The sequence below is a fragment of the Paraglaciecola sp. G1-13 genome (assembly GCF_055809255.1).
This window is the reverse complement of record NZ_CM147903.1, coordinates 3,747,218-3,804,888: the sequence shown is the minus strand read 5'-3', so window position 1 is coordinate 3,804,888 and position 57,671 is coordinate 3,747,218. Positions and strand designations below refer to the sequence as shown.

Annotated in this window: 41 protein-coding genes and 2 pseudogenes (2 of these 43 running past the window's edge); 16 read left to right on the top strand and 27 right to left on the bottom strand. The window is 43.1% G+C overall.

Annotation, left to right across the window (positions count from 1 at the left end):
• The 3 genes from AC0L6N_RS16135 to AC0L6N_RS16125 form a co-directional block, all read left to right on the top strand.
• On the top strand, positions 1–1,079 hold the 3' portion of the coding sequence (locus AC0L6N_RS16135) for an ORC-CDC6 family AAA ATPase (RefSeq protein WP_473475967.1). The gene continues 886 nt to the left of window position 1, outside the view; only the last 1,079 of its 1,965 coding nucleotides appear in the window; its start codon lies off the left edge, out of view; its stop codon occupies positions 1,077–1,079.
• Positions 1,076–1,999 (top strand): hypothetical protein, encoded by a 924-nt coding sequence (locus tag AC0L6N_RS16130; protein ID WP_473475965.1) that lies wholly within the window; start codon positions 1,076–1,078, stop codon positions 1,997–1,999. Before AC0L6N_RS16135 ends, AC0L6N_RS16130 begins: the two co-directional genes overlap by 4 nt.
• Positions 2,000–2,111: 112 nt before the next feature.
• On the top strand, positions 2,112–2,627 hold the full coding sequence (locus tag AC0L6N_RS16125) for a hypothetical protein (RefSeq protein WP_473475963.1): 516 nt from the start codon (positions 2,112–2,114) through the stop codon (positions 2,625–2,627).
• Between the two features lie 8 nt (positions 2,628–2,635).
• Here AC0L6N_RS16125 and AC0L6N_RS16120 read toward each other — a convergent pair whose 3' ends face one another.
• Positions 2,636–3,043, bottom strand: coding sequence for a DUF2787 family protein (locus AC0L6N_RS16120; protein WP_473475961.1), 408 nt, complete (start codon positions 3,041–3,043; stop codon positions 2,636–2,638).
• A 120-nt stretch (positions 3,044–3,163) separates the two neighbouring features.
• On the opposite strand from AC0L6N_RS16120, the gene AC0L6N_RS16115 reads away from it, so the two are divergent.
• Positions 3,164–3,685, top strand: a complete 522-nt coding sequence (locus AC0L6N_RS16115) for a hypothetical protein (RefSeq protein WP_473475958.1) — start codon at positions 3,164–3,166, stop codon at positions 3,683–3,685.
• A 6-nt stretch (positions 3,686–3,691) separates the two neighbouring features.
• Here the strand turns inward: AC0L6N_RS16115 and AC0L6N_RS16110 are convergent, their stop codons facing one another.
• From AC0L6N_RS16110 to AC0L6N_RS16095, 4 genes are all read right to left on the bottom strand, one after another.
• On the bottom strand, positions 3,692–4,168 hold the full coding sequence (locus tag AC0L6N_RS16110; RefSeq protein ID WP_473475955.1) for a DUF6641 family protein: 477 nt from the start codon (positions 4,166–4,168) through the stop codon (positions 3,692–3,694).
• Between the two features lie 17 nt (positions 4,169–4,185).
• Positions 4,186–6,189: an AAA family ATPase gene (locus tag AC0L6N_RS16105; RefSeq protein WP_473475953.1), complete on the bottom strand. Its 2,004-nt coding sequence runs from the start codon at positions 6,187–6,189 to the stop codon at positions 4,186–4,188.
• Positions 6,186–7,103 carry a tyrosine-type recombinase/integrase gene (locus tag AC0L6N_RS16100; protein WP_473475951.1) on the bottom strand — a complete coding sequence of 306 codons (918 nt, stop codon included), beginning with the start codon at positions 7,101–7,103 and terminating at the stop codon, positions 6,186–6,188. The genes AC0L6N_RS16105 and AC0L6N_RS16100 overlap by 4 nt, the downstream gene beginning before the upstream one ends.
• Positions 7,104–7,236: 133 nt before the next feature.
• Entirely contained in the window at positions 7,237–7,857 is a 621-nt protein-coding gene (locus AC0L6N_RS16095) for a hypothetical protein (protein WP_473475948.1), read from the bottom strand.
• Positions 7,858–8,164: 307 nt separating this feature from the next.
• On the opposite strand from AC0L6N_RS16095, the gene AC0L6N_RS16090 reads away from it, so the two are divergent.
• Positions 8,165–10,210 (top strand): DUF3987 domain-containing protein, encoded by a 2,046-nt coding sequence (locus tag AC0L6N_RS16090; protein WP_473475945.1) that lies wholly within the window; start codon positions 8,165–8,167, stop codon positions 10,208–10,210.
• Between the two features lie 181 nt (positions 10,211–10,391).
• A complete protein-coding gene (locus AC0L6N_RS16085; protein WP_473475943.1) occupies positions 10,392–13,064 on the top strand; it encodes a UvrD-helicase domain-containing protein in 2,673 nt (890 codons plus the stop codon).
• A 151-nt stretch (positions 13,065–13,215) separates the two neighbouring features.
• Here the strand turns inward: AC0L6N_RS16085 and AC0L6N_RS16080 are convergent, their stop codons facing one another.
• The 9 genes from AC0L6N_RS16080 to AC0L6N_RS16040 all read right to left on the bottom strand — a co-directional run bounded on the left by AC0L6N_RS16080 (position 13,216) and on the right by AC0L6N_RS16040 (position 23,768).
• A complete protein-coding gene (locus tag AC0L6N_RS16080; RefSeq protein WP_473475941.1) occupies positions 13,216–14,097 on the bottom strand; it encodes a hypothetical protein in 882 nt (293 codons plus the stop codon).
• A 637-nt stretch (positions 14,098–14,734) separates the two neighbouring features.
• Positions 14,735–15,283: a hypothetical protein gene (locus tag AC0L6N_RS16075; protein ID WP_473475940.1), complete on the bottom strand. Its 549-nt coding sequence runs from the start codon at positions 15,281–15,283 to the stop codon at positions 14,735–14,737.
• A 637-nt stretch (positions 15,284–15,920) separates the two neighbouring features.
• Complete coding sequence (locus tag AC0L6N_RS16070) at positions 15,921–19,034, bottom strand: efflux RND transporter permease subunit (protein WP_473475938.1); 3,114 nt, start codon at positions 19,032–19,034, stop codon at positions 15,921–15,923.
• A 53-nt stretch (positions 19,035–19,087) separates the two neighbouring features.
• Positions 19,088–20,026: an efflux RND transporter periplasmic adaptor subunit gene (locus AC0L6N_RS16065; RefSeq protein WP_160178861.1), complete on the bottom strand. Its 939-nt coding sequence runs from the start codon at positions 20,024–20,026 to the stop codon at positions 19,088–19,090.
• Positions 20,023–21,291 carry a TolC family protein gene (locus AC0L6N_RS16060; RefSeq protein WP_473481359.1) on the bottom strand — a complete coding sequence of 423 codons (1,269 nt, stop codon included), beginning with the start codon at positions 21,289–21,291 and terminating at the stop codon, positions 20,023–20,025. The genes AC0L6N_RS16065 and AC0L6N_RS16060 overlap by 4 nt, the downstream gene beginning before the upstream one ends.
• 125 nt (positions 21,292–21,416) lie before the next feature.
• Positions 21,417–21,812 carry a hypothetical protein gene (locus AC0L6N_RS16055; protein ID WP_083879594.1) on the bottom strand — a complete coding sequence of 132 codons (396 nt, stop codon included), beginning with the start codon at positions 21,810–21,812 and terminating at the stop codon, positions 21,417–21,419.
• Positions 21,813–21,899: 87 nt separating this feature from the next.
• Positions 21,900–22,784 (bottom strand): cation diffusion facilitator family transporter, encoded by an 885-nt coding sequence (locus tag AC0L6N_RS16050; RefSeq protein WP_160178863.1) that lies wholly within the window; start codon positions 22,782–22,784, stop codon positions 21,900–21,902.
• The gene (locus AC0L6N_RS16045; RefSeq protein WP_160178864.1) at positions 22,777–23,136 is read right to left on the bottom strand and encodes a DUF3703 domain-containing protein; all 360 of its coding nucleotides are present in this window, start codon (positions 23,134–23,136) and stop codon (positions 22,777–22,779) included. The genes AC0L6N_RS16050 and AC0L6N_RS16045 overlap by 8 nt, the downstream gene beginning before the upstream one ends.
• Complete coding sequence (locus AC0L6N_RS16040; RefSeq protein WP_473475935.1) at positions 23,133–23,768, bottom strand: cation efflux transmembrane domain-containing protein; 636 nt, start codon at positions 23,766–23,768, stop codon at positions 23,133–23,135. Before AC0L6N_RS16040 ends, AC0L6N_RS16045 begins: the two co-directional genes overlap by 4 nt.
• Before the next feature lie 81 nt (positions 23,769–23,849).
• On the opposite strand from AC0L6N_RS16040, the gene AC0L6N_RS16035 reads away from it, so the two are divergent.
• Positions 23,850–24,239 carry a Cd(II)/Pb(II)-responsive transcriptional regulator gene (locus tag AC0L6N_RS16035; protein WP_011574834.1) on the top strand — a complete coding sequence of 130 codons (390 nt, stop codon included), beginning with the start codon at positions 23,850–23,852 and terminating at the stop codon, positions 24,237–24,239.
• 411 nt (positions 24,240–24,650) lie between these two features.
• On the opposite strand, the pseudogene AC0L6N_RS16030 reads toward AC0L6N_RS16035, so the two are convergent.
• Positions 24,651–24,860, bottom strand: a pseudogene (locus AC0L6N_RS16030) (transposase); the annotation flags it as partial.
• 348 nt (positions 24,861–25,208) lie between these two features.
• Between AC0L6N_RS16030 and AC0L6N_RS16025 the strand changes: the two are divergent.
• The 6 genes from AC0L6N_RS16025 (at position 25,209) to AC0L6N_RS16000 (ending at position 35,836) form a co-directional block, all read left to right on the top strand.
• The gene (locus AC0L6N_RS16025; RefSeq protein ID WP_473475931.1) at positions 25,209–26,990 is read left to right on the top strand and encodes a sensor histidine kinase; all 1,782 of its coding nucleotides are present in this window, start codon (positions 25,209–25,211) and stop codon (positions 26,988–26,990) included.
• The gene (locus AC0L6N_RS16020; RefSeq protein WP_473475930.1) at positions 26,987–28,333 is read left to right on the top strand and encodes a sigma-54-dependent transcriptional regulator; all 1,347 of its coding nucleotides are present in this window, start codon (positions 26,987–26,989) and stop codon (positions 28,331–28,333) included. The genes AC0L6N_RS16025 and AC0L6N_RS16020 overlap by 4 nt, the downstream gene beginning before the upstream one ends.
• Positions 28,334–28,604: 271 nt before the next feature.
• A complete protein-coding gene (locus tag AC0L6N_RS16015) occupies positions 28,605–31,613 on the top strand; it encodes a TonB-dependent receptor domain-containing protein (protein WP_473475928.1) in 3,009 nt (1,002 codons plus the stop codon).
• A 48-nt stretch (positions 31,614–31,661) separates the two neighbouring features.
• Complete coding sequence (locus AC0L6N_RS16010) at positions 31,662–32,570, top strand: hypothetical protein (protein ID WP_008301765.1); 909 nt, start codon at positions 31,662–31,664, stop codon at positions 32,568–32,570.
• A gap of 41 nt (positions 32,571–32,611) precedes the next feature.
• Entirely contained in the window at positions 32,612–34,066 is a 1,455-nt protein-coding gene (locus AC0L6N_RS16005; RefSeq protein ID WP_473481357.1) for an SLC13 family permease, read from the top strand.
• Positions 34,067–34,147: 81 nt separating this feature from the next.
• Complete coding sequence (locus tag AC0L6N_RS16000) at positions 34,148–35,836, top strand: NAD-dependent malic enzyme (RefSeq protein ID WP_473475926.1); 1,689 nt, start codon at positions 34,148–34,150, stop codon at positions 35,834–35,836.
• Positions 35,837–36,024: 188 nt separating this feature from the next.
• On the opposite strand, the pseudogene AC0L6N_RS15995 reads toward AC0L6N_RS16000, so the two are convergent.
• The 11 genes and pseudogenes from AC0L6N_RS15995 to AC0L6N_RS15945 form a co-directional block, all read right to left on the bottom strand.
• A pseudogene (locus tag AC0L6N_RS15995) lies at positions 36,025–36,387 on the bottom strand (Tn3 family transposase); the annotation flags it as partial.
• A 121-nt stretch (positions 36,388–36,508) separates the two neighbouring features.
• Complete coding sequence (locus AC0L6N_RS15990) at positions 36,509–37,795, bottom strand: tyrosine-type recombinase/integrase (RefSeq protein ID WP_473475923.1); 1,287 nt, start codon at positions 37,793–37,795, stop codon at positions 36,509–36,511.
• Positions 37,796–38,346: 551 nt separating this feature from the next.
• A complete protein-coding gene (locus AC0L6N_RS15985; protein WP_473475921.1) occupies positions 38,347–39,705 on the bottom strand; it encodes a M24 family metallopeptidase in 1,359 nt (452 codons plus the stop codon).
• A 140-nt stretch (positions 39,706–39,845) separates the two neighbouring features.
• Entirely contained in the window at positions 39,846–41,168 is a 1,323-nt protein-coding gene (locus AC0L6N_RS15980) for a M24 family metallopeptidase (protein WP_473475918.1), read from the bottom strand.
• A 60-nt stretch (positions 41,169–41,228) separates the two neighbouring features.
• On the bottom strand, positions 41,229–42,626 hold the full coding sequence (locus AC0L6N_RS15975; protein WP_473475916.1) for a M24 family metallopeptidase: 1,398 nt from the start codon (positions 42,624–42,626) through the stop codon (positions 41,229–41,231).
• A gap of 19 nt (positions 42,627–42,645) precedes the next feature.
• Complete coding sequence (locus tag AC0L6N_RS15970) at positions 42,646–43,929, bottom strand: M24 family metallopeptidase (protein WP_473475914.1); 1,284 nt, start codon at positions 43,927–43,929, stop codon at positions 42,646–42,648.
• Positions 43,926–45,362 (bottom strand): M20/M25/M40 family metallo-hydrolase, encoded by a 1,437-nt coding sequence (locus AC0L6N_RS15965; RefSeq protein WP_473475912.1) that lies wholly within the window; start codon positions 45,360–45,362, stop codon positions 43,926–43,928. Before AC0L6N_RS15965 ends, AC0L6N_RS15970 begins: the two co-directional genes overlap by 4 nt.
• Before the next feature lie 84 nt (positions 45,363–45,446).
• A complete protein-coding gene (locus AC0L6N_RS15960) occupies positions 45,447–48,464 on the bottom strand; it encodes a TonB-dependent receptor domain-containing protein (protein ID WP_473475909.1) in 3,018 nt (1,005 codons plus the stop codon).
• Positions 48,465–48,538: 74 nt separating this feature from the next.
• A complete protein-coding gene (locus tag AC0L6N_RS15955; protein WP_473475906.1) occupies positions 48,539–50,266 on the bottom strand; it encodes an alpha/beta hydrolase-fold protein in 1,728 nt (575 codons plus the stop codon).
• Positions 50,267–50,895: 629 nt separating this feature from the next.
• The gene (locus tag AC0L6N_RS15950; protein ID WP_473475904.1) at positions 50,896–51,096 is read right to left on the bottom strand and encodes a hypothetical protein; all 201 of its coding nucleotides are present in this window, start codon (positions 51,094–51,096) and stop codon (positions 50,896–50,898) included.
• A gap of 281 nt (positions 51,097–51,377) precedes the next feature.
• On the bottom strand, positions 51,378–52,109 hold the full coding sequence (locus AC0L6N_RS15945; RefSeq protein WP_473475902.1) for a helix-turn-helix transcriptional regulator: 732 nt from the start codon (positions 52,107–52,109) through the stop codon (positions 51,378–51,380).
• A 122-nt stretch (positions 52,110–52,231) separates the two neighbouring features.
• Here AC0L6N_RS15945 and AC0L6N_RS15940 point away from each other — a divergent pair, with 122 nt between their 5' ends.
• The 3 genes from AC0L6N_RS15940 to AC0L6N_RS15930 all read left to right on the top strand — a co-directional run bounded on the left by AC0L6N_RS15940 (position 52,232) and on the right by AC0L6N_RS15930 (position 56,967).
• Positions 52,232–52,618 carry a VOC family protein gene (locus AC0L6N_RS15940; protein WP_011576281.1) on the top strand — a complete coding sequence of 129 codons (387 nt, stop codon included), beginning with the start codon at positions 52,232–52,234 and terminating at the stop codon, positions 52,616–52,618.
• 454 nt (positions 52,619–53,072) lie between these two features.
• Positions 53,073–53,660 carry a DUF2780 domain-containing protein gene (locus tag AC0L6N_RS15935; protein ID WP_041714593.1) on the top strand — a complete coding sequence of 196 codons (588 nt, stop codon included), beginning with the start codon at positions 53,073–53,075 and terminating at the stop codon, positions 53,658–53,660.
• Positions 53,661–53,742: 82 nt separating this feature from the next.
• Positions 53,743–56,967 carry a DUF748 domain-containing protein gene (locus tag AC0L6N_RS15930; protein ID WP_473475900.1) on the top strand — a complete coding sequence of 1,075 codons (3,225 nt, stop codon included), beginning with the start codon at positions 53,743–53,745 and terminating at the stop codon, positions 56,965–56,967.
• 134 nt (positions 56,968–57,101) lie between these two features.
• On the opposite strand, the gene AC0L6N_RS15925 is transcribed toward AC0L6N_RS15930, so the two are convergent.
• Positions 57,102–57,671 carry the 3' portion of a TonB-dependent receptor gene (locus AC0L6N_RS15925; protein WP_473481355.1) on the bottom strand. 2,472 nt of this gene lie beyond the right edge of the window, so only the last 570 of its 3,042 coding nucleotides appear in the window; its start codon lies off the right edge, out of view; it ends in the stop codon at positions 57,102–57,104.

Sequence of the window (57,671 nt, the reverse complement as noted above, 5' to 3'; positions counted from 1 at the left end):
TTACTTTGCAAAATGCTGGCTTAGAAACATCAGCGATGATTAGTCCCGAGTTCTTGGGTGATCGTAATAATATTGACCAGCGAAGAACCTCTAGTTATCAGGAAAAAACGCTCAACTTAGTAAAGAAAATTCTACCATCACCTACGATAGGTGAGCTATCTGAACTTGCAATGATGTCAAAAGCTGTCAAAAACAAGGTCAGTGACGCTATAAAATCGATTGGATTCGAGAAAAGTCAGAGCGAAAGGATCATGAATGACCCCAGCATTGCTATAACATTACTTGGAACATATAAACAAAGAAGCTTTAACAAAGAAATTTATGCTAAGGCGTTAATTGATCAAAAACGCAGTCCCAAATTGGTCGATAAAATTCATACGTATGAATTTAATACGCTATTGAGTTTAAATCTTCAAATCAGTTCTGTACAAATTCCTGTATATGCTGGATTTGAGCGATTTATAACTATGACAACCCCAAATGTTAGACACTTCAAAGAACTATGCTTCAATTCATTGAAACAGCATAACGAAAGCCGTAACTCTGAAGATTTTAATTATATTGAAGAAATGTCAGTGGTTTCAGAGAAAGACTCTCATGCGGCTGCGATTTTAACAAGTACCTTTTTAGTTAAAGAAGTAATCAGTCTCCCACCGCACGGAAATAAACTATCTCAATTAGTCAATCGTATTGGAGAGCTATTCAAAATATCTCAGAAGAGCTCATATCAGACCGAGCCCGAGAGGGATATATTTACAATAGAATATGATTTTGCAGGTCATGATGAAGAGCTTGAAAATATAATAGACTCTGCTAAATCTTGGAGAATTTTGATTGTTGACGATTCAAAGAGAATTAAAGATGATACTCAAATAACTTCACAAGAGTTTCAATTAAATCCTATTTTTTCTCCTCGGTTCGGTATTTCTTATAGAAAAAAGAGAGGAATTAAATTAACAGTCGATCAGTTCAAAACTTTATTAGCTGGCCAATACTCTGATTATGAAATAATCAAGAAAAAATATCAGCAGCAATGGAGAGCAGAAGAGTATGACGATAATCAAGGTTCACTGTTGTGATTGAAGTGAAACGATGGCGAACCACTTCTGCCGACGAAATCAATATTAAAAATTCAAAACAAATCTACTCAGTGGGTTTTTTTTCGTCCTCTACAACAGTGGATGCTCGGACGAGCTGGTCAGAAGACTATATTCGAACGATTAGCTCTTCTGTAATAGACGTCGAATACTTTAGAGAAAACGCAACTCTTTGCTTTGATGATATTCAATACGCATTTACTGAGCTAGCAAGTATTGAGCTACCAGATGGAAAAATTCTTATAGATGCTACATCTTTGCAAGTTCCTGAATTACTTCATCTCTTGCGCATGTTATCTGAAATTAAGAGACCTTTTGATATTTTATATGCACAGCCGACGGAATATACCAAGGAAGAGAGAAAGCCTCAGATAGACGAGGTTTCACAGTTTGACCTTTCAGATGATGGCACAGGGGCTGAGTTTCTCCCACCACATATTGCTTATGGGTTGAACTCTACATTGTTTGTTTGCCTCGGTTTCGAGGGACATCGGTTTGGGGCGCTAATGAACTCAGAGTCCTTTAGTAGAAACAATGTGATTGGCCTGCTTGGTGTACCACCATTTTCTGTTGGTATGGAAAATAAAGCTCTCTCTTCTAATTACACTTATATGGCTGATTCTATGATGGGTAACGAGTCCTCTTTTATAGTCGCCGCAGCTAATGATCCGCTTTATACTTACAATCTTATTGAAAAATCTTTCAAATCCTGCGAGTACACTCAAAGGTCATTTTGTATTGCTCCAATAGGAACAAAACCAGCTGCCTTAGGAGCGATCCTTTTTGCTGTCAACAACCCAAGAGCAGGTTTAGTTTACGATTACGTTAAGAAAAAAAAGGGGAGGACATCAGGCACTGAAATAATCCATTTATGGTGTTGTATCATTGCTGACGATATCTAGTCTTTGTTACTAATGACAAAAAATCTAACCTTATTAATGACTACAAAATTATTAGTAGTTAATACATCGATATTGAATATGATAATTATAATACGAACCAGGTTGGGCTAAATTGAAAAAAATTGAACGCATAAATGAACAAATGACATTGGCGGATGCAGCAGCGTATATCGATAATATTGCTGATGTTTTAGATAAAATTTATCAGGCAAAAAAAGCTCCTAGTGGTAAAGCTGGAGTAATTTGGCGAACAATCTGGGGCTCGCCTAGAAAAATTAGCCCATTGGTTTATTTTTTGGCTGAAAAGCATGTAGAGCAAATTCTCAATGGTGAAGTCGATAGAAAACAAAGTGTTAAGCGAGCCAGTGAAAAAGCAAAAAAAAATCTACTTATAGTAAAGTCCGCTGCGGATAAAGAGCATAATGAGTTATTGGCAATGCGCTCTAGTTACAAATTATTAGATACAGAATTGAAAAAGTCAGATGTTTTTAAAGAAGCCTATTTGAGTGGCCATCCTAGTGATATGAAAAAAGATATAGCGTTTTTATTGGAAATTTGCAAAAAGGCAGGCTCACCTGTTAATTATGACAGATTAAAGTCCTACCGCGCAGGCAATAAGAATAAATGAGACTTGAATTAGTCCATTGAAAGTAAAATGTTAAATACGTCTATATCGTTACAACTGTGCAAAAAGTTGCCTTCCCATATTTGATACATTTCGAATGCCTGCTCTATAGGGTAAATACCTAAAAAGTTTTGAAAAACGCCTGCTTGAAAATCAAAGTCTAATTCTTTAGCCAGTTCAGCCATACCACCCATGCCCACATACGCGAAGTCCGTGATGTAGCAGAAATGCCATATTGTATCTCTTTTTTCTAATCTTATTTCTACTGGGTGAAAACCTCCGCCTTCGGGTGAGTAGGTAGGGTCGCGAAAGTTGATGGTTATCACATCGTTGTCGACGTTTTTAGGGATGATGCTAACTAACGCATCTGCGAGTGCCTTAGAGACAGGCAGAGCCATTCCCTCATATTGAATGTGCATAGTGATTTCTCTTTTGAGGTTTGGGGAAATGAGTCAACGCATGCTCAAGTGTGTATTGCTTAATTTAGGAATGGCGCGCTGAATACTAATTTAACGGTACACAACTAAGCGGAGTATGCCGTGTCCTTTCAATTCGATTTTTCTAACTTATCTTGTGAGCTATTACCGGAATGTACTCACATCCTGAGTTCACTTTTTGACCGTCATAATCATGGTGCTGGTGAGACGGAAATACAGTTGTTCCCTCCTGGTTTTGCGGGAGTGAATGATGAGAGCATTACTATTTGTTTCAGTGAGCCAGATGGAATGTGGGTACACATTACAGGTATCGTTATCTTGACTTACACCCATCATGTTCCTTCTATATGCGCTCTGGCGAGTACGGCCTTTAATGAACAAGCGGTGCTAGAGATTCACGTGAATGAGCGAAACCAATCATTAGCTGAGCTCATTCAATATGTTCAGCAATTCATTATTTTTCATAGCGACAAAGACGAGGCCAACGACACTCTAGACCAACCTAATAACGCTATCGATTTACCGATATTCTTTATTGAGGATGCACTGGATGAATTACTGTTAAAGCGCAACGGGAAACCCAAAAAGGCTCTGTTTTTTTTAGAGCCTAATAATGAGGTTTAGCGCCACTTAGCTTTTACCGGATGTTTTATTAGCAATGGACTTCGCCTGCGGCGCTTTCTTCGCAGGAGTGATTTTGGCTAAGATGAAGGTATCTAGCTCGCCTTTTTCAACAGCCTGAATAACGGTTTCGATAGTTTTTGGCAGGTCGGCTTTGTCACCCACATCGATGGCCGGCTTGCCTGCTTGGATATCAATCGGCTTGTTATTCACTTTCACTTCTAAGAAGTAATGCCCGTCGCTGTCGTAATACCACGGTTTAACTGAAACAGCGCGGCGCTGCTTGTTGCGCTCTCCTGTGACGGGGTCTTTCACCGTTTTCTCTCGATAGGCTTCAAAGGGTTTGCTTTCAAGCATGCAGGTTGCCATCTCTTGCTGTTGTTCTAACTTCTCGATGAGTTTCATGCGTTTGCCAATAATAGGAAGCTTTGGCTCAATTGTCGGGCGAGCAGTTACCTTGAGCGAGCTCAATACTGATGTAGTCATGTTGTTTACCTTTTAGGTTAGTGTGGTTTCGAAACGAAACCGATAGGGTGGTTGGGTTGCTTGTGACGGTTCTCTTCGATTAACAAAGCCAATGCCTGTTGACGAAAATCACCATCGGGTTGAAACCGCATACGACGCGCAACGATTGCGAAGTCCCCTGCGGTTAATTGGGTCAGAATAGATAGTTGCTGTTGTTCGAACTGGGTTAACTGCTCAAGTGACAGCACACGCTTGAATAAAGTGATGCGCTGCTCGTGTGTTAGGCATAGAGTCTCTAGTTTGAAATCAAAGCGCCGTAGTACCGCCTTATCCAATAGCGTTGCGTGATTGGTTGCAGCGAACACGGGCTGCTCGAAGCACTCAATTTGTGTTAATAGCTCATTAATAAGCTGTATGTTGTGTTGCTCAGTCACGCGCTCACGTGATACCAAAATGCTATCTACTTCATCCAGTAATAACGCGTTGCCGTGCTGCTGTGCGTCATGAAATATATTGGCTATGTTAGTTTCACTTTCCCCAATATATTTGCTTAAAATGTCAGAGCAGCGCACTGACACAAGCTCTAAGTCATATAGCTGTGACAAGTAATGTGCGTACGCTGTTTTACCTGTACCAGGCTCACCAGATAGCAGTATGCGAACAGGTGCATGGTTCGTAAGAGCTGCGCCAATTTGTTTGACCGTCTCTTTACCCTGCTTGATGTTTAACAGGCTCACATCAAACGGCATTTCAGATTGATAACGGAGCGGGGCGTCTAATAGCGATGCTGCCTTAAGGGTGTCTTGAATAACACCTGACACGACGAGCTCTGCAGATTGCCCCGTGCGCCCCATCGTTTTAGCTACATGGGCAGCATTGCCAATATGTGAGGGGGTAATGTTAGACGTGGTGAGCAAGTTATCGATATAGGGTTGTTTCAGGCGCAATCCTTTAAACGCCTGCTTCGCTAACGGCTGAATGTATTTCCCTTCGATGGCACCAACTTCTTGCACAATTTTGAATCGCCTGATAAAGCTAGATTCAAGGCACATCACATGGTTGGTTATCCAAATGCACGGCACGGGGTTACTTTCCATTAAGCGGTGCAGGGTATCCTTTGCGAAGTACTGGTCGCTGTCCAAAAAAATGGACTCACACTCATCGACTACAAACATCGAAGTGGGGTGGTTAGCTAACATTCCTTGCATAGAAGACAGGTACTGTAAACGTAGTCTGCTATTACCTTCCTCGTCGTATCGCTCCTCTATCTGTTTATTGTTGGTGTTCGTAGTTCTGGTTTCATACAAGGACATAGATAACGCGTGGGCGAGGGTTCTAGCTAGCTCAGTTTTACCTGTTCCTGCATCGCCGTAGATAAGAATGTTAACGCCGCTTACGCGCTGTTTAATCGCTTCGCGCAGGTAATCATGTAACGTTTCTATGTCTAAATGCGAGAAGTCCTTTAGTGTAAATGTGGCTGATGGGCTTTCCTTCAATAATCTGTCTAAATAGGCCTCTATGGTTTTAAGCTTAGTTCGCGTAAGTAGACGAACCTGCTCTTCTGATAGCGCTATGTCCCCTGTGTCGATTAAAGAGGGGGATTGTATGAAGCCTCTATTGGTCAATAATCTAAGATATGAAAAGCAAACATCTTCTTCGATACCAAATAGCGTTAACAACGAACGATGAATATCGTCTGTTAGCTCGCATAGATGAAGCTCATCAACTAAGTTCCGTAATGCACTGGATGCGCCTAGTGTGATGAGGTACTCAATGACTTTTACTCCATTTAAAGGCACCTGATAGATGCCACATAGTAAACGTGCATTATGCGAAATGGTTTCGTTTACGCTTGTTTGCGCCACCTTAGCCAATTCGATGCGTGTCTGTGCAAGTGACAACGGCTTCTTATTGGGCGCGGTTGCATCCGTTAATTCCGCCAGAACGTCGGTGTCCAAGTGTTTAAACTGTCGTTCGGTTAAGCCATGCGTCAGCAGAGCATTTACATAAGTGGCTGCAAGGGCGCCGTTGATACCTTTCATGACTCTGCCTCATTCGTTGCGTGATAACTCAGGGCAGATGCCGCTTGTTGCATGATCTTGTTGTCTCGCTTGTCATATACAACCGTCGTGCTGATATCTTCGTGTCCCGCCATGAGACGCACCGTATTCAAATCGATGTTTTGCTCAAGTAAGCGAGTAATATAGGTGCGGCGCAAATCATGGGGCGATACATTACCTAATCCCACATGCTTCGCGGTATTACGTACTAACAAGTAAACACTTTCGGTGGTGATATCACGCGTTAGGTTGATGCGGTTAGACTTGTTAACAGGGTTAAACAGATAACCTGCATCATGTCCACGCAGCATAAGCCATGTATGGACATGCTCGATGCACCATTTAGGAAGAAATGCAGTGCGGCGTTTGTTGCCTTTGCCTTTTTGTACGACCAAATGGCTTTCGTTTAAGGCTAGGTCATTGAGCTTGAGCGAGACCAATTCACTGCGACGAAGGCCTGCGCCAAGTAACAAGGCAAAAATCGCCTGATTACGTATATCGATGATACTGGCGCATTCAGCAAGGTGGCTGAAGAGCACACTTACTTGCGTTGCATTTAAAGGGTTACCCTGATGTTGTGAGGTCTTTTCTAGCTTGATGGCACTGAGCTGTATGAGCTGGTTCTCAGGCACTAAGCCCATGATAACGCCGACTTTCACGACATTACGTATGGCTGACATAGCACGATTAACTGACTTTGCAGATGAGCCGTGCTGAATAAGTTCTACTTTGATTTGGCATGCAGTTTGATAATCAACTTGGTGAAACATCTCGTCGCGTTTATCCGGCGGCCATTCCATTATCTCAGCAACTTTGTATAACTGTGATTTGATTGAGCGCCGACTGTTAGGCGCAAGTCTCCCTAAATACAGGGCGAGTGGACTCGCTGTAGTCATATGAACTCCAGTTTTGATGTGTAATTTGATTGGTTTTTCGTGAAAGAGGCGTGCTAGCAGTAACTGCTATGTATATGCTAGCAAGCCTTTTGGGGGAGGAATAGAGCTGTTTTTGACCTAGTTAATAAGCTATTTAATCGAGTCTATGCCATCTATTCATCATGTCTATTCGGTCAAAGTGATGATTAATTCGAATATGAACTAGCTTTGAATTTGCGGATAATAGAAGTTCTTTTTCTTTATAGTTAAACCCTACTCGGTAAACATCTAGGTTTTCAGTGCACACTTCTGTGCATGTGATGTATGCAAAACTATGCAGTCTATTGAGTATCTCTATTAGTTGAACAGGTGCCATATTCATTTTTTTATCATTTGCTTTGTCAAGTAAGCTTTGTTTTTCTGCAACAACATATTGTATATCTACATCGGTCATTGAACGAAAATTGATGTGCCCATCCTCACCAACACTGTTCATATGGAAGCGCTCTGAGACTACAAATACTGGATCATTAAAATCCATTTCTAGCAGTTCAAATAGTAGCCAACCAATTCGAACTTCATTAATAGATATGAAGGGGTTCCATAAAAGGTTTGACCAATAAAGGTCGGTGTTATTTTTCGGTGCTTTTATTTGATTAAGCCCAACAACAACATCCACGTCACAATCAACGTTAGAATGCTTATCAAGAAGTATCCGCTTTGTATTATCTGCTACTAATCTGATCACCGCTGCATCCGATCCTAATTTGGCCATCCTCAATACTCCGTAATTTACAATGTTTTCGAAATCAGCCTCAAAAAAATTAAGACTATGATATATAAGCGCTTTTCGTAACGGGAAAGTTGTTTTTTATCTAAACGTTTTACATTATTCAAAATTAACACTCAAAGCACTCGTTTTTTATCCGTGAATCAAAATAAGTGTATGATATATAAGGTTTTATTGTTTTTTCATGCGAAGCGTTAAAAAACGGTTTTTCTATTGAGTACTGGTTAAAAAATTCTCTTTATATTGGTTATGTTCTTCGGCACAAACCCTAACAATAATTAAAGAGAAAAACATGTATACCAAACAAAATGTTCTAAATGTAGTTATCGATAATGTAGAAAAAATTTGTTCCAGTTTTCAGGGAGCTTCAATAACTTTGATCGCTAGAAAAAATGGAGTCGTGAAGCGCTCAGGGGACTTGAGTGTCTCACCAAAAGAAGCGGCTAAGAAAGCCGTCTTTTATTTTAAAAAGGGATACTCAATAGATGTCGAGGTTGAGTCAAGAAGAGAAGACGATGTTTTCATAGCAGGTCAATTCTCTAAACTTACGACCAGTCCTAGGAGTATTAAATCAGGAACTATTCCAAGCTTAGTAATTAAAATGTCTCAAAGTTACTTCGTCGTTTGGACAGTAGATGTTGAGAACAACGCCACTAATAAAAAATGGCTTTCAGGGCTTGATACGATGCCAGAAAGTAACCTCAGTAGCATTGGAAGTAAAATCACGTTTCCAATGCTGGATGAAAATAGTCCTCTTTCAAAAATTTGTTACAGTAATGAAACCGTAACAAATATATATAGTTTTATTAATTTGCAAGGTCTAAATGTTTGGCTTAACCCGAAAGCCATCCGTGAATCATACGCCAGTGCAAAGTTCCCAATTGAAGCGTTACCTAGCTTCTTTAAGAAGATCACATTAGATTTAACCAGGCATTTTGAGTGTCCAATTGACTATGTCATTGCTCCTCTACTCTGTATTACAGGAGGTCTTATTGGTCACAAGTTACATGTTCATCATATCGGCAATAACGATTTCATCATACCGCCAAATCTTTGGGGAATGGGTATTGGTGAGTCTGGGACTGGTAAAAGTCCAGTTTTTGATTGCATTCGAAATGTTATTACTCCTTTAACTGATAGAGCTGAAGGGAAGTTTAAGACTGATGTTCAGTTGGATAAAGCGAAAAAAATTGTTAAGAAGGAACTTGATTCGATTGAGATAAAAGGGATTAGAGAACAGCTTAGAATGGCTAATGAAATATCTGATGAGGATGGGCGAGAACGAGAAATTGAGCGCATAACTAAAGGTCTATCGGAAAGCTTTGATATAGAATGCAAACCCGTACTAAAGCGACTTTTTACAAACAAAGCCACATATGCTGCGTTACATAAAATGTTATCCGAGAATCCTGACGGAATAATTTTGCTTTTGGATGAACTTAATAGTTTGCTTAAATTGTTAGCTCGACCAGCAAACGCGGAATATCGCGCTTTCAGTTTGGAATGTTTTAACGGCTTTGGGCAGTACGATAATGATAGAATGCACAATAGTACAACAGCTAAAAATATGTTGCTGTCTATATACGGTACAATCCAGCCTTCAGTGCTGCTTCCATATCAAAGAGCAACGCTTGAGGGAACATCACAAGATGATGGCTATCTAAACCGGTTTCAAATAATCGTAAATCCTCGTCCGATCAAGAGGTCTGGTATCGTACAGGAGCCACTAGACCCAAAATTGCAGAGCGACCTCAAGGCATTCTTCGAATTAGCCGGATTCGATAATTTTGGGTTCGATGAAACTGTCGAGCTTAAGCAAAGAGCAGTTCCATTTTCTAATGGTGCTGAGGAAATTTTTCTTTCTTGGTGGAAAGATATTACTAAGTCATGCGAGGATAAATCGCTTCCAGAGCCATTAAGACGTTACCTACGTAAGTATCAAACGTTTTTACCAAAGTTAGCTCTTATTCTTCAGGTTGTTTCATCATTTGATTCAACTAAGGAAGAACTCAAAACTACTACTCAGGTCGGTAAAGCTGCCACATTATCAGCTGTCAAATTGGCTCGGTACTTTGAATCTCATGCCAGATACTTGTTTGCTCCGAATAGAAATATCGTTGCAGAAGATGCCGAAATAATTATGACGAGATTGGACAGGTTAGGCGCGGAGTTTACGGTTCGAGATATAATGCAAAAGAACTGGAAGAACTTACCACGTAAAAACGAAACTACAAAAGTCAAAGTTATCAATGCTTTGGAGTTTCTTGAGAAACTGCATGTTGTTAGGCGCGTAGTAGGAAGCCTTAGAAAGTGGGAGCAAAATCCCAAACTAAATTAGTTAGAGGTAAATCGGTTGTTCTTATTTGGTTCAGCCGAGATTTTTAATGATTTTACATTCATTTTTACTTTTAACACTCAATACACTCAATTTTTATATACGCGAAATAGAATTTCACTATAAGCCTCGAAAATCATAAAAACTGAGTGTGATTGTATTTATGTTTCTGAGGTGTCTAACTATGAAAAAACGATCAAAAAGTGAATATTCACAAATTTGTGATAATACATGGAATAACAAATTTAATGCTGATAATTACTCTTTTATTAACAAGAAATTAAATAGTAAGTTCATAGACTATTTTTATAACGTAAAAGATTTTCATTACAAACAAAAACCTCGGGCTCTGATAAATACATTGTCGAGTAAAAAAGTACAGGTTTATCAGTCAGAGATGCTTCGAAATTATCTGACAGAGCCAGGTAAATACTTAATACCAGACTGCGATCATTTAAGCTTCTTTGTCGATTGCAATAAATCTAAAACGGTCGAGGCTATCCAAGCTAAATCAGGTGGTTTCGAGCATTTCAGGACAAAAGCTCTAGCATCAATTTTAAGTATTAATTATTCAAAACATGTAGGTGAGGTGAACAAGGGTCTGATTAACGGTGAGTACCAATATACTGGTGTATATACGATCCACTTGTTTTCAGATAATAGAAAATTCTTTAAACTTTATATTGCCAATAATGAAAATAAAAGTATACGACTAGATTTTATTCCAAGTAGATTTAGCGACATTGAGTTAAACATCTTTTTTGGGCATTTATGTTCTGTGCTATCTCGCTCTTCCTATAAGCAGTTAGCAGCAAAAGCACGTTACAGACGTGTAGATATAGCTTTCAATATGCCTGGAGTATTTCAACCTGCAGTGTTCTTTCATCACCAATTACACAGCCAGCTTTCTAGTGGTGAATGTTGGCCACCAAAGATGCTTGCAGAGACGACGTATCTGGGTAATAAAGACACTAGTGACCACTATATTGTTTATGACAAAATCTTAAAAGAAGCGAGTTCTCATTGTAAAAATAATGTACTTGCCATGGATGAGAGAAAGTCATTGATCGGTCAACTTGCTGCAGTGACAAGGGTTGAGCGAAGACATTTTGTTAAACGTGCAAAGAAACCGGCAGTGGCACTCGATAGACTTCCAAACATAGTAACGAAGCTTGATAAATTGTTCTTTTTCGATCCGATATTTTTATGCGAGTTGTCCAAAGAAAATCTGAAGGCTCTACTCAATGATAAAAGCGAGAATTACACAAAACCCACTAAGAATTTTTTCGCTTTAAATCAGTTATATAAAAAGTATGGTAATGAATGTGTTATTCAACTTAACGATAAGGAATACGAGCCTTTGCAACGTGAGATGCTCGGAAAATTGCTCAATATAATCGTTAAACCAAAGCAAGTGGAGGCAAATGCACTTAGACGAATTGTTCAAGACCATAATTTTGACCACGGCCAACAGGTGAATGAGCTGCCAATCAAAAGCTATACTCGCGAGTGCATGGCTTATCTCTCTATGTCTACTCATACCTTTGTCGAGGCAGGTGCAGGTACCGGCAAAACAAGTCAAATAGTTAAACGTATCGAAGAAATTACTTTAAACCGTAATGTACAAGGCTCACAAATAACCGTATTGGCTTATACGAATCAAGCAGTTAATGAGATGGAAAGTCGGATTAGTCATTTAAATGATAATGAAATAACTATTTCAACCTTTACGGCATGGTGTGGTTCGGTCTTGAAGCGATTTAAATCGAAAGAATATGCAGACTACCGATATTCCTACCAAGATGGTGGTTCAGTAAACAACAGTAATACGATCAATATATTAGATAATATCATTAGCGGTTGCGGTTACTCAGTAGAATCAGAAGTAGTATTGAAGGCTTTAACTTTATCTATAAACAAAAAAATCAAAGTAAGCACAGCTATCTCGAAAGCAACGTCAGATGTGCACTGCGATGAGATCAAAAATGTCATTAAAAAGTATCATAGGTATAAGACGGAACACAAAATATGGGATTTCGAGGATGTTCTTTTTCAATTTAATAAAGCTCTAAAAGATAGGAAGTTTGCTCGGCGCGTAACAAAGAGAAATAAGCACATTTTGATGGATGAGATGCAAGATGCGAATAAATTACAGTGGTCTATTCTCGAACGTTTGGCAAATGCGGGTTCGCACCTTTTTGTCGTTGGTGATACTACTCAAGCTATTTTTCGTTTCCGGGGTGCTGATCCTGACTTGATTCACTCAGTTAAGACACGTCTCGACGATACGCGAACATATCACGCGAAAACTAATTATCGTTCATCAGCAAGCTTACTGGCTTTAACAAATGTCGCGAGACGTCTCGCAGCACCTAACTCTAAGCTTCTTTACACTAATAATGCCGAAGTTGGCGACAAACCAATATTGCTCAATGCCGGAGATCAGAAAGACTTACTTATTAAATTTAAATCAGCTATACGTTTACTGAACCAAAAAGGCTTTAGCAATAATTCAATCCTGGTTATAAGCAGAACCAATAAACTAAGTGATATCTTCGGAAACTGTAGCGAGCTAAATAGGAATGAGGTGATGCCTAAATTATCTACAATGCATAAAGCAAAAGGTATAGAATCTGATGCATGCATTGTGATAGATCCAAGATTTCATAATAGACCTATTGATACACAACAGGACTATTTGAATTTAATGTATGTTGCTCTAACGAGAGCGAAGCAATGCTTAATCATTATTCGTAAATCAGGAGCTTCAAGTTTATATAAGTATGGCAATGCGGACGATATAAATGTGCTTGATATTCTGGCTAACATTGAACATCTTTTCTTAGATGAAAGTTAACTTTTCTGTTTTAGATAGCCCAAAATACCCTTAATCTTCATTAGTATGAGTGACTTTTGATGTAATATTGGGCTCAGTTTTTGTTAACATGTAATAACGAACATACCATTTTTAGTGCACCCAAATGTTCTTGTTCAACATTCAAGAGAAACTATAAAGCTCCCAATGAGCACTTTGGAACTTCATTTGCGTGTGCAGTTGAAATAAAGGAATGAGTAAAAAAACCTCTTATTGTCCTAGCTAGCCTTGATATTGACGGCTCAACCAAACTACTTACTTTTTCATTTAACTCGTCAATTGACACCTCATCATTTTCTATAGCAGCTCTAAGGGACACAATAATATTAGAAATTTCTCGGGGTGTGTATCCGTCTAAGCCCATTACGACAACATCATTACTTGAATAATTGGAGTCTGAGTCAGGTGTATCTAAAATTCCTCTCGACTTAATTACTGGGAATGTTGTACCGATGATTGCAATCTTTTCAGTGAGCAAATCATCTCCAACAATATTTCTGAGTAAACGACTAATGTATCTAGCAGTATCAATACTATAACTCTTTTGTAGAAACTCGACTTTATTGGTTGGAAGGTTTAGCTTCTCTGACGTTTCATCATTATGTATGTTAGCGACAATACTATTTATTGGAGCATAAAATGGGATTGTAGAAATGTTCTTATAAATGTCACTATTGTCTTCTCGTCGACGATTAAAATTACATAAATAGGCTCTTAATGTGGCCTCTATATCATTTGTGTTTGAAATGGGGTCATTGATAATAAGGTACAAATAGAAATCAGCTTCACTTTCTTCTTGTATTAAATAATCCCGACTTATAACGTACATTTTTGACAATTTAGTGCCAAATGCATAAGCATCCCCAAGATTACTATAAGGCATATACCTGATATTGATAACACCATCTCTAGCAAAAGGTGTTTTCTTCATTGAACGGTCTGTTGATACGCATCCAGACAGTAAAATTAACATTAGACAGTAGTAAGGAATTCTATGGTTAATCATTGGATTCATTCCTTGCCGTTCCTTTGCGAGTTCGTAGCTTAAACATTAACAAGTGTCCGAAATAAACGATTATAAAAAGTGATAAAACCAGCTCGGTTCCAATAGAAGGTCCAGGTGTAGAAACCCAGTACCAAACACTTGATAGTATGACGGTACAACAAGAAGCAGATATGACGTACCGTAGAGGCAGAATTGGCAAATATTGTGGTAGCTCCATATCAATTCCATTTTTATGATTCCAATTTTAAATTAGCTGAAATTGAAAAAAACACAATATATCCTCCTTAATGATCACGATTTTCAGTGAGCGCAACTATCTTGAGTCGTACCGAAGTGCAATTTTCTATAAATTTGAGCCTATTCAGAGGGAATGAACTTGATTAACTAACATATTAATGTGCGTTAATGTCTAAATTGACAGGGTAATTAAGTCAAGACCGAGTGTCCGCAACGGGCGTTAGTCGTCCTTAGCAAGCTAGAAAGCAATGTCCGAAAATGGCACTTTTCAGCCCTTAAGCTTCAATGACTCCATCAGACAAAAACCGGAAGTTCAAAGGTATTTTATTTGACTTAGGTTTTATTATATTTTCTAAACGCGAGGGTTTCTATCCATCAACACTAAACCATCATTCACTCTCAGAACATTTTAACTCACAGCCGTTCTACCGTTCTTGAAGCGCAGAAATAGAGGTTTAATGCACTTGTGTGACAACAACGAGATTGGGGCGAACATCAATACACCGACAAATGGGATAGCAGGACCAAACACAAAGGTTGAGCCGATAACATGCCCAAGAATGCATTCCATTCTGTAAAGCGGTACAAATAAAGCTGAAACTAAAACGCCCAGAGCCAAATACATTGTTACGCTTGGAAAGCCATTTACAAAGACAATTGATTGAACTGTGCTTACCAGCAGCATGCCAAAGAAACCCAGTAATATTGACGGAGAAAGTGTTTTTGCATCTGACTTAGTTGATATTCTTTTTCGGATTACTGCAGCGGATAGCCACACCAGAAGTGGCAAAATCAGCAGTCCCCACCAATTAGACAATCCGGGAAGATCAGCACGCATGAAAAGGTGATGGGTAATTACTCCGCCGTTACAGTATTCCCATGTTAAGTGACACACTTCAAAAAGTATTACTGCCAGTAACAGGCCATTTCTTATTTTATTGAATTGCTTCTCTTCCATTTCATTTTACCCTAGATCGATCACAATATGCGTGTATCTTGCAACCGCCGTATCACAGATGAAAAGCAAGTAAAATCAATGGATTACAACTTAGGCTTATTCTGAGCGTAGTTTGTTTGCTCAGATATTAGTGTTATTAGCTAATTTTGCGTATTCAAGTAACACGTTCGCACAATCTAACCAGACTAAATGGCGAGGTTTGATATGTCCTAGACACTCTTGAGCATCTTTTCTGAATAAAAGGACTTCACTATGCGTCATGTACTTTGTCTCCTTGCAGCATAGTTATTGTTGAGCGGTTACGCTGATAACACTTTCTTGTTGAAGGGGCCGAAAAAGACAAGCAGGAGACGGTCAGGCTTGTGGCAATGGATTTTTTCCATGTGCCAATTGCAGCCGTTGAGAAGAAGTTCTCTGGAAGGCAGATGTGAACCTAAGCGGACAGGCGAGCGTTAAACCTGCGGAAGATGTTTTGTCATTCGCTGATCTTTATTCGACCTTGATTGAATTAGTGGCAATTGTAGCAGCCCGAACAATCAGTTCCTTAATGGTGAATACACTATCCAGTAATCATTTTCAGTTATTTTGAATTTCCTGACGAAGAGCACCGTATCTTCTTAAATACGGTGCTTAACAATCACACTTTGGTTGATTTCGAATGCATTACCCGATACAAAATAGGCAAAACGACCAATGTTAGAATGGTCGATGAGATGATCCCACCAATCACAACCGTCGCCAGCGGACGTTGCACTTCAGCGCCCGTCCCGACATTGAGTGCCATGGGAATAAAACCTAAACTTGCTACCAATGCAGTCATCAAAACCGGACGCAATCTTGTGATAGCTCCGTCAACGATTGAGTTAATTAAGTCACCTGTTTCTAGTACTCGCTGTTTAATAAATGACAACATCACTAAGCCGTTTAGTACCGCAATACCAGAGAGCGCAATAAACCCGACTCCGGCAGATATAGACAGTGGCATGTCACGCATCCAGAGCGCGAAGACACCTCCCGTTAAGGCTAAAGGCACGCCAGTGAAGATGATCAAGGCATCACGAAATGAGCCAAACACCACCACTAGTAACACAAGTATTAGAAAAAGCGTGGCAGGCACCACGATAGACAGTCGCTGACTGGCACTTTCAAGCTGCTCAAACGTGCCGCCATAATCCAGCCAGTAACCTGCGGGCAGTGCAACCTGTTCGGTTATTTTGATTTTTGCTTCGTCAACAAAACTCCCTAAGTCGCGTTCTCTGACATTGGCGGTAACCACGACTCTGCGCTTACCGTTTTCTCGACTGATTTGATTGGGAATAGACGAGTAACCCAGCGTAGCGACTTCTGATAACGGTACAAATTCCCCATCGGATGTAATAATAGGAGTGCTGCCAATGGTATCTAAATTGGTGCGAATACCTTCATCAAATCGCACAAGCAACTCGAATCGTCTATCTCCCTCAAAAATTAACCCTGCCGTGTTTCCACCGATGACTGACGCAAGCCACTCCTGCAAATCAGCCACATCCAATCCATAACGTGCCAATTCAACAGGTTTCGGATTTATGGTAAAGATAGGGATATCATCAACTTGTTCAAGCCTTGCATCCGCGACGCCATCGATTGATTGCAATACTGATAGAATTTCGTTGGCAGAGGCGACCAAAGCGGTTAAATCATCTCCAAAGACTTTAATGCCAAGATCAGCTCTTACCCCACTGATCAATTCGTTAAAACGCATTTGGATCGGTTGAGTGAACTCATAGTTGTTGCCAGTTACCGCTTGCAGATCTTGCTCAAGGGTTTCAACAAAATCCGCTTTTGACAGTGTTGGATCTGGCCACTGCGCACGTGGCTTAAGCATCACAAAAGTATCGGTCACATTGGGAGGCATTGCATCCGTAGCAACTTCCGCAGTGCCGGTTTTAGCAAATACGGTCAACACTTGTTCATATTCCATCAAGGTAGATTCAAGCGTCTTTTGCATGGCGACGGCTTGTTCTATACCAGTGCCAGGAATACGCATGGCGTGCAGCGCAATGTCACCTTCGTCAAGCTGGGGAACAAACTCAGAGCCTAGTCGCGTTGCCAGCCATAAGCTGCCTACTACTAGCACGACTGAGCCGACAAGCACTATCCAGCGCAATTTCAGTGCAATATGAATGATGGGGCGATAGGCGGATTTGGCTGCAACAATAATGAAGCTTTCTTTTTCACTGACTTTTCCGCCCATGAACATCGCGACTGCCGCTGGTACAATGGTAATGGAGAACAGCATCGCTGCTATCAGCGCCATAATGACCGTTGCCGCCATTGGCTGAAACATCTTGCCCTCAACGCCTGTCAATGAGAACAGGGGGATATACACCACAGTAATAATCAATACACCGAACAAGCTAGGACGAATGACTTCGTTGGTCGCTTGAAAAACCAGTTCTAGCCGCTCTTTTAGTGGCAAGACTCCACTTGTGCGCTTCTGAGATTCGGATAACCGCCTGATACAGTTCTCTACGATGATCACCGCACCATCGACAATTAATCCAAAATCCAATGCACCAAGGCTCATCAGATTGGCAGACACACCGGTATTAACCATCCCTGTGATGGTCGCCAACATCGCTAGCGGAATAACTGCCGCTGTGATAAATGCCGCACGAATATTGCCCAATAATATGAACAAAATAACGATGACTAATAGAGCGCCTTCGACTAAGTTCTTTTGAACAGTTTTGATCGCTTTATCTACTAGTTGGGTGCGGTCATAGACTGATTCAATCAGAATTCCGTCGGGTAAGCTCGATTGAATTTCCTTCACCTTTAGCGCAACGGATTGGGCAACAGCACGTGAGTTTTCGCCGACTAGCATCATTGCGGTACCTAAAACGGTCTCTTCACCTTCCTGTGTTGCAGCGCCTGTTCTCAGCTCTTTGCCAATAGCCACAGTACCAATATCCTTTACCGCAATGGGGATAGTATCGATACGCTTGATCACAACATTTTCGATATCACTTAGCGTCTGAAGCTGACCTTGCGAGCGTACTAATATTTGTTGTCCATTTCGTTCAACAAATCCAGCACCTTGATTCGCATTATTGCGCTCTAGTGCACGCTGGATATCACTTAAACTGACGTCGAAATTCAACATTTTGAGTGGTTCAGGATTCACATGATATTGCTTTACGTAACCACCAATGGCGTTTACTTCTGTGATCCCTTTCACAAGTGCAAGCTGGGGCTTAACAATCCAATCATGAATTTCCCTAAGAGCCATTGCGTCATATGGCTCACCATTTTTTTGCACGGCACTTTGATCAGCTCGTAAGGTATACATATAGATTTCGCCCAATCCCGTAGCGATAGGACCCATTTCTGGCTCTAAACCTTGAGGCAGCTGACTTTTAATCGCTCCAAGTCGAGCATTGATGAGGTTACGTGCAAAATACAGATCTGTACCTTCATCAAAAACGGCTGTAACTTGAGATAGTCCGTAGCGTGAAAGCGAGCGGGTGTAAGACAAGCCTGGCAATCCGGCTAGCGCAGTTTCAACCACAAAGGTGATCCGTTGCTCGGTTTCTAATGGAGAATACCCTGACGCCTGCGTGTTGATTTGTACTTGAACGTTAGTGATGTCGGGTACGGCATCAATAGGCAACTTTTGATAGCTTAATACTCCCATGCCAAACACTAAGAATATCAACATCAACATCAAACCACGTCGCTTTATGGATAACCGCAATATGGATTCAATCATGAGTTCGCCTCCCAAAATCAAAGACGACAACCCAAACAGATGGCATGGTGTGATTAATGCTCATGACCGGCCTCCGACTTCTCTAAATCAGCTTTAATTAAATAACTGTTCTGGCTGACAATCTCATCTTCAATACTTAGTCCTAACAGCACTTCGATATTAGTATTGTCTTGTTGACCAAGTTCCACGGGCACAGGATGATATTCCTCCCCTTTTTTGACAAACACCACTGAAGCCCCTTCAAATTCTTGAATAGCAGCTTTGGGTAACATCATGGCCACATCTAAAGTATTTGTAACGACCAGACCTTTGATAGCTGCACCAACAGGCCACCGACCTGACGTGTTGGTAATTTTTGCGTAAGCCAAGACGTAAGGCTTTTCATCGGGTGATGGTAAAATATGCTGAATAGTTGTGTTTAACTTTGCCTCTGACAAACTAAGCTGAACGGGATGCTGCTCTGCAATATCTGATAGCTGTTGAGGGAAGACTTTAAGCTGTGCCCACACATCCTCGTAGTTGGCGATTGAAAATAGCACTTGTCCATTAGACAATTCTCCTTCATTTGCATGTCTTGCTATCACGATGCCTGAAAACGGTGCGGTAACAGGGTAACTTTTCAAGCTCTCATTGGATTCGACGACTGCCAGTGTCTCGCCTTTTTTGACTTTGTAACCCAGATTTGCGTTGACCTTAGTCACCATACCGTCGAACCGGGCGCGGACATGACTTAAAGAAGCCGGGTCGGTCACCACATTTCCGTAAACGGTAGTGGTTATATTGAGTTGTCCTGCACTCACTTTTTGTGTCACCACACCCATTTTTTGCGCCATATTGTCAGATATATGCACAAATTCAGCGTTGCGGGTATCTTCATCCCTATGTTCGCTTTCAGAAGCGTATATTGGACTACTAGCAAGCACTGCAAATATACAGCAGGCTATGAAAATTAACGGGGTATTATGTTTCTTGATTACTGTTTTAATATTCATTTAATTTCGCTCGAAATAGAAGTTCGGTGTGCATTAAAAAGCGGCTGACCTGTGAGAGCTTCAATATCCGCCCCCCGCTGATGTGCTTGTTTGGCAGACTGAATTAAGGCTTGCTTGGCATTAAGTAGTTCTTGACGGGTACTGACCCACTCAAAATAACTAAAACGCCCATTGATATAGGCTTGTTCTACCAATTCCAGCGCTTGAACTAACGGCGGGATAATCGAGTCTTGTAGTGTCTGTACATTGAGCAGCGCATTATTTCTCGCTACTAGCGCCATATTTAGTTGATGGTAAAGGTTTTGGGTTGCAGACTGTTTTTGTTGTTCCAATTGCCCTTGAACAGCCCGTTGTTTTTCATACTCACCAATATTTCGATTTCCCGCAAACAACGGCATGCTGACACCTGCTACGAAAGCGGTATCATCAATCCCATTAATACGTCTTATTCCTGCTGTCCAGCTTAAATCTGATTGATTAGCTGCTTGAGTAAGGCGGACTTGAGATGCCTGCAATCTCGATTCTTTCGTATAGACCTCAAGATTGGGACTGTCCAATAGTGTGTTGAAAAGCGAGGTTAATGAAGGAGATGATTGCAGTGTAAATAAGTCACCCTCAACACCAGTAAAAGTAGGATTTTTTTCCCCCCACATAATAGCCAGACTTTTTATCATAGCTTGCTTAGTCTGCTGTGCCGTCACCACATCCAGTCTAGCTCTTGCCAGTGCAGCTTCAGCACGTTGCTGTTCAAATACTGGAGATGCTCCCGCATCCACACGCTTTGTGACCGCTTGGTAGGTATATCGGGCAAGAGTTTCTGTCTCTTGTTGCGCGTCAATTAGCGCTTGTTGCGCTAAGACATCGATGTAGCGACGTGTCACTTCAGCTAAAACATCCAAGGTTTGCACTTGTTTTTGTGCTTCGACTAAGGTGGATTGCGCCTTAGTAAACTCCTTACGTGAGTTGAGTTTATTGCCCAATTCAATGACCGACGACAATGTGAGAGTCATCTCGGTGTCCTTAGTTCCTGAGACATCTCCTGTACCTAAGAAGTTTTCTAGTTCAATACCGGCTGTAACCTCAGGTTTGAGAGACGCCGTTTTAATTTCCCCCTCAACTGCTTGTTGCCTATATGTGAACTCATGCAATTCTGGCGAATTAGTTAATGTACGCTGTATGGCGCTTTGCAACGTCATTTCTCGATTGGTGGTACTGTTTGTTTGTGCTACTACCACGGTGTGTGTTGTCAAAAGGACAATCATCATGGAAACCACCCAAGCGTGCACACGCACAGGACTACTCAATGAAAATTTCATCATTGTTTTATTCCTAAATTATCAAAAATATATATCGCCAAGTTGTTGGCGAACGGTGTTTGATTAGTTCAGGGTTATGCTTTAGGTGGGCGTAACAATTGTGTGACGGGTCCTTCTATTACTTTCGTTAAGTAATAGAAACCGTGATGGGTGGTAACAGAATCGAGTTCGATGCCATTGCTGTTTCCAAGCCAGTGAGCATGGGTTCCGTGACAATGACCACAGTGGTGGCAATCAGCGGGATTATGAGAAATATCTACGGTGATTTTATCAGCATTGGATTGTTCGTTAGATTGCTGTTGAACAAGCGTTTTCGCAGAAACAGTGTTATCTCCCGCCTGATGTTCGTGTATTTCGCTTAGATGTTGCGAGTCGATAGAATGAAAATCCAAGGAATTGGCGACAGCCGAAAACGACTGAAACAAAATCAGCGAAATCAACAGGTAACTCGCCACCCTTACACTAAACATATCTATCTTCTCTCATCATATCTATGTTAACAGCTTATCGAACTAAGACCAATCGACCAACCAAAACAAAGTATTTCAACCATTACATTACTTATCACGGCAATCTTCATTGGCAAATTCAATTTCAATGGTAGTGTGTACAAAGTCAAACTCACCAAGGTCGTGACGAAATTCGTCTTTGAGTGTTCTCAATTGAGAAATCGAAACATCTTGTTTCAACACCACATGTGCCGTCATGACGCTATGTTCACCGTCCAAAGACCAGATATGAAAATGATGTATATCCGCCACATCAGCGTTTGACATGAGCACTTTACGCACTTTCACCATCTGCGTCGTATCTGGCGTGCCTTGCAAGAATAACAATAAGGTTTCTTTTAGATTTCTGACGACATTGAATAAAATGAATAATGTAAAGCCAATAGATAAAATGGGATCCAAAATTGCCCATGGCTTGAACATCAGCACAATCGATACGATCAGCACTGCCACCCAACCCAATACATCTTCAAGTAAGTGCCAGTTTAAGATACGCTCGTTTAAGGAGTTCCCTTCGCTAAGTTTATACGCGGCAAAACCATTTACCGCGATACCAAATATCGAAAGCAATAGCATACCTTCCACTTGTGGCATTTCAGGTGCTGAAAGCCTAGGTATGGCCTCGAATAAAATCCATATTGAGCCTATAGTTAAAACAACTCCGTTGATCAAAGCGCCTAACAGCGAGAATCGTTTATAACCATATGAAAATGTGGTATTCGCGTCTTTATCGCTTAGCTTGTTCAATCCCCATGCAGTGCCAATAGATAAACTATCGCCCAAATCATGTACTGCGTCAGCCATTATGGCCGTGCTGTTTGTCAGCCATCCGCCTATAAATTCAATGATAGTGAATACGACATTCAAGAAAAATGCCCAGCCAATGCGTTTTGAAGCGCTGTTATCACTGTGACTGTGGTTATGATTATGCATGATTGATTTTGTCCAATATCGCTTGATTTTCAACACTTACCGGTAGTCGTTTGAATGGACTGATATTAGTGCCACCTGTGTTCCCTTTGGGTACAAGGCCGATAACGGTTTTAGTTGCAGCACCAATTATTCTTATTAATTGTCCCAAAACGGCTCTCCAATCTTTGTTTAGAAGACCATGTCGCAGCATTTTATAATGGATTAAACAATGAAAATAAGTAGAGTGCTGACCAATTACATGCGCATCCTCCAGCGCTGCAAATGCCTGCCTCTCATTATTGTTAGACATTGCATCTGAGTAATCTGTCAATTTGGAATCGATATGCGGCTTAACGGCTTTATTGTATGTCATAGTGAATCACCCACTTTACCTTTCTGTACTTCCTTATTAAGTACTTCCTGCTCGGCGTCTTTCAGGATCATCCACGCTCCGCGCAGCACGACTATTGACACTATACAGCCGATAACCAGATCCGGTACTCTGCTATCAAGCCATACCACTAGAACACCGGCGATGATGACACCCATGTTGGCAATGACATCGTTAGCTGAAAAAATCCAGCTGGCTCGCATATGTACTTCGTCGTTTTTATGATTACGAATAATCACCAAGCAAGCGACGTTTGCAATGAGTGCAATGAACCCCATTCCTATCATTAATGATGAGATAGGCTCACTGCCCAAGAATAATCTTCTGGTAATATCAATGAGAATGATCACGCCCAGCAACAGCTGAAAGTAACCACTGATTTGCGCAGCTTTGGCTTTGTAAAGTATAGATTGACCCACAGCATAAATACCTATGCCGTACACAATTGCATCTGCCAGCATGTCCAGCGAGTCTGCTATCAAAGCGGTGGAATCAGCCAAAATACCTATAGTTATCTCAATAAGAAACATCGTCGCATTGATGCCTAGGAGCCAATACAAAATGCGCTTTTGTGACGAATTCTTGATTTCTACTTCGCAACCGCAACCACTCATTGTTTAACTCTTATTCCAAATACCGTAGCCACAGTGTAAAGTCTATACCAAGTATAGAGTCAACAGCACAAAGGCATGTTTATGAAAATAGGTGAACTATCAAAAAAGAGTGGGTGTACTATCCAGACGATCCGCTTTTATGAAAAACAGGATTTGTTGGAAGCTTGCAATCGCAGTGACGGCAACTACAGAATTTACGACGCCTCATCGTTAAGGACATTGCAATTCATTAAACAGTGCCGTTCCTTAGGATTGACTATAATTGAAATTAAGCAGTTATTGGATACAAAAAATAATCCCGATAAAAGTTGTTCTAGTGTGAACAATTTGATCCACCAACATATGATTGACGTCACTCATCGCATTGCAGAGCTTGAGGAGCTAAAACTTACACTATCTGAGATGGCTTCGGCATGCACCGATAATAGAAAAGTTAAAGAATGTGGGGTATTGCAGTTACTTGAAGAGTGACACTTACATCAACAAGTCTTGTAGTTTTACGTTTGTCTATTTTCGTAACACAGCCGATCGTCATAAATGACAAATTGATGACCCTCAATTCGCTCGCAGCTGACAATAGACAATGAAAAGATGCATCCGCTACTTCGGACATAGTGGCCAGACGACCCAGATCGTTTGAATGTCCGTTGATCGCTCATTGACGTCAGTCAATTTTTCTAGTACCAACTTCCGTTTTACGTACACAACAGCCATTCAAACTTTCCAGCTTGAGCGGCTGCAAATGGCACATTTTAGTCAGTAAAATAACATGCAACTATATGTTTGAATTAGCCAATTTCAGTGCTAAAAACTGGCAGTAAACCAAAAAATAGAGCCAACTTTTGTTAATGGTTATTAACAAAAACAATTTCCTGAATTTTATAAGGACAAGTTGAATAAGCCTTTAACCACCAGCGCCGTTTCAATTGCTACATCAGAAAAGATAAAACCACGACCACGGCGATCATGATGTTCAGTACAACGCCAAGACTTGATAGCGTATTCATCAATCCTGAAGGTCAGCGAGCCTCGGTCAACTAAAGCTTTGTAATAATGTGACCAATTAGTGATTTTACGCCTGGATTTGTTCATTATGATGTTCGCCCAAAGTAAGATTGGGAGATCTGATCATTTAAAGCTAAGAAGGCTCATTCGATTTACGAAACAACACCTACCATAGCAGAACTGAGAATAGGTGCCCTTGTGATCACTTTAAAGTATAGCTGGGTGGGAATAGAATCTTTGGCTTCAGCAACGGTTAACGTCATTTCAAGAGTGAAATGTCGTCCAATGCGGCGATTAGGATAAAATTGGCAAAATCAGTTTGGATAAGGGGCTTTTTTACGGCGTATTACTTTTGGGAATGCGAGCTTTATTAATGTTACTTTGAAATCGGTGTGTTAACAGGATATAAATGCCTCAATAAATCTGGGGAAAACTATGTACCGTTCTGTCACTTTAGCGTTGTGTTTTGTGTATTTGCTGGTTGTTGGCGGGGTGTCTTATACTCAGGTCGTGCGTGCCGTAAAACAGGAAGCCGAGCAAAAAATTCAGGATGTGGCCAGTCGATTAGAAATTCAGTTGGACAAATACCGTACCTTGCCCCGAGTGTTGGTTTTACATCCGGCCATTAGTGAACTGCTGGCAAATCCGGTGGAAGATAATGTACGCAGCGTCAACCGCTTGCTCTCTACCTATAATCAATCACTTTCTAGCGATGCGGTGTATCTGATGTCGCGCGAAGGCGTGACGTTGGCAGCGAGCAACTGGCAACAGTCTGACAGTTTTGTTGGTAGTAACTATGGTTTTAGACCGTATTTTCAGCAGGCGGTGAATGGTGACGAGGGTAGCTACTTTGCGCTGGGAACAGTGTCACGCAAACGGGGGTACTATTTTTCGTTTCCCGTACGACGTGATAGTGATATCACTGGTGTACTGGTAGTAAAGGTGGCACTGTCGGTGATTGAGGAATATAACGCCGAAGCTAATGCACCATTCATTGTAACCGACGACCACGGTGCCGTGTTCTACAGCTCTCACCCCGAATGGAACTATACGTCATTGGTCGCTTTGCCCAACGCGGTAAAAGCTGAAATTATCCATCAGCGACAGTATGGTACCGGTTCATTGCTTAAACTCACCGACAAAACTGCCTTGCAAGATGTGCTCATCGCTGAATCTCTTACACTGGAATATAAAAATAAGCTGCGTACTTACTTGATTGCAGAGAAAACCCTGCCGGAAGTTGGCTGGCATCTGATTGTTCTGACCCCCATTATTAAAGTGTATGTGTTGGTGACCAGCATACTTTTCGGCGCGCTGGTGTTATTCATTCTGGTGGCTTTGCTTAGCATGATATGGCGGCGAAACAACATTGCTCAACGTCAGTTGGCCGCTGTGAATGAACAGTTGGAACATCGGGTTGAGCAGCGTACGGCGCAGTTACAGGAAACTAATACGACGCTAATGGACACTATAGACATTCAACGAGAAACTGAACAACGACTGAAGGAAACCCAGAACGAGCTGATTCAGGCTGGCAAGCTGGCGTTACTGGGGGAAATGTCGGCTAGCATCAACCACGAGCTAAACCAGCCATTAACCGCCATGCTGACGTACAGTGAAACCCTAAAGCTGATGATTACGCGGGGCAAAACCGAAGGTATTGGCGAAACCACCGACGAAATTATCGCGCTGATCCGGAAAATGGCCACCATGGTGGCGCAGTACAAGCTGTTTGCCAGGAAGTCGGCGGGTAAAATTGGCCCCGTTCTGGTGGCAGATACACTCAGTGCATCCCTGTCAATTCTGGAAACGAAAATCAGTAAAATGGCGGCGGAAGTTCACATTCAGCCTTACGACACTACTTTGCTGGTGCTGGCGGAAGCCGTACCGCTCGAACAGGTGTTGGTGAACCTGCTGAATAATGCTTTGCAGGCGCAGGAAGCGGTCAGCCAGCCACGCATCGACATCAGCGTTACCGACAAAAAAGCGAATGCTGTGATTGCCGTGAAAGATTGCGGGCAGGGCTTTTCCGAGGAACAATTACAGAAAGTTTTTGAGCCGTTTTACACCACCAAAGGTAAAGGATTAGGGCTGGGGTTAACGATCTCTAAGCGTATTATGGCATCCTTCGGTGGTACCATCGCGGCGACAAATCACCCTCAGGGTGGTGCCGTGTTCACCTTAATTTTACCGATTAAACAAGAGCCAGAAGTATGAGTATTCCGATTTATATCATCGACGACGAACCGGCAATTTTAAAGGCGCTAAAGCAACTTCTTTCCATCGAAGGTTACGAGGCTGAAGTATTCAGTGATGCCCGCGAGGCGTTGAAAAAGCTTGATCGCGATTGGCCTGGCGTGGTGCTTTCAGATATTAATATGCCGGGTATCGACGGGGTGGAATTTCTCCGTGAGGTGCTCAAGGTTGATTCCGAGTTTTCGGTGGTAATGCTCACGGGGCACGGTGACATTTCCACCGCCGTTGAATCTATGCGCCTGGGCGCTTACGACTTCATTGAAAAGCCGTTCTCCAACGAACACATTCTGGATGTGCTGAATCGCGCGGGTGAAAAACGTGCATTAGTCTTGGAGAACCGTGAACTGAAAGATGAGCTGGACGCGCAGACCGGAGCGGGCCCTCGTCTATTGGGGAACACTCACAAAATAAAAGTGCTGCGGCGCTTACTCGTGCAGATTAAAGATATTCCCGCTGATGTGCTGATTCGAGGCGAAACCGGCTCAGGAAAAGATTTGGTCGCCCGCTTTTTGCATTACAACAGCCATCGTAAGAACGAAAATTTCGTGGCAATTAACTGCGGCGCCATTCCGGAAACCATGATTGAAAGTGAATTGTTCGGCTTTGAAGCCGGTGCTTTTACCAGCGCGCAGAAGAAACGAGTAGGTAAGATTGAACATGCCAATGGCGGCACGTTTTTTCTTGATGAAATTGAAAGTATGCCTATGGCTTTACAAATCAAGTTACTGCGTGTGTTGGAAGATCGTCGTATTGAGCCACTTGGCAGCAATCGCCATGTGGATTTGGATATCCGAGTTATTGCCGCGGCCAAAATTGATTTGCTGGAACTGGTGGGAAAAGGTGAATTTCGCGAGGATTTATTCTATCGCCTGAATGTGATTAACGTTGAAATTCCGCCGCTGCGTGAACGGAGAGAGGATATCTCGCTATTGTTCCAGCATTACGCAGCGCTGGCCAGTTCACGTTTTCACACCGACGCACCGCGGCTGACCAATGACCAACTGGCGCGCCTGCAACAACATAACTGGCCGGGCAATATTCGGGAGCTACGCAATGTAGCTGAGCGCTTCGTGTTAATGGGCGGGCAAACGGTGTTCGATGAACCTGCGGGTGGCGACATAGACGATGCCACGACGCTGGCAGAGAAGGTGGGGCAATACGAACGCGATGTTCTGGAAGCGGCGTTACGTGAACACGATGGCAGGCTTATCGATGTGCAGCAGCAACTCGGCCTACCGCGCAAAACCCTGTACGACAAAATGCGCAAATACGGGCTGGTAAAAGCCGATTTCAAGTTGTCCTGAGCTCAATTCAAGAAAATGGGTGGATTCCCACCCACCACCTCGTATTCCACGAGTGACATCCCGCCGATTTTACTAAACTTGTAACATGCACATTATTACTAAAACTCATTAACCATCTGAAAATTATGGATTTTATATTTTAGCTGTCGGTGTGGCAAGGTCCTTGCTTTATGTTGCATTGATGTAACAGTTGTTGCTGAATTTTTAATCTTTTAACAATTGTGCATCTTTTAGACTGAGGACACATTTAAACACTCTGTAAGGTAAAACAATGATTAATAAGATTACCCAAGTGATTCGCGCACGGCGCAGCCTGGTAGCGCCTGCTTGCATGCTGGCAGTGGCATCATCTCTGACAGCCTACGCACAAGCCCAAACTACGCCAACAGAGGATTCTGACATTGAGAAAATTTCTGTTGTTGGTTCCCAGATTAAGGGCGCTGAAATCAGTGAAGCGTTAGCTGTATCGCAACTGGACGCCGAAGATATAGCCACAATGGGCATCGATTCCGGCGATGACTTGCTGCAACTGATCCCAGAAAACGGTCAGAACTTTTTTAATGAAGCCGGCAACATCAGTGGTGGCGTCAACGCTGCTCGAGGAGATGTCGGGGCGTTCAACTTACGCAACATCGGCACCGGTAACACGCTAGTGCTGATCAACGGTCGTCGTATGGTGAATTCGGCGTCGTACCAAACTGAGGAAGTAGGCGGTAGCTTCGTTCCGGTTAACTCAGTGAACTCCCAACTTATTCCTGTTTACGGTGCTAAACGTGTAGAAGTATTACGTGATGGTGCATCAGCGATTTACGGGTCTGATGCTGTGGCTGGGGTAGTGAACACAGTGACATCGACCAATTTCCAAGGTTTTGATATCCGCGTTAAATGGCAGGAATATGAACATTTGCCGCGTGATGACCAAACACTGTCGATGCACTGGGGCAAAACCTTTAACGGCGGTAAAACCAATATCGGTGTGATCGCTAATTATTACCAGCGTGACCGGGTCAATTCTCAGGACGATCCTCGCTGGACCAACGCAGACCTTACCGACCGCCTGCCCACTGATTCGCCGTGGTACGGTCATTCAGAATGGGACTCAACCAGCGCTAACTCACTGTACGGCCAGTTCGATATGGTTGACCGCGTGACGTCAAGCAATCCATTACGTGCAGATGGATTAGTGGATAACAGCGGTGAGTTTGAAACCTATCCGGCAGGTGATGATCGCTGTGCCTGGGATCTAGGCAACGGCTTATGTGCAGCGCCGGATGGTCAGGGTACCGTGCGCTTCAACATGAACCAGGATCGCGACCTGACTTCTAAGCTGGATCGTACCAATCTGTTTATCAACCTGAACCATACTTTTGAAAATGGGTGGGAAGCGTTCTCTGAGTTTCTTGGCTACCGCTCCAATACCAACTTACGCCGTCATCCTACCGCGTCATTTTCATCATCAAAACTGGTGGTTGCGGCAGACAACTACTACAACCCTTTTGGCCCGTGTGGCTCGCCTAACCGCGTGGATAACGCCGCAGTAGAGGCGGGGGTTTCGTGTGACGGCGCCGCACTGACCATCGACAACTACCGCTTTGCCGAATATCCACGTATTGTTGAGAATAGCGGCGAAACCTTCCGTCTTCTGCAAGGCCTGCGCGGATACTGGGGAGAGTGGGATTGGGAAACGGCGGTCTCGTGGTCAAAGGACACCAAGGACGACGTAACACATAACCGTGTATCCAATACACTGATGCAGGAAGCGTTAAACGACACGAGCGCTGCCGCTTACAACCCGTTTTCTGCTGGTGTGAATTCAAACATAGAACGTGCGTTAATTGACGTATACCGCAAGAGCGAATCAGAGCTGAAAACCTTTGATATTAAGTTTTCTAACCCAGGCATTTATGAATTACCTGCGGGTTTCGTTGGCTTTGTAGCAGGCATGGAATATCGGCATGAGTCGTTCAAAGACGACCGTGATCCGAGGCTTGATGGTACCATTCAGTTTACCGATGCAGATGGAGATACCTATCCGTTTGTGTCAGACGTGGTGAATTCCAGCCCGACGCCGGATAATTCAGGTCATCGTGCAGTAAGTTCGGCGTTCGCGGAGCTACAGGTGCCGGTACTGGAAAACCTCGATGTGCAGGTGGCAGTTCGTTACGAAGATTTCTCTGACGTCGGTGACACCACTGTAGGCAAAGTTGCATTCGGTTATCGCCCAATTAAACCTGTATTACTACGTGGTTCATGGTCGCAGGCATTCCGCGCGCCGAACCTAGTAACTATTAATGAGGAAATCGTCGCCCGTACGCAAACTCGTACCGATTACGCGTGTTTGTATGGGGCGGTAAATGGTGGTGACCCAGATCAGGATACACTGGATTGCTCCTACTCACTACAGCGTATCGCGCAGGGCAGTCAGGAGCTGAAACCCGAAGAATCTGACAATACCTCCATTGGTATTGTGGTGGAGCCGCTGGAAGGCCTTGCTATCACCCTAGATTATTGGTCTATCGAGAAGAAAAACACCATTGGTCTGTTCGGTGAAGAAAATCACTCGTTGCTGGACTTGTTGTACCGCCTTGAGCAGGGCACTGAAAACTGCGATAGCGCCACCTTTAATAACAGCCTCAACCGGGGAGATATCGACCCGGATGAAGCTGCATACTACAGCGCAGCAGGCATCTGCCCAGCAGGCCAAATCAACTACATTGATGACCGGTATGCCAATCTCGATAAGCGTACTGTAAGTGGTCATGATTTGGGCATTTACTACAACATCAAAACTGATTATGGTCGCTTTAAAATTGACTATAACGGTTCCTTCCTCGATAAGTTCGAGCAGGAAGCCGGTGGTTTGGCAACGCAGTTAGTGGCTGCCAGCGAGAGTGGTGTATTACCTGCCAGCTTCCCCGTTACCGGATTTGCAGATCTGATTGGTCGCAACGGTAACCAGAAAGAGAAACACAGTCTGCGATTAATGTGGCGTGGTGATGTGTTCGGTGCGTCGCTGTCGGGCTATCGTATCGGCAGTTTCTATCAAAGTGAACTGACACTGGAAGATGGCACCCGTTTTGTGATTCCAGCAATGACCACCGTTGATGCGACGTTTGACTATAAAACTCAGATCCAGGAAGTGGATACCCGGTTCCGTCTGGGTGTAAAAAACTTGACTGACAAACGCGCACCACTGGCAGCCGCGAGCTTCGGTTTCTTTAACGATGCGCACCGAGACTATGGTCGTTATTTCTATATGGATGTAAGCGCAAGCTTCTGATTTTTCTAACCCGGCGGCACCCTGCCGCCATATATTAAGTTGGTTATTATGATAAAAAATATTTTCCTTGCCGTTTGGTTTTGTTTGCTGGCAGTCACCCAAACCGCCTGCGCTGCTTCCACACTGTGGCAAGATAACGCAGTAGGTAGCTACACCTTCACCAAGTGGGCGGGTGGCAAAATTGATGTGGAATACATCGTGCCAAAAGGCTCGGATGCAGACACAAAAATTTTGCTGGTCGTGCCTGGCGCCCGCAGAAATGCAGATGACTACCGTGACCAGTGGTTATCTCTGGCGCAGAAGAATCAGTTTATTGTATTGGCGATTGGTTGCAGCCTTCAGGTATGTGAAGACGAATATCAATACAATTTAGGAGGAATTACTACGCCTCTGGGAGCAACGCGTCCGGAATCGGTACAGTTCTATAACGTACCAGAGAAGGTGTTTCACGACTTTGTGAGCCGTTTTGGTTCCACTCAGGAGACCTTTGCCCTTTACGGTCATTCTGCCGGTGGTGGTTTTGTGCATACCTTCATGCTGGCAAAACCTCACGCCCCGGTGTCCCATGCGGTCTCGGCCAATGCGGCGTTTTTTACCTATCCTGATCCTTCGCAATCATACCCTTTCGGTCTGGAGAACAGCCCGTACAGCGACAGAGATGTGGATACCTGGTTACAAAAGCCAATGACTATAATACTGGCGGATCAGGACATGGGGCCTCGTACGAAAACAATCAGTAACAGCCCGGCAGCGAATAAGCAGGGACGTAACGTATTCGCCCGTGGTCTGGCGTTCTATGCGAAAGCGATGAATGTAGCGGTAGATAAAGATATCAAGCCTGCATGGCAGATTGAAGTAGTGCGTGGCGTGGGTCATAACAGCACCAAAATTGTACCATTTGCCTTCAAATATCTGTTCCCTGAATTCGCTGATGGTCACAGGGGAAATAAACAGTGAGTGATTCTATTTCCACGCAATCCGCGCCCAGAAACGAAGTAATACATCGCCCGACACATCAGAAAATAGGCCTCATTCTGGGGCCACTGGCCTGTTCGCTGCTGATGTTGATGCCTGCCCCTGAGTCACTTAACCCAGTGGCATGGTCAGCGGCAGCCGTTGGGATCTGGATGGCTATCTGGTGGTCAACTGAGGCGGTACATGTAGCGGTGACCGCCTTGTTGCCATTGGTACTGTTTCCGCAGTTGGGCATTCTGGATATCAAGTCTGCGTCTGCACCGTACGCCAATCCGACGATTTATCTATTTCTGGGCGGCTTTATGCTGGCGCTGGCGCTACAGAAGGCCAATCTGCACAAGCGCATTGCGTACTTTATTTTAAGTTATGCCAGCAGTTCGGCGCGCTCCATTGTGTTGGGATTTATGGTTGTGAGTGCCATCCTGAGTATGTGGATGACCAATACCTCGACCACCATGATGTTGCTGCCCGTCGCCTTGTCAATTCTGTCTACGATGGAAGGTGAGCACTCGCACTTTAATCCTACACAACGGAAAAATTTCCAGCTTTCATTGTTGTTAGGCATTGCCTATGCTGCCACCATTGGTGGTATGTCGACGCTGGTCGGTACACCTCCAAATGCCTTTTTGGTAGGCTTCATGAACGACACCTACAATGTGCAACTGGATTTTGCCAAATGGATGCTTATTGGCATTCCTTTAAGCGTTACCTTGCTGCCGGTGGCATGGCTGTCGCTGACCCGCTGGATCTACCCAGTGGATTTCTCAACGCCTGAGGCGGCGAAAATGCAATTGGCCGATCAACGTAAAGCGTTAGGTCCTGTGCGCAAGGAAGAGTGGCGTGTCGGTTTACTTTTTCTTGGGGTTGCCGCCGCATGGATGACTAGACCATTGCTAGCCAAATGGCTGTCGCTTGACGGACTGTCTGATGCTGGAATTGCCATGACTGCGGCAGTGCTGCTGTTCATTATTTCCAATGGTAAAGGTACTGACAGTAAAGAAGGAGCTTTACTCGCCTGGGATGATATGAAAGCAATTCCCTGGGGCATTCTGGTCCTTTTCGGTGGTGGTTTAAGTTTGGCCGCAGCAGTGTCCAATACCGGTCTAGCGCAATGGCTGGGTGAAGGCCTAGTGAATATCGATGCATTCGGCATGTTGTTTCTGGTGCTGGCAGCTACTACGCTAGTGATATTCCTTACTGAGCTAACCAGTAATCTGGCGACTGCTGCCACCTTTCTGCCGGTTGTGGCGGTAATTGCGCTGGAAATGGGCGGTGAGCCGATGACGCTGATCCTGCCGGTTACTTTGGCGGCTAGTTGTGCCTTTATGCTGCCGGTAGCCACACCGCCAAATGCCATAGTGTTTTCATCAGGCTATATCAGCATCGCGCAAATGGCACGAGCGGGATTTGCGCTGAATATCCTCAGTGTATTACTGGTGACTGCTATCTCGGTATGGCTGGCGCCTCTGGTGTTCTAAGTCAGTACGTCCACCGTTTTTTCCAATAACAACAATCATTACAATGCCTGGTGAAAAGCCGGGCATCGGCTAATAATCATTATGAATCAGAAACAAAATAAACCTCTGTACCTTTATCACGCTGGCCCCAAACTGCTCGACATGCCGCTACTCAATAAAAGTAGTGCATTTAGCGAACAGGAGCGAATCGCTTTTAATCTGGAAGGTCTGTTGCCGCCACGTTACGAAACCATTGATCAGCAGCGGGAGAGGGCGTATATGCAATATCAGGCCTGTACCTCGGATATGGCCAAGCACATTTTTCTGCGAGATATTCAAGATACCAATGAAACCTTGTTTTTCCGTTTAATCAATGAACATATCGAAGAGATGATGCCAATAATCTACACGCCCACGGTGGGTGAGGCCTGCGAAAAGTTCTCTGATATTTACCGCAGTGCCCGTGGTCTGTTTATCTCCCATCACCTGCAGGATCGCATTGATACCATTTTGCATAATGCCACCAAGCGTAACATCAAGGTCATCGTAGTGACTGACGGAGAGCGCATACTTGGATTAGGTGATCAGGGCGTGGGGGGCATGGGTATTCCGATTGGAAAGTTGTCGCTGTACACCGTGTGTGGCGGTATCAGTCCGGCCAATACACTACCCATTATGCTGGATGTCGGCACCAATAATCCGGCTTTGTTGGAAGATCCAATGTACATGGGCTGCCGTCACCCGCGTATCAACCAGGCTGAATATGACGTATTTGTCGACAAGTTCATGCAGGCCGTGCGTCGTCGCTGGCCTAAAGCATTAATTCAGTTTGAGGATTTCGCTCAAACCAATGCCACGCCAATCCTAAGCCGTTACCGTGAAAGCTACTGCTGCTTTAATGATGATATTCAGGGAACGGCCGCGGTTGCAGTGGCAACCATGCTGGCAGCCTGTAAAGCCAAAGCGGTAGCAGCGTCTACCCAGCCGTTAGTTATTGTGGGTGGGGGCTCGGCAGGTTGTGGCATTGCCGCACAGTGGATGCGAAGTATACAGGCCGAAGGCCTGTCAGAGGAAGCCGCGAGAGCCAAGGTGTATGTGATTGACCGTGATGGCCTGATCACTACCCGGGCAACGAATCTCCCGGACTTTCAGCACGCGGTGGCACAGGATTTAGCAAACTTTGACGGATGGGAAGGCGATTATGCGCCCGGGCTACTCGAGGTTATTAACACAGTAAAACCGGGAATTCTATTGGGTGTGTCGGGCTGCGCGGGCTTGTTCTCGGAAGAGGTAGTGAAGGCGATGCATCAGCATACAGCGCAACCGGTGATTTTACCGCTCAGTAATCCGTCGCGTTGTGCAGAATCTACGCCAGAGGATATATATACCTGGACTAACGGCGAGGCGATTGTCGCTTGCGGTAGCCCGTTTGCTGATGTTGAACTTAATGGTCGCACATTGCCCGTCAGTCAGTGCAATAACAGTTATATTTTCCCTGGCATCGGTTTGGCAGTGGTAAGTTGTAACGCCAGACGGGTGACCAATAACATGCTGATGGCGTCAAGCCTGGCATTGGCAGAGGCTTCACCACTGGCCATTCACGGTGAAGGGGCATTATTGCCACCATTGAGCGGGATTAAATTATTGTCTGTAGAAATTGCCAAAAGAGTAGCTATGGCGGCGATTGCTGATGGAGTTGCACCTGTGCGTACTGAAGAAGAAATACAGATGTGTATTGAGGCGACACAGTGGCAGCCGGAATATCGTGAATATCGGCGCGTGGCCAGCTGATCGATCCTGTTCGCTCTGTCAAGTAGTTCTAAGTTCGGCCGAGGATACCTTAAGTTTGTAAGCTGTCCTTTCCGTACGAAGGGAAATTAAGTTCTAAGGTGATAACTATCGCGCAATAAATTACTACAATTACCATCTTAGTAGGACAGGGTGCAAGTTTACATGGGGATATTACGTTTAGGCGAATTGTCATTCATGACCTTCAATACCTGTTGTCTGACTACCGAAAAGGGCTGATCATTATCGATGTTCTCATCCGCAAACAGGTGCAGTAACTCTGCGGCTTTGGTGACATTCTCCGCAACTGACTGCCACGACTGGAATACTGCCTGCTGAGCAAATGTATTGGCGGCTTCCTCTTGTCTTCGGATATGGAAAATGAACTCGTCGGTCAGACATTCCAGTGCCAGCTGTATGCGCTCTGTCAGGTGACATAGCAACCAAAGGTGTTGCAGTGAGCGTTTGAATCGTTTGAGTTTACTATCATAATAGACGATGAGTTCAACGAAGGGTTGGCGATTTTTCAGATCCAGGTTAAGTCCATCGATAACCTCTCTTGTTTAGCGAGTTAAGAATACCACCAAAAGGCAGTTGTTTGTCTATGCCCAGTTAACCATGAGTGGTGCACTTATTATCTGAATTCCGGTATACAATTTTGTGTAGTTATAAGTTTTAAATACAACCTCTCTGCCGATAATTCGCAGCCCATTCTTTAGCTTTACTTGCGAAAATCTCCTTTGTTTCATCAGGCACATCAAATCTATCTTTAATTTCTTTAATCTCAACAGGCATATCAACACCTGATAATTGGTTACTATACATCTTAGGAACAACGTGGCTGTAGTGTTGTTCTATCATCTGAATGCTGGTGCCGCATTGTCTTGAAAGTACATCGATAGAGACGCTTTGGGCTATCAACTCCCAAGTTATATATGTATGCCTAAGTGAATACATAGTGCGAGTACCAGCGGGAGAGTCTTTCAACTCTGACTCTTTAAGGAGTCTAGCGAATGCAGGGCCTATTTCTTTAGTAGTTTCGCCGTTAGGTAGGCGGAATATAAGGTCAGATGCTTTTCTACTCTTGTGAATTAATGTCATGAGTTGGATAACATCAAATATAGCTTGCTTACAAACGACTTGGCGAGTACCAGTATGTTTCGTAGTTTTACCTTTCCTTACCGTGATAAAGAAGCGGCTTTTGTGGCCGTGGGATTCGACCTGAATATCTCCCCAAGTCAAATTATCTAGCTCCGTTCCTGGCCTCAATCCAGTATTTATCGCAAACTCCATATAGAAATAAAGTAGTTGCCTGATATCAGCAGTTATTTGCTTTCTGCTGTTCTTAATCATTGCGGCGTTTTTATTTAAAAGGCGATCATATTCTTCAGGGGTAAATGATGCCCGTCTGGTTCCTTGAGTGCCTTTGTTTGATAATACCGGTACTTGTATTGGAAGTATCCACTGATTTTCGATTGCTTGCTTAAAGACCATTTGCAGTGCTGCGTTATGATTTAGGATTGTAGACTTAGCGAGTACACGTCCCGCTTCTTTGATACGCCATAGATCAAAATCTCGAAGTTTCTGCTGATCTATCGATGTGATATAAGTTCGGGCGAAGTAGGGGATATGATACTTGTTTAGTGCATTAATATAGTCTTTATAAATGACCTTACCACCTCCATGTGCAAGCTCATTCTTCATATCAGATATAGCCTTTTCAGCGACATCCCGAAAGCGCTTACTTTTGGTTAAAGTACCTTGCTCAGCCTTAATGCGGCTCTCAATCATGATGTAATGTGCTTTGGCAATAGCTTGGTCTTTGTTATCTGCTTTCTCTTTCGTAGATTTGCAGTACCACTTGCCAAAGAGTTGGAATCTAGCGTACCAATATGGACTATTATCTTGCATGAAAATATAAAGCGTATGATCTATATTGTGTCTTTGCAGTTGAGTTGTCATCATTTTCCTAACAGGTAGCATTTGCAAAGAATTTGCAAAGTGCCTAATGAGTATTTTAACTCATTGTTTTAAAATGACAATTATATGCATGATCTTTTCAAAATCCGTTGCTGAATAAGCGTGGCGGTTCGAGTCCGCCCACTGGTACCATCTCTTTGTTGTCTACACAAAGAGATACACAAGCCGACTTCAAGTCGGTTTTTTTGTATCTGGGATTTGGGTTCTTGAATTGTTGGTTGTATTGAGTACAGCGTTAACACATCCCTGATGAAGTTCCCCCAGCTCAGACGTCCATGTCTGGTCGTTCATCGGGGCGCTGCTGCGCAGTCATAAAATCCCGCTTCACCCCTGATGATTGGGACCCAGCCACCGCATCCATGCGGCGTCGTTCAGCTCGGCGGAGCTTTGTTCCTAAAATTACGAGCTTCATCCCTGATGATAGGCTCCCAGGCAATGCTTCCTTGCTGTATTTCTTCCCAATTCAGGTGATTTAGTTTTCTCTCACCCTGACGGATTTACCTAGCAAAACAGGATAACCAAAAAGGGATTTGTTAATGAGGATTAGTTTTACTTGGAATCAGTATCAAAGATTGCTGCGGTGACGTTAAAAATTCAGCACCATCTTTTGTAATAACAACCATTTCCTCTACTGAAATTGTTTTAGTCTTTTGTTCGTTACTACCTGGGTAATACCAACTATAGAAACCGTCATAGGCAAATGTCATACCTACATCAAGTTTTTGATTGGACGTAGCTCGAATACCAAGGTTAGGGCCTGTGTCATGTGCTACATAACCTACAGGATGACCGGTGCTCCACATTACAGGCAATGAACCGGATGCCTCCATCACAACTTGCTGAGCTTTGTGAACACTCCTACCGGTTATGCCTGGTTTCATCGCTGCAAACGCAGCTTTGCTGCCTGCTAAGGCGCTATCCCAAGCATGCTGCATATCTAGAGGCGCTGCACTTTCACCTTCTTTTAATACGTATGCAAAGCGCTGGATATCTGTAACCCATTGGTCAAATACTCTGATCCCAAAATCTATTTGAATAATATCACCTGGTTGAATCACTCTATTTGTAGGGTGAGAATGTCCACGGTCTGGGCCTGAGTTAACTGCAGGATTCTGATCAGGTGACCATCCATCCTTCACACCAGCGTCCGCTATCTTTTGTTTCAGAAATGATGCAATGTCTTTATCTGTTGTAACTCCTGGTACTACGCTTTGGTAAGCCTCATATTCCCAACTTGAAGTAACTGATGCAGCTTTTTTCATTATCGCTACTTCTTCAGGTAGTTTTCGGGCTAACCAATAATTTATCAAAGGTTCTGCCGAGACTAATTGGATGTCAGTACCTTTTAACGCTTTTATGACTAAAATATACTGTGAATGGCTTAAGCCATCAGATTGTGGGTTTTCACTGAAGCTATTTACCGCAATCTCGCCTTGCATACTTTGGGTTTTTAACCATTGAGCAGCAGCGTGTATGGCACTGTCTGTTTTCCCAACATCAATAACTTCATCAAAGGTGTTTAATTCCTTAAGTGACGTGGATTCACTCACAGGGGAAAATGCTCGAGAAAACACGCCAGATTTAGTTCGACTGAATAACACCACAGCAGTTCCTCCGGCGTTTTCACAACCCACATGTATTGCTAAGGGATCGTTATCATTTTCACGACAAACAATTAACCAATTACTTATTTTAGTCATGTCCATTGCTGTAGGGAGTAGTTCGGCCACTCGTTTTTTGCGTACATCTGACCAAGGAGATACTTCTTTAGCCGTCAATTCCGCCAAATCTTTTTCAATACCCTTACTAGTGAATTCATCTGCGTGACCGTTGAAAGCAGATATTCCAGCACCTAGTAAGACAACTAATAAGGAGGGAGACATAAATCTCATAATGGTTTCTCTTTTTAATAAATTTTGATAGGGAAGGTCAGCTTTTAAGCGTTCGACTTTGGAGGCATCACTGTTCTTTCATAAGAGACAGCAATGCTTCCAAATGGAGGATTTTCATAAATGATGTTTAGCTATTTCATTTAATTAGAAGAAATTAAATAGAATTTCTTTTGCCTATCATCAATGTAGCTTACGCTTTTACCGTTAAAAAATGCATCTTCTTCAAGCATGATACGAATTTCCTTGTCCCACTCCGGAATGTAGCTAGCTGAATTTAATTCAATGGAATATGCCGTGTTTTCATACATGGGATAATCACCTTTAACTGGCAACCCCTCCTGAGCATCCCACATGCCGATGGTCGGGCCGGCAGCGTGACCGTGAAAACCCAATGGGTGAGTGTATATTGACGGTTTAATGCCTTCTTGAATTGCCTGCTCTCTGGACAACCTTAAAATTTCATTTCCACTGCGGCCTTGCTTGAAGTTTCCTGTCAGAATGTCTTGCAATCGGTTACTGGTAGCTAACGCTTTAACGAGCCCCGCGGGTGCCTCAACTTCTCCAGGCTTAAGTACATAAGCATGTTGCTGCTGATCGGTGTTTAAACGCAAATACGTTATCCCAAAATCAACATGTAGTAAGTCACCTGGTTGAATTATGTTCTCACCTGGGCGTTTACTAAAAGCTTTAATTTGGTCGAATTTTTCGTTATCTGCACGTTGAATGGAAACGGTAGGATGAAACCAGTTTTCAACGCCAATTGCTTTACTCTGATCTCTGAACCACCAAACTACATCGTCAGTTGTTGTCTCACCAGGAGTCACAACTTCGTTTGAAAAAGCGGTGGAAATCAGTTTGTGCCCTATTTTAGCTAGCGTTGGATAGTACTCCATTTCTAGTTTGCTACGTGTTTCTAACCATCCTATTGCAAGTTTCTCTGCAGAAACGACTCTTGAACGAAATTTTTCAGACAGTGCAGCTAAAAATTTATCGTTCTCAGTACTACTCATGCCGTCAGATAATGCGAAAGCCTCTGATACATTTATACCGATTCGTTTAGGCGCTCGCGCTTCTATTACTTTAGCCAATGCTGCCCATTGATTTGGTTGCGCGTCTTTATCCCACGCTTTTTTGAAGGTATCACCTACTGCGTATCGTGCTACGGCCAATTTTTCAAGGGGCTTACCTTCACCTGGATCGAAGATCACTAGCATTGTATGTCTTCTGGCAGAAATCCACGTTGATGGCAGCATCGTTTTAATGACGGGATCTTCGTTGTATTCTCGAGACATAATAACCCACATATCGATGTTTGTTCGGCGCATTAAACCGGGTAAAACGTCCTCAAAACGCTGCTTTAAAATACTGTCTATCACTTCAGCTCTTTCTTTCATACCTGCGACTTCTGCCGCTGAAGTTGGTAAGCATGTCAAAATAAGAATAAATATTAAAATACGACGCATATCTTCAGATCCTTTTACTTAAAAATTATATTTGTTATTAGTTTATGTTCAGCTAGCGATTTATCTTGGAATTAAGAGTAATTCCGTTTGTCTACCATCGATGTAATAAAAGCTATCACCAGTGAAATAGCCGTCTACCTCCAACATAAAACGCACTTTTTGATCATTCCACTCAGGAACAGCCTCAATTGCGTTCAACTCAATGGAATAAGCTGTATTAGCGCGCATGCGATAGTCGCCTGTTCCTTTTGAACCATTTTGCTGTTCCCATGAACCTATTGAGGGCCCGGCACCGTGGCCATGATAACCAATAGGATGAGTGTATATCGTTGGTGTTAAGCCGTTATTCACTGCCTCTTTTCTCGCAGCAAATAGAATTTCATTTCCGCTACGACCCGTTTTAAAATTATTGGTTAGCGCATCTTGTACTTTATTTGCCGCATAGAGTCCTTCGCGTAATCCTTTAGGCGCAGACATTTCATTAGGTCGACGAACATAAGCCATCTGTTGAGTGTCCGTTTTTAAACCCATGTAGCTCATACAAAAATCCACATGAACTAAATCCCCCGGGAGAATGATATTTCCATTCTCTAACACCATCTTTTCAATATCGAAGGTGGACATGCCAGCACGTTGCACACTGACGCTAGGTTGGCACCAAGGGGAAACTTTTAGCTGCGCGAGCGTTTCGCGATACCACCATACAACATCGTCTGTTGTCGTCACTCCGGGTGTGATTACCTCCTCAGAAAGTCCGCGTTCAACAATACGGTGTGCGACTCGCATAATGCTTTGATACGTTGCCATTTCTGCTGGAATACGCGTTTCCAACCAGCCTATAGCGAGTGAATCCTTCGAAACTAAACGCTCTTCAAGACTTTTACCTAATGCGTTTTTTAATTGTCGGTATTGGCTAACAGATAATCCATCGGCCAATGGGAACGTATCAGAGATGTTTACCGCTATGCTTAAAGGATTTTTTTCTTTTACTATTTCAGCCACTCGCGCCCATTGATCAGGCTGAACATCAGGATCCCAAGCAGATGGGAATAGATCTCCTACCGGATAACGAGCAACCGCTAGGCGTTCGACTCCTTTGTTTTTACCTTGATCGTGAAATATAAGAACCATTCGTCTTCTAGCTGACATCCAAGTGGAGGGCAACATAGTCTCTAATACAGGATCTTCATTATATTCCCTGGCGATAATAAGCCACATGTCTACACCAGCTTCTCGCATCAATTCTGGTATAAGGAGATCTAAACGTTGCTTAAGCCAATTATTTTGGACCGTCGCTCGCTGTTGCAAGCTAGGTAATCCAGGCATGGTAGGAGCAAAAACGGGCATACTTTTAACTAATTCATTTGGAGCAGAATTAGCTGCACTAACAAATGTACCTAAGTAAAACATAACAGCTATAAGTACGACTGCGTTCTGCTTAAATTTTTTAATATTCATTTTTTTCTCGGGTATTTAATCAGCCAATCGGCTGTTCGATAGAAGAGGGAGGGTGAGAGAACCATTTGGGCCCATCGCTTGTTATATAAAGACAGTCTTCTAAACGGACCCCATAACTCCCAGGCACATATAATCCAGGCTCATTAGACAAACACATTCCGGGCGCTAAGGGAGTCTTCTCATTGCGTACAAAATTAATGGGTTCATGAATGTCCAAGCCTATTCCGTGGCCGGTGCGATGAGACAAACCAGGGAGTCGATAATCGGGCCCGTAACCCACTTTCTGGTAATATTTTCGTACGGCTATATCTACCTCGCCGGCAGGTGTGCCAACCTGAGCAGCTGTGAATGCAATCTGTTGCCCTTTGTGAACATGATTCCACAGTTTCTCCTGATCAGGAGTTGCATCACCGAAGACGAATGTACGAGATATGTCTGAACGATAACCGCCTACAGAACAGCTAAAATCCATCAATATTATTGACCCGCTATCAATATACTCTGGTTCCTTCGAGCCGTGCGGCAAAGCACTACCCTTGCCAATTTGAGCACCTCCTGCTGGGTTTTCACCTCCGAGCTTAGATTGAGCGAGATACATTAGACTTATAACGTCTTCTCTTCCCATACCTTTCTCTATTAGTGGATGAACTGTTCTATAAGCTTGCATTGTTACATCGCTAGCTTTTTGCATCAGTGCTATCTCTGTTGAAGACTTGATCATACGGCAATTATTTACTTCTATACGCGCTGATGTAATTGATAAATTCGGGGACATTGTTGCTAATTGATGCGCTACGAAATGTCTGACCGATTCATCAAGACCTAGAGTCAGCTCTGAGATTTTCTGGCTTTTGAACCAAGACGCGATAAGTTGAAAAGGGTCCTCATCTTCTTCCCAAGTCAGAATATCAGCCGGCATATCAATCAACTCTCTCAAACGACTCTCTTCGAACGCAGGGGTAATAAACATTAAATTACCATCCGCAGGGATTATAACGGCGGTAATACGTTCACTAATCCACCATTTCACACCGGTAAAGTACTCTAAGGTTGAACCAGGTTCGATTAAAACCGCTGCATGGCCTTGTTTTTTCATTCCAAGACGAAGCTTATCTCTACGAGCTTTTCTCTCAACGGATGTAATCAGTTCTGCTTTTGCAGTGATTGAATGCAAATTGCCAAGCCCACTTTTTGTCGTATTTAAGTTCGACAAAGAACTGTTACCAAAAACACCGGCCGAAGTTGAAGCCAGAGTTAGGGCACTGCTAACCTTTAGAAATTCTCTTCTATTAAAGCCTTTCATTCGCTTTTATCGCCTCCCACACGGCGAATAACATAGTCCCAGTAATCCATTTCTTTTAGAAACGATTTAATTGGAATCCGTTCATCAGTTCCATGTGCTCGGCTATCATCAGGCCGCACTAAAGCTAGACTACCTGCGCCATATGTTGGAATTCCCGCACTTCGATACTCGCGACCTTCAGTACCCCCTGAAGACATGGTAGGTTGAATAGTGATGTTGGGATAATTTATGGCCACGCCAGCTTGGAGAATAGCGGTGATGTCTTCTCTTATTGGAGACGCTGGACTTTCTACAGATTGGCCTTGCTGTTCAATTGAAACGTTTTCATTACCAATTGCTTTAGATAATTCGTTTCGAACATGTTCAACACCACCTGTGTCTGGAAGGATGCGACAATTTACCGTTGCTTTTGCATCTTGAGGGAGGGCGTTTTCTGCATGACCTGCTTTAAGCATAGTAGCGACACAAGTCGTCCACATCATATTTGAGAATTGAGGGTATTGCTCCATTACAGCAATTGCCTCTTTATTTTTCGGATCATTTAATAACGTTTCTAATGCATTTGATACGTCGCCCCCTTCTCGCTCAGCGACCGATTGAGCCATAGACTTGGTAATTTCATTAAACTGAACAGGGAATTCCAAAGCTTCTACTTTTAAAAGTGCGCGAGAAAGATCATATATTGCATTTTCAGGTCGAGGGACCGAACTGTGTCCTCCAGAATTTTTAGTAGAAACGATAAACGTTGCAAATGTTTTTTCTGCGGCTTGCATTGAAAAAGCAACGGCTGTTCCATCACGTGTCATTGTGCCGCCGCCAGCGTCAGAGTTGAGTGCGTACTCAGCGTCTCTGACAAAAGGATGTTCAAGTATTTTACGGGTTGTTAGCATACCAGTCTCTTCATCTCCAGCGAATGCTAAGACAAGATCACGCTCTGGTTGGTAACCTGCGGCTTTCAAATTGGCAAAAGTAGAAACTAATAATGCGACACCAAATTTATTGTCTTGCGTTCCGCGGCCATAAAGGTAGCCGTCAATCATTTCGGGGGTATAGGGATCTGTTTCCCAATTTTCCGCCAACGCATCTACTACATCCATGTGCGCTAAAAAAGCGACTGGCGTCAAATTGCTGCTAGATTTTCCCGCGTATCGCACGATTAATCCATTAACAGACTCTCCATCTATGTTTATGGGAACGCGAACAATATCTTTTTCTGTAAAGCCTGCTTCAACTAGCTTATTTACTAAGACATCAGTCATTGCAGAAACCTGCCCATACCCTTTAGCCGTTCGATAAGGAATGAGTTTTTGAAGAAGACTTTCTGCATCCGCTTTTTGTTGCGAGGTTACTGCAGCATGACCGTTACCTGATATTGAAAGGATAGAAGCTGCAACAAGTAATTTTGCAGTTTTGGAAATAGTTCTAAATTGCATAAATGCACCTATTAATATTTTGAATATGGAAAACAGGATGCGAAGTGTTTGGCACACTTCACATCCTTAACCGTTAAGAAAAACTTAGATTTGGTAAGTGAAACCCATAAATATGGTACGCCCAACCGCATCGTAGAATTGAGGGTAAGTGTTACCGTTGCCACCATCTTCAATTGCAGAAGATGTAGTCAAAGGTGGATCGCGGTCTAAAATATTATTAATGCCGAGCCTAATTGAGGCTTCGTCGTTCAATACATAACCAGCAGATAGATCAAAGTAGCTTCTTGCGCCGAGTGTTTTGTTTACCTGTGCAAAACTACCAACTAAGGCCTCCTGTGAACTGGTTTGAGCAATATCAACAGCTGAAACGTAACGCCAAGTCAAGCTCAATGATAAATCGTAGGGAGTTGCCCAACTCATTAGCATTTTATGGCGCCATTCCGGACGTGGACGGCCACATAATCCTGCATACAGCCCTTTACAGTCGTAGACTTCAGAGCTAGTAGAGTCAGGCAGAGGAGTTGATTTAAATTCATCTAAATAAGTACCAACGAAGTTAACTTTAACGTCACCCATATCGCCTACTTCAAAGGCGTAGTCAGTAGTCAGGTCGAAGCCTTTAGTCTCAAGTGAGCCGGTATTAATATTAAATCGCTCAAAATAACCATCCTCGAAAAGATAAAGCGAACTACCTTGTCCACGCTTGATAAGGTCGCAGAAATAGTCATTTCCGGTTGCCAAACAATTGCCCATCGCTAAATTAGGATTAACGCTGCCGACTAAGTCCTCTACTTCTATATCAAAGTAATCAACTGAGACGGTTAAACCTGATAATAACTCTGGGCTAAAGACCAACCCAAAAGAATATGTATTGGCTGTTTCAGGTTTTAATGCTTCGCTACCGCCAACTAAGGTATTGAACTGTCCAGCTGGGTTATCTTGTATATTTCCATATTCAGCAGCAGTAACACCTGTTCTAGCGCATTGCTCTAATGTAGCGAAAGGAGTTTCGCCTGAGCAAGGATCAAATGAACCATCAACATTTTGAGTCAAATCAACCTCAAATCGTTGTTGACTAGAAAATAATTCAACGACATTAGGAGCTCGCACCGCTTTTTGAAAACTTCCGCGAAAGCGCAGATTTTCAATCGGCGACCAGTTTAGACCCAATTTGTAGGTATTAGTCTCGAAGTCGCTACTGTAATCAGAGTAACGGTATGCTGCTTCGATGCCCAAGCTTTGCATCATTGGTTTATCATTAACTAGCGGAATATTAAACTCCGCAAATACCTCCTTAACAGACACGTCTCCGCTTATAGGTAATTCAGGCGTCACAGCCGTTCGGTATATTTCATCAGGAACATATTCTAATGTATTTTCACGATATTCCAGACCGCCAGCTACACCAACTGCATAGTCGGCCCAGGGCGATTTAATACCCCAGTCATCTAAGTCCGCGTTAACCGAAAATACGATATTCTTCAAGCCAGTGTCACCTGTAATTCCTTTACTTTCTAAAACATAAGCGGTTGCTTCAGGTGAAGCACCGTTTGGTCCAAAATAGTCCAGAGGTGAGCAGTCTATAGCGTCATTAGTGGGATCGGCATCTGCATTAATAGCGCAAACGGGTTGACCAAATGTTGAGGAGCCATCCCGTTGATCGGTGACAACATTCAACGCATTTCCCAGGCGATTTCTATTAGCATCACCTTCGAATCTACTGCGATAAGAGACATTGGCATAGGATGCAAATAAATCATATTCGAACGGACCCGCTAAATGTCCCTCTGTGCCGATGACGATACGAAAGCTTTCGTGGCGTATTTCATCTTGTCTAGGTCCACCTTCAACATTACGCCGGCGGATTAATACCCCTTCAGCAACAGCGTCAGGGCCTAAATAGTTGCCTGAAGCATCGTAATTTCCATTGGTGGATAAGCCCCCTGCACCACATAAAAAGTCAGCTTGTTGAGCACTCATTAGTGGGTTATCACAGTTTATTCCACCTATACTGCCAAAAATCCCACCGGATACTGTACCTGGGGCAATTTGAGCTGTGGAGCTATCATCCATGTAACTCATTTCTAAATAGGGAGCGAAATGGTCGTTAACTTCCATATGAGCTAAGGCCCCTACCGAATAGCGTTGGTCAGGACGTTGATAGTAATTAAAAGGCGCATAGTTGAAAACTGAACTACCTTCAGCAAACTCTCCGTTATCTACTCGAAATCCAGTTGGTACACCATTGATGCCACTCGTATTAGATAAATTGGCTGGATACGAATAGCCTGACCCGCCGCAAGCGAAACGTTCGCCTCTGTCACCATCTGCTGCTAAAGCACAGGCAGAAAAATCGCGTTCACTTTGTAGGATAGGCTCTACTTCACGATAATTAGCATAAACAGTTATATTTCCTCGATCATCTTCAAAATTTGTGCCCATTACCATTGAATACTCTTGCCCGAAGCCATCCCAAACAGAACTGCTAGGTTTAGGGAACTCATTTTCGTCCAAGAGATTCTGCAAATTGTCATTATCATTGTTGTGCTGTGCAGTGGTTAATGTTGTTGTAAATTTCATCCCTTCAAAATCATCAATTAGTTTGAAGTTCACAACGCCCGCTATGGCGTCAGAACCATAAACAGCAGATGCACCACCGGTAAGTACTTCGACCGACTTTATTAAAGAGGAGGGAATTTGATTTAAATCTGAAGGCACAGAAATAGGAGAGCCATATGGTAAGCGCCGCCCATTAACCAATACTAAAGTGCGATCTGCAGATAATCCCCTCAGATCTACCTGAGCAGTACCCGTCGCTTCGTTGGATGCGCTAGAGCCTTGAGCTGCAAATACTTGAGGTAAAGCATTTACTAAGTCTTCCGTGCGGATTACACCGCGAGACAGAAACTCCTCAGCGTCTACTGTTGTAATTGGACTGACACTTTCAGCATTTGCTGATCGTATTCGAGAACCAGTTACAATAACTTGTTCAATAGCACCGTCGGCATCATTATTTGCTTCTTGCGCAATGACTGGCATTGAAGAGAGCGAACTAAAAAGCGTCGTCGCTGCTAAAGCAGTTACGATTTTTGTGTGTTTCATAGGATCCCCTAGGCTATTTTAATATGCAGCACGTCATGTGCTGCGGTTGGTTTTTTGTTTTTATTTAATGGAGCTTATTGATATTTCCAGCTTTCTAGATCTGCACTTTTTGGCGCTGCATCTTGAATTCGCTTTAATATTTGAGGTACATAGAAACTGTTGTACCTTAGGCGTGAAATCGCATTTGAATTTTCGTGGTCACCGTTCCAACAGTGTTCATCCCGGTCGCCATAATCAACTACACCTTCGTATGCAGGTTTGGCATTTTCTAAGAATTTTTCGGTAAGATAGACGGCGTTGTTCAGGTAATAATTATCCATATCACCAGTGTATATATGTATTTTTCCTTGAAGTTTGGGACCTAGCTCAGCCCAATCCCGCTGCATAATGTATCGTAGGTCAAAATTGTCACGCCAATACATTGCAACATCTTTGTCAATTTTGCCTGTTTCTTTATCCCATATGCGCTTCGGATATCCGTCTTCGCCATTAGGTGAAAATACTGCTTCCCAAATATCCCATTGTTGGCCTGAGCGAGATTTGTCACCGAGTACCAATTCCCAGCGATTCTCCATTTCCATATATCTAGATATGTGACCGAGGTAATTACGATGTGATGGACGTTCTATACTGGAGAAGGGACCCTTACGATAGTAAGCGTTTTCATCTTCGTATAAGTTCACCGTCATGAATTGGCGAAAGTCGATAGGGTCTGGGCATGCTGCAAAAGCGCCATTGTATTCATCAGGATACTTGATCTGAACTCCCAAGGCTTCCCAGCCACCGGTTGATCCCCCATACAAAAATCTCGCCCAACCTTCACCAATACCACGAAATTCCTTCTCAATTGCAGGAATCAACTCATAAGTTATTGCGTCGCCATACGGACCAAGATTTTCAGAATTAACCGCGTAGCTATCATCGTAATATGGATTACTATGATCAATTTCTGTAATCAACATTCTTGGAGTATCTTCAGCAATCCAATACTTATAAAAGTCATAAGATTCTTGTGCTTCAATTTTATTATAACAATCTAGGTCAAAACGTTTGCTATACACACATTCAGCATTTGGATCTGGTGGCGTTTCACTAAAACCACCAAAATCTGCAGGAAAGTGTCCGTGAAATATCGATAAGGGAAATCGCGATTCAGGGTGTTTGTCAAAATCTCGAGGTACAAGCACGTGGGCTCTCAAAAATACGTCGGTACCCCAAAAATCAGATAACAATTTACTTCGGATTTTAATATGGCGAATAAACTCACTATCTACTGGCTCATCAATTTTAGGATTAACTTCACTCAGTTCGATTTTAATCGTGTCTTTACTAGCTGGATCGAAGTTAACTTTAACGGGTTTGCTTAAGAGGTTACCCGGCTCTTTTCTCCAATTTTGTCCTGCTCCCCTAGCTGCTGGAAGCTTTACGGTCTTACCATTAGACAAATTAAAGGTTTCATATTTATGCAATACCGCTTGAACGTAATACTCTCCTTTCGAAATTGTACTAAGACTCTTTGCTGGGAAGCCGAGGACTTCGTTACCAATACTTATAGATTCCCCTGGTTCCAATTTATTGACGTTCACTCCAAAAATCTGTGCCGCATCAAAGTCAGCACTAACTTGATTAATCGGACTCTTCTCATCGTTTGCGGCCAAGACCAAAATCATACGGCCGTCATATGTTTCTTGTGGTGTAGTTTCGGGTAAATTTAACTCAAACGTTTCAGCTCTTGATTGAGCTGTAATGGCGATAAGGCTTGTAACTAATAATGACTTTAGAAAAGCTCGTTTAGTAATCATGCTGTCTCCCTATTTATTATTTTTATGTCTAACTCTGTCGCGAATCCACAGTACTCCTTACGGGAAAGGGACAAACCTCGCCAGAACTGCTTAATTTCATATAAGCATGCAAGGGTATTTACCGTCAATCTGATTTTAAATGTATAAAATCATATGGTTAGAGTATTAATATAATAATATGGAGAGTATTTAAGTTACCTTTTTTGTAAGTGTTACAATGTAATGTTATGTAAAGAACGTGCCGGTATTGTACGTAAAGCAATCTATAACTGTGCATTAATTGTGCATCGATCACGCGCAAACTAATACTTTAGTATAATGACTTTTTGTACAGCGAATTTTCTAAGGTATGAATCTTGACGTGTTTCTAAATATGTACACAATTTACAATTGCTAACATTTTTAATTGAGATACCGAAATTTTATTTGGCTATTAATAACAAATTTTGTAATTGACTAGATTTATTCTGAGACTCAATTTTCGGGTTGTAATGAAGTGGGGGTAACATCTAAGTGAGGGGAGGAATGTGACTAAACTTATGAAGCAAGCTTTGAAAAATAAAGGGTGTTCAGCTTTATATCTCTAAAAACAGCCTCTCTGTCTATAATTCGTAGCTCATTCTTTAGCTTTACTTGCGAAAAATCTCTTTCCTTTCATCTGGCACATCAAATTTAACTTTAATTTCTTTAATCTCAACAGGTATATCAATACCTGATAATTGATTACTATACATCTTGGGAACAACGTGGCTGTAATGTTGCTCTATCATCTTAATGCTGGTGCCACATTGTCTTGCAAATACTTCGAGAGAGCCAGTTTTGGCTATCATCCCCCACGCTGTATATGTATGTAATTAGCTGAATATATAGCGTGAGTACCCGCAGGAGAGTCTTTTAACTCCGACTTATTAAGCTGTCTAGCGAATGTTGGGCCTATTATTCGTTAGTTTTAAGTGATATTTCCCTAACTTTGCTTACCCTTTTTTTCTAATACCGAGTGGAAATAGAAATAGTAGAGGTAATCAAATTTACTTTAGATAACTGCCTGTTATCGCATTTTAAAGGCAAAATACTGACAAATTTAGGCAGTTTTTTACGCGTTAAACTGATGCTACAGCTTTGGATTTGTACAATCACTATGTGTGTTGTTGTTAGTATTTTCCTCTTCTTTCACCATTTTTAAATAGGTTGCTAGGCTCTTGTCTTTTTCGTCTTGGTAACGGGTGTTGAGTTTTGTGAATTCGGATATTCGGTCGAGGCGAAAGTTTCTATAAGCACCGCGCAGTTCGCACCAGCCGGCGAGTAGCCAAATAGGACTAAAAGAAATTAACGCCAGAGGCCGGATAGTACGCTGACTTTGCTGGTCGCTTAAATCTGTATAGGTAAAGCTTACAAGGTGCTTGCGCCTTATGCATTCTCGCACTTCGGTGAAGTTCACCTGCCATGGGATTTTATAGCGACTGGGGGCTGAAAACGTGCTGATTTGATGAAGCTCGTTGATGAGCGGGGCGGGCAGAGTTGCTTGTATTTTGCGATAAGCACTTTGCGCTTTTTCAGCGAACTTTTCGTCAGTCCAGTTACTCACCATACCAATGCCCAAGGCGATTGCTTCTAGTTCGTCGGCATCGAACATGATGGGAGGTAAATGGTACTTTTTATCAATCACGTACCCTACGCCCGCTTCACCCAAAATTGGCACGCCGGAATCAATCAGGTCTTGTATATCGCGATAAATGGTTCTGTGACTTACTTCTAATGTTTCAGCTAAGGTTTGCGCCGTCACTGCTTGGTGCATTCTGCGTAAGTGATGAACAATATCGTTGAGTCTTTCGGCTTTGCGCATATTTGATTGCTTTGGCGTTGTGATTACCTGACGTTATGTTATTCAAACACTACTGACATTAGCTGTCAGTAGTCAATGGCTACTATGAAGTTGCGTTAATTAATAACTTACAGGAGAGCGCAATGATTGGTTACGTAACGGTTGGAACAGCTGACTTGGCGAAGTCAGGTGCATTTTATGATGCGTTGTTAGGAACGATAGGGGCGACGCGATTTATGGAAGAGCCTAACTACTTTATTGCATGGGCCAAAGCCCAAGGAGAGGCATCTCTTGGGGTGGCATTGCCTTTTAATAAAGAGCCCGCCACTGTGGGTAATGGCACTATGGTGGCGATTGCACTAGAAACCCCAGAACAAGTGGATGCGTTTTACCTAAAGGCATTAGAGTTAGGTGCCACCACTGAAGGCGATGTTGGCTTTCGCCCTGCGGATGCCAAATCGGGTTTTTATGCAGGATATTTCAGGGATCTAGATGGCAATAAGCTCAATGCTTTTTGCATCGTGAGCTAGGCCTATTAGTAAATTTGCTTTCATCAGTCTGTTGACTGAGTAAGCAAAGCTGAGCAAATCATGCTGAGCTGAAACAGCAGTCAATCCCGTGATGCTTGTGTGCAACTCTATGCCCTGAAGTGCAGTAATTCAGGGCTTTTTTTGTTACTTTCGACCCTTGAAGTGTAAAGACAACCTTTACACTCTGGTTGGAGTAAACCGCTGTAATCTGCGTTAATATATACCGTTTAATGACACTTCACTTTATTAACCGAAATTTATCAACAGAGCGGTATTAACCGAACGGGCAAAATCGAACTTTATACACATATCGCATTCTAAAACGAGCATGAAGGGGAGCGGGTGCCTATTTACGTCGCGTTTCTAGTGGTATGTGACATGTATTCAGCCCAAATACTCACTCTATTGAACAATTTAAGGATTTATATATATGAAAAGCAGTATGAAAAGCAGCATGAAAAGCAGCACGAAACTATCTTCTATTTTACTTATTACCACGTTGAGCTTGTCGTCACAGGCGTTTGCGAATGACACAGTAGATAAATTGAAAGGTTTGCTAGGTAAATCCGGCAACACTGAGTCAGTCCAAACAACGCAGAGTGACGCTTCAGAGGCATCTGAATCATTAGATATAGCAAGCTTGGTTAGCATGGTGTCTGATAATTTAGGGGTGAGTGAAGAGCAGTCTCAAGGCGGTGTTGCATCCATTTTTGATTATGCTAAAGAGAACCTATCGGGTGGTGATTACACCCAGCTTGCTTCGAGTATTCCTGGCTTAGATGGTCTAATGGATTACGTTCCAGACGTGTCTTCTGACTCATCGTCGAAAAGCTCTGCCATGTCAGGCTTGTTAGACAAGGCTTCTGAATATAGCTCTTCGTTAAGCAGCATTAACGAATTGAAGAAGCAATTTGAAGCCCTTGGCTTAGATTCTGACATGATCAGTAGTTTTGTGACCCAAATCAACGCTTACTTAAGCGGTGACAGCGACACCCAAGCATTGCTTCAATCTGGGTTAGGTAAGTTAACCTCTTTACTTTAATCATCGTTTGGCGGGCTTATTGTCTATCTGTGGTCGGCTCGCCAGCCTATAATACTCTTCTCGTTTTAACATCAAGCCTGCCATGTCATTCAAAAATTTAGCTTCAACGTTCAGCAAGCAAGCAAAGTGGGTACGTATTGCTACTTATCTGGTTATTGCTTATCTCCTTTATGCACTGATTTTAGGTGTTATCACGCCGCTGGTGTTGCAATCTCAGTTGCCCAGTGTGCTAAGTGAAAAAACAGGGCGTGATGTAAACATCGAAAAAATACGCATTAATCCCTTTTTATTGCGCGTCCGGGTAACGAATATTCAAATTAACGAACAAGCTAGCAATGAGCCTTTTTTGCACGTTGCGCGATTAGAGCTAGATGCAGGATTTTGGCAATCGTTATTACACCTGACACCAGCGGTTAAACATGTGTTTATAGAAAAGCCATATGCTCACGTAGCACGCACAGCGGGTGGCGATAATACTCGTTTTAATTTCACTGGTATGATTGAAGCGCTTTCTCAAAATGGCGATAAGCAACCGCAGGAGGATGAAGCGACTAGCGAAATCCCACATATTCGCCTTGGATTATTCCGACTTTCAAACGGCCACGTGATGCTGTCAGACAAGGTGACAGGCACTCAAATCAATTACCCAGAGTTAGGGTTCGAATTAACCGACCTAGATACACTCGCGTCAATCACGGTACCTGCCACAAAGAGGGATGCCCTTCTACCCGAAAATCACTATGCGTTTACCTTACTAACCGATGAGGGCGGGGCGGTTCATCTTGACGGGCAATTTCAATTGTCGCCCGTTGACGTTAAAGGGAAAATCGAATTAGAGAGTATTGCCCTGCCGCCACTGTGGCCACTGTCGAATGAACTGATCGAAGCAAAGCTTACAAGTGGAGTGTTAGATTTCAATTTACACTATGGCGTAACACAGCATGATACGGGTGTGCGCGTACAAGTTAACCGTGCGCAACTGGGCGTTACGGATTTGACCATCAGTGATGCTAGTAATCAGCCTAAAATCAATATTGCAGGTATACACATTACTGGCGTTGAACTTGATACTGCTAAGCAGCAGATTGATATTAATAGTATTCGAATCGATGAACCGTGGTTTGAAGCGAGCGTCGATAAAAGCGGCGTGGATCTGGTTGCTTTACTGACGCCGAAATCAGAAACATCTTCTGCTTCGAACGCTGAATTCAATACAGAATCGATAGCTGAACCTAAAACGAAGCCACAATCAGAGCCTGAGCCAGAGGCTAAAACTGCTCAGGGCACAGAGCCACAAAACGAGTCTCGAACGGAATCACAGGCTGCATCTGTTTCACCCAAGCCCGCCGAGCTCGCATGGCGTGTTATCCTGCAATCATTTGCGTTGAACAATGGTGGCGTCGATCTAATTGAAAGTATGATGGCTGACGGCGTTCACTGGCGGGTGTTTGATATCAATGCCTCAACAGGGGTAATCGATACGCGTTTTGAAAGCCCTATTGATTATACATTACAGCTCGGGATAGGAAGCAATGCTACTAAGCGCCCAACGAGTGCATCAGGCAAATTTGCGACTAACGGTAAGGTTATGGTTGCGGAGCAAAAACTGTCCGGTTCGGTAGATTTTAGCCAGTTCGCCTTGTCGCAATTACAGCCTTATATCTCACAGTATTTGAACGTCAACATGCAAGAGGGTGAGGCTGGCGTATCGGGTACATTTGCTGCTGGCGTCAATAGCCCTATTCGCTTTACTGGGCAGGCTGGCGTGAGTGCGCTTGTGATCACCGATGGGCCCAAACAAGAGCCGCTGCTTAAATGGCAAGATATGCAAGTGGCTGGCATTCAATACGACTCACAGAAACGCGCATTCTCACTGCAAAAGATCGCCTTTGATAAGCCTTTCGCCAAACTAGTGATTGATAAAGATAAAAATACCAATATCAGTGATTTGGTTGTACAGCAAGCTGCAAATGATGGGAGCACTGAGCATGCACCAGCAACTGATGACAGTAGTGATACAGCACGTCAATCTGACCAGCAAGCGTCATCAGAAATGGCACCTGCAATGGCGATTAATATCGGTGAAATTAGCCTGCTCGATGGCAAGGCTTACTTTGAAGATAATTCATTAAGACCGCGTTTTGCATCCAGTATCGAGGCGCTCAATGGGAGTATTGCTGGGTTGTCGTCTAGTGCTGATAAAACAGCGGATGTCGATATTGCTGGCAAAATTGATGGCTATGCGCCTGTTGCATTAAATGGGGCGATTAACCCTCTGCTTGAAGATATGTTTCTCGATTTGAATTTTTCAGTCAGTGGCGCAGAGCTGACCTCGGTTAACCCCTATTCAGGCACATACATGGGGCACTTTATTGATAAAGGATTGTTGTCTCTGGATGTGAAATATTCCCTGCAGAACAATCAGTTACGAGGTGACAACCATGTGGTGATTGACCAGCTAACCTTGGGTAGAAAAACAGATTCAGATCAGGCGCTTAGCCTGCCATTGGGGCTCGCTATTGCGTTATTACAAGACTCAGATGGGGTGATTGACTTAGGCATGGAAGTGTCAGGTGATTTGAATAACCCTAGCTTCGGTTTTGGCTCTATCATATTAAAAGCACTAGGCAACATAATTACCAAAGCCGTCACCGCGCCTTTTTCCTTATTGGCTAATTTAGTCGGCAGTGACGACGAGTTGAACGAAGTTACGTTTTCCTCTGGCTCTGCTGCGCTGAATGACGATATATCTGAAAAATTGAATACATTAGCTGAAGCTTTGGCTAAGCGCCCAGGCCTTCGAGTTAACATTGAGGGTACAGTGAACGAGGTGCCAGATGCGTTCGAATTGGCCGAACAAAAATTGCAGCAACAGTTACTTGATGTGTCTGGGGAGGCTGCTCTTCCTGTTGATTTATCTTCAAGTACGTTAGCACTAGCCAGTCCGTTTGGAAGTGCATTAACCACTATGTTTACTAGCGCGACGAATAAACAAGTGGATGAAGAAAGACTCACAGTAAAAGCCCAATTGTTGCAAGACCAACCTGATGCAGTTGATGGCCAAAGCACTATCACTCAAGAGCAGCTGGACCAAGCCCTAGTTATTGCCATGTACAATCAGGTGAGAAACAGTATTGATATTCCTCCGCATGCCCTAGGGAAACTGGCCGATACGCGGGCTAAAGCAGTTAAAACCTTCTTAGTTAACTCTGCCAATGTTGATACCAATCGTCTATTTTTACTCAATAGTCGCCAGCATTTACAGCGAGATAAGAGCGGTGTGACGCTCACTCTGGAAGCTAACTAGCAAGCTGACGAGCACGTAGTCATGTTAGTGATAAATACAAAAATGCCGCTCAGCTCTTCTACTTAAAAGAACTGAGCGGTATTGTCTTGTTTTAGACGTTCATTGCTATGTGCGTAGCAATTGACGCCTTGCAGTTAGTATTTAACGCTGACACCTGCGAATAAACGAGGGCCATAGTCGTTTACTTCTCCCAAGTTGCCTTGCACATAGTAGTCCTGAGATTTCGGTGCGCTAAATAGGTTAATCGCCTCTACTTTCACCCGTATATTGCTATTGATTTTATACGATGCGCGGGCTTCCCACACTCCTACTTCATCAACATAACGAAGACGTGTGCCGTTGCTGGTATAAGGCTGGAAATATTCGCTACGATACTTATAAATAAGCGCAGTGTCTAAATCACCAATTTGATAGTACAGCTGACTGCTAAATACATGCTCTGAAAAGCCAGGTACGGAGCCAGGTGGAACAATTCCGGCTTTAAGTTGGGTGGTGTTACCGTCTAAATCGGTGATAAATGTATTACCGTACAAGCTGTCTTCGAATTCAAAGTCGGTATCAGCATAGTTGTAGCCTATTTTGATACCAATGCCGCTGTCCCAGCGATAGGCGATTGACGTCTCAATACCAAATAGATCCGCTTCGTCGTCTGTGGTAACCGAATTGGTGACCGGCAGTGCAAAGGTTTCTCCGTCGATTTCGAA

What these genes read in the sequence shown, in the direction of transcription:
- AC0L6N_RS15945 (WP_473475902.1), bottom strand. Translation starts at nt 52,109, where the DNA reads ATGCGCAAAGCCGAAAGACTCAACGATATTGTTCATCACTTACGCAGA.
- AC0L6N_RS15985 (WP_473475921.1), bottom strand. Translation starts at nt 39,705, where the DNA reads ATGAGATTTATGTCTCCCTCCTTATTAGTTGTCTTACTAGGTGCTGGA.
- AC0L6N_RS16035 (WP_011574834.1), top strand. Translation starts at nt 23,850, where the DNA reads ATGAAAATAGGTGAACTATCAAAAAAGAGTGGGTGTACTATCCAGACG.
- AC0L6N_RS16060 (WP_473481359.1), bottom strand. Translation starts at nt 21,291, where the DNA reads ATGATGATTGTCCTTTTGACAACACACACCGTGGTAGTAGCACAAACA.
- AC0L6N_RS16055 (WP_083879594.1), bottom strand. Translation starts at nt 21,812, where the DNA reads ATGTTTAGTGTAAGGGTGGCGAGTTACCTGTTGATTTCGCTGATTTTG.
- AC0L6N_RS15930 (WP_473475900.1), top strand. Translation starts at nt 53,743, where the DNA reads ATGTCATTCAAAAATTTAGCTTCAACGTTCAGCAAGCAAGCAAAGTGG.
- AC0L6N_RS16025 (WP_473475931.1), top strand. Translation starts at nt 25,209, where the DNA reads ATGTACCGTTCTGTCACTTTAGCGTTGTGTTTTGTGTATTTGCTGGTT.
- AC0L6N_RS16065 (WP_160178861.1), bottom strand. Translation starts at nt 20,026, where the DNA reads ATGAATATTAAAACAGTAATCAAGAAACATAATACCCCGTTAATTTTC.
- AC0L6N_RS16090 (WP_473475945.1), top strand. Translation starts at nt 8,165, where the DNA reads ATGTATACCAAACAAAATGTTCTAAATGTAGTTATCGATAATGTAGAA.
- AC0L6N_RS16110 (WP_473475955.1), bottom strand. Translation starts at nt 4,168, where the DNA reads ATGACTACATCAGTATTGAGCTCGCTCAAGGTAACTGCTCGCCCGACA.
- AC0L6N_RS15960 (WP_473475909.1), bottom strand. Translation starts at nt 48,464, where the DNA reads ATGAAACACACAAAAATCGTAACTGCTTTAGCAGCGACGACGCTTTTT.
- AC0L6N_RS16120 (WP_473475961.1), bottom strand. Translation starts at nt 3,043, where the DNA reads ATGCACATTCAATATGAGGGAATGGCTCTGCCTGTCTCTAAGGCACTC.
- AC0L6N_RS15955 (WP_473475906.1), bottom strand. Translation starts at nt 50,266, where the DNA reads ATGATTACTAAACGAGCTTTTCTAAAGTCATTATTAGTTACAAGCCTT.
- AC0L6N_RS15965 (WP_473475912.1), bottom strand. Translation starts at nt 45,362, where the DNA reads ATGCAATTTAGAACTATTTCCAAAACTGCAAAATTACTTGTTGCAGCT.
- AC0L6N_RS16080 (WP_473475941.1), bottom strand. Translation starts at nt 14,097, where the DNA reads ATGAATCCAATGATTAACCATAGAATTCCTTACTACTGTCTAATGTTA.
- AC0L6N_RS15970 (WP_473475914.1), bottom strand. Translation starts at nt 43,929, where the DNA reads ATGAAAGGCTTTAATAGAAGAGAATTTCTAAAGGTTAGCAGTGCCCTA.
- AC0L6N_RS16070 (WP_473475938.1), bottom strand. Translation starts at nt 19,034, where the DNA reads ATGATTGAATCCATATTGCGGTTATCCATAAAGCGACGTGGTTTGATG.
- AC0L6N_RS15935 (WP_041714593.1), top strand. Translation starts at nt 53,073, where the DNA reads ATGAAAAGCAGCACGAAACTATCTTCTATTTTACTTATTACCACGTTG.
- AC0L6N_RS16040 (WP_473475935.1), bottom strand. Translation starts at nt 23,768, where the DNA reads ATGAGTGGTTGCGGTTGCGAAGTAGAAATCAAGAATTCGTCACAAAAG.
- AC0L6N_RS16095 (WP_473475948.1), bottom strand. Translation starts at nt 7,857, where the DNA reads ATGGCCAAATTAGGATCGGATGCAGCGGTGATCAGATTAGTAGCAGAT.
- AC0L6N_RS16075 (WP_473475940.1), bottom strand. Translation starts at nt 15,283, where the DNA reads ATGGAAGAGAAGCAATTCAATAAAATAAGAAATGGCCTGTTACTGGCA.
- AC0L6N_RS15980 (WP_473475918.1), bottom strand. Translation starts at nt 41,168, where the DNA reads ATGCGTCGTATTTTAATATTTATTCTTATTTTGACATGCTTACCAACT.
- AC0L6N_RS16085 (WP_473475943.1), top strand. Translation starts at nt 10,392, where the DNA reads ATGAAAAAACGATCAAAAAGTGAATATTCACAAATTTGTGATAATACA.
- AC0L6N_RS16000 (WP_473475926.1), top strand. Translation starts at nt 34,148, where the DNA reads ATGAATCAGAAACAAAATAAACCTCTGTACCTTTATCACGCTGGCCCC.
- AC0L6N_RS16020 (WP_473475930.1), top strand. Translation starts at nt 26,987, where the DNA reads ATGAGTATTCCGATTTATATCATCGACGACGAACCGGCAATTTTAAAG.
- AC0L6N_RS16100 (WP_473475951.1), bottom strand. Translation starts at nt 7,103, where the DNA reads ATGACTACAGCGAGTCCACTCGCCCTGTATTTAGGGAGACTTGCGCCT.
- AC0L6N_RS16045 (WP_160178864.1), bottom strand. Translation starts at nt 23,136, where the DNA reads ATGACATACAATAAAGCCGTTAAGCCGCATATCGATTCCAAATTGACA.
- AC0L6N_RS15950 (WP_473475904.1), bottom strand. Translation starts at nt 51,096, where the DNA reads ATGATAGCCAAAACTGGCTCTCTCGAAGTATTTGCAAGACAATGTGGC.
- AC0L6N_RS16105 (WP_473475953.1), bottom strand. Translation starts at nt 6,189, where the DNA reads ATGAAAGGTATCAACGGCGCCCTTGCAGCCACTTATGTAAATGCTCTG.
- AC0L6N_RS16050 (WP_160178863.1), bottom strand. Translation starts at nt 22,784, where the DNA reads ATGCATAATCATAACCACAGTCACAGTGATAACAGCGCTTCAAAACGC.
- AC0L6N_RS15940 (WP_011576281.1), top strand. Translation starts at nt 52,232, where the DNA reads ATGATTGGTTACGTAACGGTTGGAACAGCTGACTTGGCGAAGTCAGGT.
- AC0L6N_RS15975 (WP_473475916.1), bottom strand. Translation starts at nt 42,626, where the DNA reads ATGAATATTAAAAAATTTAAGCAGAACGCAGTCGTACTTATAGCTGTT.
- AC0L6N_RS16015 (WP_473475928.1), top strand. Translation starts at nt 28,605, where the DNA reads ATGATTAATAAGATTACCCAAGTGATTCGCGCACGGCGCAGCCTGGTA.
- AC0L6N_RS15990 (WP_473475923.1), bottom strand. Translation starts at nt 37,795, where the DNA reads ATGACAACTCAACTGCAAAGACACAATATAGATCATACGCTTTATATT.
- AC0L6N_RS16010 (WP_008301765.1), top strand. Translation starts at nt 31,662, where the DNA reads ATGATAAAAAATATTTTCCTTGCCGTTTGGTTTTGTTTGCTGGCAGTC.